Annotated in this window: 48 protein-coding genes, 1 tRNA gene and 1 riboswitch (2 of these 50 running past the window's edge); of the genes, 33 read left to right on the forward strand and 16 right to left on the reverse strand. The window is 72.2% G+C overall.

The window, feature by feature from the left end; genetic code table 11:
* Window positions 1-3,116, forward strand: the 3' portion of a protein-coding gene (gene mfd / locus ACIBAD_RS26855; protein ID WP_134073768.1) for a transcription-repair coupling factor. It extends 418 nt beyond the left edge of the window; the window shows 3,116 of its 3,534 coding nt (coding positions 419-3,534); its start codon lies beyond the left edge, outside the window; it ends in the stop codon at window positions 3,114-3,116.
* Window positions 3,117-3,169: 53 nt separating this feature from the next.
* Here mfd and ACIBAD_RS26860 read toward each other — a convergent pair whose 3' ends face one another.
* Window positions 3,170-4,024: a hypothetical protein gene (locus ACIBAD_RS26860; protein ID WP_398908961.1), complete on the reverse strand. Its 855-nt coding sequence runs from the start codon at window positions 4,022-4,024 to the stop codon at window positions 3,170-3,172.
* A gap of 270 nt (window positions 4,025-4,294) precedes the next feature.
* Between ACIBAD_RS26860 and ACIBAD_RS26865 the strand changes: the two genes are divergently transcribed.
* Window positions 4,295-4,900 carry a hypothetical protein gene (locus ACIBAD_RS26865; protein ID WP_398908963.1) on the forward strand — a complete coding sequence of 202 codons (606 nt, stop codon included), beginning with the start codon at window positions 4,295-4,297 and terminating at the stop codon, window positions 4,898-4,900.
* The gene (locus ACIBAD_RS26870) at window positions 4,897-6,414 is read left to right on the forward strand and encodes a protein kinase (protein WP_398908966.1); all 1,518 of its coding nucleotides are present in this window, start codon (window positions 4,897-4,899) and stop codon (window positions 6,412-6,414) included. Before ACIBAD_RS26865 ends, ACIBAD_RS26870 begins: the two co-directional genes overlap by 4 nt.
* On the opposite strand, the gene ACIBAD_RS26875 is transcribed toward ACIBAD_RS26870, so the two are convergent.
* Window positions 6,398-8,863 carry a YfhO family protein gene (locus tag ACIBAD_RS26875; protein ID WP_398908968.1) on the reverse strand — a complete coding sequence of 822 codons (2,466 nt, stop codon included), beginning with the start codon at window positions 8,861-8,863 and terminating at the stop codon, window positions 6,398-6,400. The two genes, ACIBAD_RS26870 and ACIBAD_RS26875, sit on opposite strands and share 17 nt — an antisense overlap.
* Before the next feature lie 192 nt (window positions 8,864-9,055).
* Between ACIBAD_RS26875 and ACIBAD_RS26880 the strand changes: the two genes are divergently transcribed.
* Both ACIBAD_RS26880 and ACIBAD_RS26885 read left to right on the forward strand, forming a co-directional pair.
* The gene (locus ACIBAD_RS26880; protein ID WP_134073774.1) at window positions 9,056-9,682 is read left to right on the forward strand and encodes a SurA N-terminal domain-containing protein; all 627 of its coding nucleotides are present in this window, start codon (window positions 9,056-9,058) and stop codon (window positions 9,680-9,682) included.
* A 76-nt stretch (window positions 9,683-9,758) separates the two neighbouring features.
* Window positions 9,759-10,757 carry a nucleoside triphosphate pyrophosphohydrolase gene (locus ACIBAD_RS26885; protein ID WP_398909024.1) on the forward strand — a complete coding sequence of 333 codons (999 nt, stop codon included), beginning with the start codon at window positions 9,759-9,761 and terminating at the stop codon, window positions 10,755-10,757.
* A gap of 13 nt (window positions 10,758-10,770) precedes the next feature.
* Here the strand turns inward: ACIBAD_RS26885 and ACIBAD_RS26890 are convergent, their stop codons facing one another.
* Window positions 10,771-11,976 (reverse strand): globin domain-containing protein, encoded by a 1,206-nt coding sequence (locus ACIBAD_RS26890; protein ID WP_398908970.1) that lies wholly within the window; start codon window positions 11,974-11,976, stop codon window positions 10,771-10,773.
* A 121-nt stretch (window positions 11,977-12,097) separates the two neighbouring features.
* Between ACIBAD_RS26890 and ACIBAD_RS26895 the strand changes: the two genes are divergently transcribed.
* From ACIBAD_RS26895 to ACIBAD_RS26925, 7 genes are all read left to right on the forward strand, one after another.
* Window positions 12,098-13,372 (forward strand): cytochrome P450, encoded by a 1,275-nt coding sequence (locus ACIBAD_RS26895; protein WP_134073780.1) that lies wholly within the window; start codon window positions 12,098-12,100, stop codon window positions 13,370-13,372.
* Between the two features lie 102 nt (window positions 13,373-13,474).
* Complete coding sequence (locus tag ACIBAD_RS26900) at window positions 13,475-14,515, forward strand: transglycosylase family protein (RefSeq protein WP_398908973.1); 1,041 nt, start codon at window positions 13,475-13,477, stop codon at window positions 14,513-14,515.
* 282 nt (window positions 14,516-14,797) lie between these two features.
* Window positions 14,798-14,968, forward strand: a riboswitch (cyclic di-AMP (ydaO/yuaA leader).
* A 2-nt stretch (window positions 14,969-14,970) separates the two neighbouring features.
* Entirely contained in the window at window positions 14,971-15,666 is a 696-nt protein-coding gene (locus tag ACIBAD_RS26905; protein WP_134073784.1) for a transglycosylase family protein, read from the forward strand.
* 309 nt (window positions 15,667-15,975) lie between these two features.
* Entirely contained in the window at window positions 15,976-17,262 is a 1,287-nt protein-coding gene (gene eno / locus ACIBAD_RS26910; RefSeq protein WP_053688163.1) for a phosphopyruvate hydratase, read from the forward strand.
* A 125-nt stretch (window positions 17,263-17,387) separates the two neighbouring features.
* Window positions 17,388-17,876, forward strand: a complete 489-nt coding sequence (locus ACIBAD_RS26915) for a septum formation initiator family protein (RefSeq protein ID WP_134073785.1) — start codon at window positions 17,388-17,390, stop codon at window positions 17,874-17,876.
* A gap of 72 nt (window positions 17,877-17,948) precedes the next feature.
* Window positions 17,949-18,488 (forward strand): DUF501 domain-containing protein, encoded by a 540-nt coding sequence (locus ACIBAD_RS26920; protein WP_134073786.1) that lies wholly within the window; start codon window positions 17,949-17,951, stop codon window positions 18,486-18,488.
* Window positions 18,485-19,450 carry a Ppx/GppA phosphatase family protein gene (locus ACIBAD_RS26925; protein WP_134073788.1) on the forward strand — a complete coding sequence of 322 codons (966 nt, stop codon included), beginning with the start codon at window positions 18,485-18,487 and terminating at the stop codon, window positions 19,448-19,450. Before ACIBAD_RS26920 ends, ACIBAD_RS26925 begins: the two co-directional genes overlap by 4 nt.
* Window positions 19,451-19,522: 72 nt before the next feature.
* Here ACIBAD_RS26925 and ACIBAD_RS26930 read toward each other — a convergent pair whose 3' ends face one another.
* The gene (locus tag ACIBAD_RS26930; RefSeq protein ID WP_398908977.1) at window positions 19,523-19,792 is read right to left on the reverse strand and encodes a type II toxin-antitoxin system RelE/ParE family toxin; all 270 of its coding nucleotides are present in this window, start codon (window positions 19,790-19,792) and stop codon (window positions 19,523-19,525) included.
* On the reverse strand, window positions 19,789-20,061 hold the full coding sequence (locus ACIBAD_RS26935) for a type II toxin-antitoxin system Phd/YefM family antitoxin (protein WP_134073792.1): 273 nt from the start codon (window positions 20,059-20,061) through the stop codon (window positions 19,789-19,791). The genes ACIBAD_RS26930 and ACIBAD_RS26935 overlap by 4 nt, the downstream gene beginning before the upstream one ends.
* A gap of 579 nt (window positions 20,062-20,640) precedes the next feature.
* Between ACIBAD_RS26935 and ACIBAD_RS26940 the strand changes: the two genes are divergently transcribed.
* On the forward strand, window positions 20,641-22,026 hold the full coding sequence (locus tag ACIBAD_RS26940) for an NAD(P)/FAD-dependent oxidoreductase (RefSeq protein ID WP_134073794.1): 1,386 nt from the start codon (window positions 20,641-20,643) through the stop codon (window positions 22,024-22,026).
* Between the two features lie 171 nt (window positions 22,027-22,197).
* Window positions 22,198-23,589: a class I SAM-dependent methyltransferase gene (locus ACIBAD_RS26945; RefSeq protein ID WP_398908980.1), complete on the forward strand. Its 1,392-nt coding sequence runs from the start codon at window positions 22,198-22,200 to the stop codon at window positions 23,587-23,589.
* Window positions 23,590-23,719: 130 nt separating this feature from the next.
* Here ACIBAD_RS26945 and ACIBAD_RS26950 read toward each other — a convergent pair whose 3' ends face one another.
* A complete protein-coding gene (locus ACIBAD_RS26950; RefSeq protein ID WP_134073798.1) occupies window positions 23,720-26,272 on the reverse strand; it encodes an ABC transporter permease in 2,553 nt (850 codons plus the stop codon).
* A gap of 54 nt (window positions 26,273-26,326) precedes the next feature.
* Window positions 26,327-27,091 (reverse strand): ABC transporter ATP-binding protein, encoded by a 765-nt coding sequence (locus ACIBAD_RS26955; RefSeq protein ID WP_134074548.1) that lies wholly within the window; start codon window positions 27,089-27,091, stop codon window positions 26,327-26,329.
* A gap of 454 nt (window positions 27,092-27,545) precedes the next feature.
* Between ACIBAD_RS26955 and ACIBAD_RS26960 the strand changes: the two genes are divergently transcribed.
* Window positions 27,546-27,625 (forward strand) — tRNA-Leu (locus ACIBAD_RS26960).
* 87 nt (window positions 27,626-27,712) lie between these two features.
* On the opposite strand, the gene ACIBAD_RS26965 is transcribed toward ACIBAD_RS26960, so the two are convergent.
* On the reverse strand, window positions 27,713-28,576 hold the full coding sequence (locus tag ACIBAD_RS26965; RefSeq protein WP_398908982.1) for a hypothetical protein: 864 nt from the start codon (window positions 28,574-28,576) through the stop codon (window positions 27,713-27,715).
* Window positions 28,577-29,259: 683 nt separating this feature from the next.
* Between ACIBAD_RS26965 and ACIBAD_RS26970 the strand changes: the two genes are divergently transcribed.
* Window positions 29,260-30,108, forward strand: coding sequence for a Bax inhibitor-1/YccA family protein (locus ACIBAD_RS26970; protein ID WP_134073802.1), 849 nt, complete (start codon window positions 29,260-29,262; stop codon window positions 30,106-30,108).
* Between the two features lie 130 nt (window positions 30,109-30,238).
* On the opposite strand, the gene ACIBAD_RS26975 is transcribed toward ACIBAD_RS26970, so the two are convergent.
* On the reverse strand, window positions 30,239-30,469 hold the full coding sequence (locus ACIBAD_RS26975) for a DUF4287 domain-containing protein (RefSeq protein ID WP_048479109.1): 231 nt from the start codon (window positions 30,467-30,469) through the stop codon (window positions 30,239-30,241).
* A 106-nt stretch (window positions 30,470-30,575) separates the two neighbouring features.
* Here ACIBAD_RS26975 and ACIBAD_RS26980 point away from each other — a divergent pair, with 106 nt between their 5' ends.
* Window positions 30,576-30,947, forward strand: a complete 372-nt coding sequence (locus ACIBAD_RS26980) for a hypothetical protein (protein ID WP_134073804.1) — start codon at window positions 30,576-30,578, stop codon at window positions 30,945-30,947.
* On the opposite strand, the gene ACIBAD_RS26985 is transcribed toward ACIBAD_RS26980, so the two are convergent.
* The 3 genes from ACIBAD_RS26985 to ACIBAD_RS26995 form a co-directional block, all read right to left on the reverse strand.
* Window positions 30,948-31,784 (reverse strand): hypothetical protein, encoded by an 837-nt coding sequence (locus tag ACIBAD_RS26985; RefSeq protein WP_208329113.1) that lies wholly within the window; start codon window positions 31,782-31,784, stop codon window positions 30,948-30,950.
* Between the two features lie 294 nt (window positions 31,785-32,078).
* Window positions 32,079-33,299 carry an acetyl-CoA C-acetyltransferase gene (locus tag ACIBAD_RS26990; protein ID WP_134073808.1) on the reverse strand — a complete coding sequence of 407 codons (1,221 nt, stop codon included), beginning with the start codon at window positions 33,297-33,299 and terminating at the stop codon, window positions 32,079-32,081.
* Between the two features lie 183 nt (window positions 33,300-33,482).
* On the reverse strand, window positions 33,483-34,571 hold the full coding sequence (locus tag ACIBAD_RS26995; protein ID WP_398908985.1) for an SGNH/GDSL hydrolase family protein: 1,089 nt from the start codon (window positions 34,569-34,571) through the stop codon (window positions 33,483-33,485).
* 134 nt (window positions 34,572-34,705) lie between these two features.
* Here ACIBAD_RS26995 and ACIBAD_RS27000 point away from each other — a divergent pair, with 134 nt between their 5' ends.
* Window positions 34,706-36,091, forward strand: a complete 1,386-nt coding sequence (locus tag ACIBAD_RS27000) for a cystathionine beta-synthase (protein ID WP_134074549.1) — start codon at window positions 34,706-34,708, stop codon at window positions 36,089-36,091.
* Window positions 36,092-36,391: 300 nt separating this feature from the next.
* Here the strand turns inward: ACIBAD_RS27000 and ACIBAD_RS27005 are convergent, their stop codons facing one another.
* The gene (locus ACIBAD_RS27005; protein WP_134073812.1) at window positions 36,392-36,760 is read right to left on the reverse strand and encodes a hypothetical protein; all 369 of its coding nucleotides are present in this window, start codon (window positions 36,758-36,760) and stop codon (window positions 36,392-36,394) included.
* Between the two features lie 169 nt (window positions 36,761-36,929).
* Here ACIBAD_RS27005 and ACIBAD_RS27010 point away from each other — a divergent pair, with 169 nt between their 5' ends.
* Window positions 36,930-37,775, forward strand: coding sequence for a MurR/RpiR family transcriptional regulator (locus tag ACIBAD_RS27010; protein ID WP_134073814.1), 846 nt, complete (start codon window positions 36,930-36,932; stop codon window positions 37,773-37,775).
* Window positions 37,776-37,832: 57 nt separating this feature from the next.
* Here ACIBAD_RS27010 and ACIBAD_RS27015 read toward each other — a convergent pair whose 3' ends face one another.
* Window positions 37,833-39,194 (reverse strand): diaminopimelate decarboxylase, encoded by a 1,362-nt coding sequence (locus tag ACIBAD_RS27015; protein WP_398908988.1) that lies wholly within the window; start codon window positions 39,192-39,194, stop codon window positions 37,833-37,835.
* Between the two features lie 104 nt (window positions 39,195-39,298).
* Here ACIBAD_RS27015 and hutU point away from each other — a divergent pair, with 104 nt between their 5' ends.
* The 8 genes from hutU (at window position 39,299) to ACIBAD_RS27055 (ending at window position 49,028) form a co-directional block, all read left to right on the forward strand.
* Window positions 39,299-40,963, forward strand: coding sequence for a urocanate hydratase (gene hutU / locus ACIBAD_RS27020; protein ID WP_398908990.1), 1,665 nt, complete (start codon window positions 39,299-39,301; stop codon window positions 40,961-40,963).
* Between the two features lie 35 nt (window positions 40,964-40,998).
* The gene (locus ACIBAD_RS27025) at window positions 40,999-42,189 is read left to right on the forward strand and encodes an allantoate amidohydrolase (RefSeq protein WP_134074550.1); all 1,191 of its coding nucleotides are present in this window, start codon (window positions 40,999-41,001) and stop codon (window positions 42,187-42,189) included.
* Window positions 42,180-43,520, forward strand: a complete 1,341-nt coding sequence (locus ACIBAD_RS27030; RefSeq protein WP_398909027.1) for a formimidoylglutamate deiminase — start codon at window positions 42,180-42,182, stop codon at window positions 43,518-43,520. The genes ACIBAD_RS27025 and ACIBAD_RS27030 overlap by 10 nt, the downstream gene beginning before the upstream one ends.
* Before the next feature lie 31 nt (window positions 43,521-43,551).
* The gene (hutI, locus tag ACIBAD_RS27035; protein ID WP_134073821.1) at window positions 43,552-44,730 is read left to right on the forward strand and encodes an imidazolonepropionase; all 1,179 of its coding nucleotides are present in this window, start codon (window positions 43,552-43,554) and stop codon (window positions 44,728-44,730) included.
* 113 nt (window positions 44,731-44,843) lie between these two features.
* On the forward strand, window positions 44,844-45,518 hold the full coding sequence (locus ACIBAD_RS27040; RefSeq protein WP_398908993.1) for an LPXTG cell wall anchor domain-containing protein: 675 nt from the start codon (window positions 44,844-44,846) through the stop codon (window positions 45,516-45,518).
* Window positions 45,519-45,535: 17 nt separating this feature from the next.
* Window positions 45,536-46,594: a hypothetical protein gene (locus ACIBAD_RS27045; RefSeq protein WP_398908995.1), complete on the forward strand. Its 1,059-nt coding sequence runs from the start codon at window positions 45,536-45,538 to the stop codon at window positions 46,592-46,594.
* Window positions 46,591-47,673 (forward strand): neocarzinostatin apoprotein domain-containing protein, encoded by a 1,083-nt coding sequence (locus ACIBAD_RS27050; RefSeq protein WP_398908997.1) that lies wholly within the window; start codon window positions 46,591-46,593, stop codon window positions 47,671-47,673. Before ACIBAD_RS27045 ends, ACIBAD_RS27050 begins: the two co-directional genes overlap by 4 nt.
* 14 nt (window positions 47,674-47,687) lie before the next feature.
* Window positions 47,688-49,028, forward strand: coding sequence for a hypothetical protein (locus tag ACIBAD_RS27055; protein ID WP_398908999.1), 1,341 nt, complete (start codon window positions 47,688-47,690; stop codon window positions 49,026-49,028).
* A gap of 87 nt (window positions 49,029-49,115) precedes the next feature.
* On the opposite strand, the gene ACIBAD_RS27060 is transcribed toward ACIBAD_RS27055, so the two are convergent.
* A complete protein-coding gene (locus ACIBAD_RS27060) occupies window positions 49,116-50,633 on the reverse strand; it encodes an oligopeptide:H+ symporter (RefSeq protein ID WP_134073828.1) in 1,518 nt (505 codons plus the stop codon).
* A 494-nt stretch (window positions 50,634-51,127) separates the two neighbouring features.
* On the opposite strand from ACIBAD_RS27060, the gene ACIBAD_RS27065 reads away from it, so the two are divergent.
* Both ACIBAD_RS27065 and ACIBAD_RS27070 read left to right on the forward strand, forming a co-directional pair.
* Window positions 51,128-51,805, forward strand: a complete 678-nt coding sequence (locus tag ACIBAD_RS27065; protein ID WP_030865957.1) for a response regulator transcription factor — start codon at window positions 51,128-51,130, stop codon at window positions 51,803-51,805.
* Window positions 51,806-51,820: 15 nt separating this feature from the next.
* Window positions 51,821-53,086, forward strand: a complete 1,266-nt coding sequence (locus ACIBAD_RS27070; RefSeq protein WP_398909001.1) for an ATP-binding protein — start codon at window positions 51,821-51,823, stop codon at window positions 53,084-53,086.
* A 48-nt stretch (window positions 53,087-53,134) separates the two neighbouring features.
* Here ACIBAD_RS27070 and ACIBAD_RS27075 read toward each other — a convergent pair whose 3' ends face one another.
* Entirely contained in the window at window positions 53,135-53,671 is a 537-nt protein-coding gene (locus tag ACIBAD_RS27075) for a GtrA family protein (RefSeq protein WP_398909003.1), read from the reverse strand.
* Between the two features lie 224 nt (window positions 53,672-53,895).
* Between ACIBAD_RS27075 and ACIBAD_RS27080 the strand changes: the two genes are divergently transcribed.
* The 4 genes from ACIBAD_RS27080 to ACIBAD_RS27095 all read left to right on the forward strand — a co-directional run.
* Window positions 53,896-55,035 (forward strand): 5-(carboxyamino)imidazole ribonucleotide synthase, encoded by a 1,140-nt coding sequence (locus ACIBAD_RS27080; RefSeq protein WP_134073834.1) that lies wholly within the window; start codon window positions 53,896-53,898, stop codon window positions 55,033-55,035.
* Window positions 55,032-55,568 carry a 5-(carboxyamino)imidazole ribonucleotide mutase gene (purE, locus tag ACIBAD_RS27085; RefSeq protein WP_134073836.1) on the forward strand — a complete coding sequence of 179 codons (537 nt, stop codon included), beginning with the start codon at window positions 55,032-55,034 and terminating at the stop codon, window positions 55,566-55,568. Before ACIBAD_RS27080 ends, purE begins: the two co-directional genes overlap by 4 nt.
* Entirely contained in the window at window positions 55,565-56,743 is a 1,179-nt protein-coding gene (locus tag ACIBAD_RS27090) for a dipeptidase (RefSeq protein ID WP_134073839.1), read from the forward strand. The genes purE and ACIBAD_RS27090 overlap by 4 nt, the downstream gene beginning before the upstream one ends.
* A 112-nt stretch (window positions 56,744-56,855) precedes the next feature.
* Window positions 56,856-56,965 carry the start of a dipeptidase gene (locus ACIBAD_RS27095; RefSeq protein ID WP_398909006.1) on the forward strand. 1,042 nt of this gene lie beyond the right edge of the window, so only the first 110 of its 1,152 coding nucleotides appear in the window; it begins with the start codon at window positions 56,856-56,858; the stop codon falls past the right edge of the window.

Raw genomic sequence — 56,965 nt, forward strand, 5'->3', positions numbered from 1 at the left:
TCAAGGGGCTCGGGGACCTGGTCCCGGTGAGCCTGCGGCACGGCGAGAGCGTCGATCTGGGCGAGGTCACCGAGGCTCTGGCCGCGGCCGCGTACGCCCGCGTCGAGCTCGTCGAGAAGCGCGGGGAGTTCGCCGTGCGCGGCGGGATCCTCGACGTGTTCCCGCCCACCGAGGAGCACCCGCTGCGCGTGGAGTTCTGGGGCGACGAGGTCGAGGAGATCCGCTACTTCAAGGTCGCCGACCAGCGCTCCCTGGAAGTCGCCGAGCACGGGCTGTGGGCCCCGCCCTGCCGGGAGCTGCTGCTGACCGACGAGGTGCGGGAACGGGCCGCGGCCCTCGCCGAGGCCCACCCCGAGCTCGGCGAACTGCTGAACAAGATCGCCGAGGGGATCGCGGTGGAGGGCATGGAGTCCCTCGCGCCGGTCCTCGTCGACGACATGGAACTGCTGATCGACGTCCTGCCGGCCGGGTCCATGGCCGTCGTGTGCGACCCGGAGCGGGTCCGCACCCGCGCCGCCGACCTCGTCGCCACCAGCCAGGAGTTCCTGATGGCCTCCTGGGCGGCCACCGCAGGCGGCGGACAGGCCCCCATCGACGTCGGCGCGGCCTCGCTGCGCGGGATCGCGGACGTACGGGAGCACGCGCGCGAGATCGGCATGATGTGGTGGTCGGTCTCCCCCTTCGCGGCGGACGACACCGACCTGGCCGCCGACACCCTCAAGATGGGCATGCACGCCCCCGAGGCCTACCGCGGCGACACCGCCCGGGCGCTCGCCGACACCAAGGGCTGGATCGCCGACGGCTGGCACACCGTCTACCTCACCGAGGGCCACGGCCCGGCCGCCCGCACCGTCGAGGTGCTCGGCGGCGAGGGCATCGCGGCCCGCCTGGAGGCCGACCTGCGCACCCTGGAGCCGTCGATCGTCCACGTGACGTGCGGCTCCCTCGACAACGGCTTCGTGGACCCCGCCCTCAAGCTCGCCGTCCTCACCGAGACCGACCTGACCGGCCAGCGCACCGCCACCAAGGACCTCGGCCGGATGCCGACCCGGCGCCGCAAGTCCATCGACCCCCTCACCCTGGAGGTCGGCGACTACATCGTCCACGAGCAGCACGGCGTCGGCCGCTACATCGAGATGGTGCAGCGCACCGTCCAGGGCGCCACCCGCGAGTACCTCCTCGTCGAGTACGCCCCCGCCAAGCGCGGCCAGCCCGGCGACCGGCTCTACATCCCCACCGACCAGCTGGAGCAGGTCACCAAGTACGTCGGCGGCGAGGCCCCGACCCTGCACCGGCTCGGCGGCGCCGACTGGACCAAGACCAAGGCGCGCGCGAAGAAGGCGGTCAAGGAGATCGCCGCCGACCTCATCAAGCTCTACAGCGCCCGCATGGCGGCCCCCGGGCACACCTTCGGCCCCGACACCCCCTGGCAGCGCGAGCTGGAGGACGCCTTCCCGTACGCGGAGACGCCCGACCAGCTCACCACCATCGCCGAGGTCAAGGAGGACATGGAGAAGTCCGTCCCCATGGACCGCCTGATCTGCGGCGACGTCGGCTACGGCAAGACCGAGATCGCGGTCCGGGCGGCCTTCAAGGCGGTCCAGGACGGCAAGCAGGTCGCCGTCCTCGTCCCCACCACCCTGCTCGTGCAGCAGCACTTCGGGACCTTCTCCGAGCGCTACAGCCAGTTCCCGGTCAACGTGAAGGCGCTGTCCCGCTTCCAGAGCGACACCGAGTCCAAGGCCACCCTGGAGGGGCTGAAGGAGGGCTCGGTCGACATCGTCATCGGTACGCACCGGCTGTTCTCGCAGGAGACCAAGTTCAAGGACCTCGGCCTGGTCATCGTCGACGAGGAGCAGCGCTTCGGCGTCGAGCACAAGGAGCAGCTGAAGAAGCTGCGCGCCAACGTCGACGTGCTGACGATGTCCGCGACGCCGATCCCGCGCACCCTGGAGATGGCGGTGACCGGCATCCGCGAGATGTCGACCATCACCACCCCGCCCGAGGAGCGCCACCCGGTGCTCACCTTCGTCGGCCCGTACGAGGAGAAGCAGATCGGCGCGGCCATCCGGCGCGAACTGCTGCGCGAGGGCCAGTGCTTCTACATCCACAACCGGGTCGAGTCCATCGACCGGGCGGCCGCCAAGCTGCGCGAGATCGTGCCCGAGGCGCGGATCGCGACGGCCCACGGCCAGATGTCCGAACAGGCCCTGGAACAGGTCGTCGTGGACTTCTGGGAGAAGAAGTTCGACGTGCTCGTCTCGACGACGATCGTCGAGTCCGGAATCGACATCTCCAACGCCAACACCCTCATCGTGGAGCGCGGCGACAACTTCGGCCTCTCCCAGCTCCACCAGCTGCGCGGCCGCGTGGGCCGGGGGCGCGAGCGCGGGTACGCGTACTTCCTCTACCCGCCGGAGAAGCCGCTGACCGAGACCGCGCACGAGCGGCTCGCGACGATCGCCCAGCACACCGAGATGGGCGCCGGCATGTACGTGGCGATGAAGGACCTGGAGATCCGCGGCGCGGGCAACCTGCTCGGCGGCGAGCAGTCCGGCCACATCGCGGGTGTCGGCTTCGACCTCTACATCCGCATGGTCGGCGAGGCCGTCGCGGACTACCGGGCGGCCGTCGAAGGCGGGGTGGAGGAGGAGCCGCCGCTGGAGGTCAAGATCGAGCTGCCGGTCGACGCGCACGTCCCGCACGACTACGCGCCGGGCGAGCGGCTGCGCCTGCAGGCGTACCGGTCCATCGCGTCGGCGAACTCCGAGGCGGACATCAAGGCCGTACGGGAGGAGCTCCACGACCGCTACGGCAAACTGCCCGAGCCGGTGGAGAACCTGCTGCTGGTGGCGGGGCTGCGGATGCTGGCGCGCGCCTGCGGGGTCGGTGACATCACCCTCCAGGGCGTCAACATCCGCTTCGGACCGGTGGAGTTGCGGGAATCGCAGGAGCTGCGGCTCAAGCGGCTCTACCCGGGCTCGGTGCTCAAGCCGGCCACCTCGCAGGTGCTGATCCCGCGGCCGAAGACGGCCCGGGTGGGCGGCAAGCCGCTGGTCGGGCGGGAACTGCTGGCCTGGACCGGGGAGTTCCTCACCACGATCCTCGGTTCCTGAAGGACGCGGCGGCCGGGGACCCCGGGTCCCCGGCCGCCGGGCAGAGCGACGGCTCAGACCGACTCGGCGGGGACCTCGCCGCCCAGCTTCGACAGGTCCAGGACGTCCGCACCCTCCGGCAGGTTGGTGTCGACCGGCGTGCCGAAGCCGGAGAACAGGACCTCCCCGGTCTCGTCCCCCGAGACGGTGGACTTGAGCACGTACGGAGTGCCCTGGGTGGCGATGTAGTCGGTTTCGGTGCCCTCCTTGGCCGCCGTGGTGACCGCCAGCGCCTGCTTGCCGTCGATGGTGACCGTCTCGCCCTTGCGGGCCAGCGGGTTGGGCCGGTCACCGCCGCCCGTCAGCTTGTCCAGGTCGCAGATGTGCCCCATCGCCGACGCCCTGGCGTCGGTGAGCGGCATCTTCAGCCAGCGGTCGGCGAGCATGGTGACCATCGCGTCCGTCTGCTTCTTGGGGGTGTGCTTCTTCGCGGCCGTACCCCGCCAGTAGTCGGCGTCGCCCTTGAAGTGGATGAGCTCGGTGGACTTGACGATGTCCACCTTGCCCATTCCCTCGTACCGGATCGCGCCGTTGCAGCTGCCCTTCTTGTCGAGGGAGAGCTCGAACTCGACGGGGTTGCCGCCGTCGTGCATCTTCGCGACGACACGGGCCGATTCGACCTTGCGCATGGCCTCGTGCGCCTGGCTCAGGATCTCGGCGCCCGACAGGTCGGCGAGCATGCCGCCCTTGCCCGCCCCCTTGCCCTTCGCGGCCGGCGGCGGCGTGGCCCCGGCCGAGGCCGGCGCGGCGGCCCGGGCCGCCCGGCCGATGTCGGCGGCCTTGCTCCCGCCGACCGGCGCGCACGCCGTCGTCAGTCCGAACAAGGCCGTCGTGGTCAGCACCGACACGCCGATGGTCCGGCTTCGCATGTGGATTCCCCCCTGGAACAACAACTCGACTGCCGAGGGTAGTCGCCGCCGGTCAGGGGGCGTCCGCGATTTCCGCGCGCCCCCTGCGGTCCGCGCCCGCCGGGAGCTGTGCGGCGACCCTGCAACGGTTGCGCGCATCCCCTCACTGGCGGCCGGAAACGCTGTATACGCTCAGACCCGAAACTTCGTCGACACGGTCCGTCAGGAGCAGCGATGCACGGCCCCGGCCTCCCGCCGCAGCAAGGCCCCCAGCCCAGTACCGGGGGAGTCGTGGCACTGCGCGTGCTGTTCGCCCTGCTGCCCGTCCTGAGCTGCGGCTTCCTGGGCTGGGGCACGATGCTGCGGCTCGCGGTCGTCACCCGCAGGCCCCGGGACTGGTGGCTGCTGGCCGTGAACTGCGTGCTGACCGTCGCCTGGGTCGCGCTGATCGGCGCCGACCCGACGCCCGAGACCAACGGCTGGCAGGGCAATACGGGCGCCTTCGGCGTCATCATCACCGGGTTCGTGACCTGCGTGTACTTCCTCGTCGCCGACATCCGCCACTACGAGGCCCGGGGGGCGGCGGCGCGCACCGGCGCCTGGTACCCGCCGCAGCCCGCGCCGTACGTACCGCAGCAGCAGCCGCAGCGCCCGGCGTACGGGTACCCGCCGGTTCAGCAGCAGACGCCCACGCCGACCCCGGCCCCGACCCCGGCCCCCGCTCCCGGCCCGGCCGCCCCGCCGCGCATCGGGCAGGTCCGCGCCGAGCTCGACGAGCTGAGCGAGCTGCTGCGCAAGCAGACGCCGCACCCGCAGAACCCCAACCCGCAGGCGAACCCGAACCCGAACCCGTACCCGCACGCGCCCGGCAACGACGGTGAGGGCCCGGCCCGGTGACCGAGGACGACCGGATCATCGGTGAGCGCTACCGGCTGGCCTCCATCCTGGGACAGGGCGGCATGGGCCAGGTCTGGACGGCGTACGACCAGCGGCTGGACCGCCGCGTCGCCGTCAAGCTGCTGCGCCCCGACAAGGTGGCCGGCCCCGGCTCCGTCGCCGACGAGCTGCGCCGCCGCTTCGTGCGCGAATGCCGCGTCACGGCGCAGGTCGACCACCCCGGCCTGGTCACGGTCCACGACGCGGGCAGCGACGGCGACGAACTGTTCCTCGTCATGGGCCACGTCGAGGGCACCGACCTCGCCGACCACCTCGCGCAGCACGACCCGTACCCCTGGCCGTGGGCGGTCGCCGTGATCGCGCAGCTGTGCGGGGTGCTGTCGGCCGTGCACGCGGTGCCGATCGTGCACCGCGACCTGAAGCCGCGCAACGTGATGGTCCGCCCGGACGGCACCGTGCTGGTCCTGGACCTGGGTGTCGCCTCGGTGATGGACACCGACACCACCCGCCTCACCAGCACCGGCACCCCGATCGGCAGCCCGGCGTACATGGCGCCCGAGCAGGCCATGGGCGGCGCCGTCGGCCCGTACACCGACCTCTACGCCCTCGGCGTCCTGCTGTACGAACTCCTCAGCGGCAACGTTCCGTTCGCCGGGTCCACCGCGCTCGGCGTCCTGCACCGCCACCTGTACGAACCGCCGGTCCCGGTGCGCCGACTGCGCCCGGAGGTCCCGCACCAGCTGGAGGCGGTCCTGCTGCACCTCCTGGCGAAGGACCCGCAGGACCGGCCGGCCTCCGCGCAGCACGTGTACGAGGCTCTCACGCCGCTGCTGCCCAAGCAGGGCACCCCGGCGGGCGCGCTCGACCCGACCCGCCCCTTCCTGCGCCCGCAGGCCCCCTGGCCGGACCGCGCCGCCACCATCCCGCCGCAGCCGACGGCGCCGCCCGCGCCGCAGGCGCCGCCCAAGCCGGACGTCCCGGCCGCGGTGGACGAGGCCCGCAGCCTCCTGGAGCAGGGCCGCCTCACCCAGGCCGTGGACATCCTCGGCGGGATCCTGCCGGCCGCGGCGGCCGAGCACGGCGAGCACTCCACGGTGGTCCGCTCGCTGCGCAAGCAGTACGCGGCCACGCTGATGGACGACGGCCAGTACCGCCGCGCCCTGCCCGAACTGCGCCGCCTCGCCGACGAGTTCCCGGCCGGCGACCCGCAGTCCCTGCGCTTCCGCTACGACGCGGCGCAGTGCCTGGAACAGCTCGACGCACCGGGAGCGGCCCTGGCCGAATACCGCTCGCTGCTCCCGCTGTTCGAGAACCACTACGCCAACCCGGACCCCGGCCTCCCGCTGGAGGTCCGCCGCCGGATCGCCCAGCTGCTGCTCTCCCTGGGCGACCGGCCCGCGGCCCACGACACCCTGGTCCGGCTGCTGTTCGACGCGGACCGCATCCACGGCCCGGCGCACCCCTTCTCCACCGAGGTCCGCCGCACCCTCCACTGGCTCAGCCAGGTCCGCTGAGGGCCCCGGCTCGGGCCCTGGCCGCGGCGGCCGCACCGAGCTCCGCGGGTGCGCCGGCCCCGGCGCCGGCCGGATCGGCGGTGCGGCCGGACCGGGGCCTGCGGCGGCGCTCCGCCACGAGCAGCCCGGCCAGGGCCAGCAGGGCCGCGGCGGCGACCGCCGTGCCCGGGACGAGGCCCGGGGGCCGGAAGGAGCAGGAGACGGTGGTCGTGCCGGGGGTCAGCGGGACGGAGACCAGGCCCAGGTAGGGCGTGGCGGGCCGGCCGTTGCAGGTCCAGCCCGCGATCGCCGGGGTGGAGAGGACCGCCCTCCCCGTGGTGCCCGCCGGGACGGTGGCGCTGACGGTCGAGGAGCCGACCCGCAGCGCCGTCGGCGCCGTCGCCCGCAGGGCGGCAACCGCCGGGGCCAGGCGGGCGCGGTCCAGGCAGGACAGGGCCCAGCGCGGCGGCGCGGGAGCGTCGAAGACCAGCGCCGAGGAGGCTCCCCGGGAGGCGCCGAGCGGCTGGAGGGCCGCCCGGTTGCGCGGGGCGTTGCCGTTCAGGCGCAGGGCGCGGCCGTCCGCGAGGCGCGCCGTCGCGTTGTACTCCGGGGCCCACAGGTAGACCTCCGTGCCCGCGCGGCACACCCCGGGCGCGACGGGGTCCTCGTACACCTCGGCGCCCAGCAGCAGCTCCTGGTTGGCGAACGGGGGCCCGTCGGCCGCGCCGTACGAGGGCGCCGGCCCCGGCGGGCGGAGCGTGACCAGCGGCGGGACGTCCTGCGCGCGGCTGACCGTGCCGTCGGGCCGCAGGCGGGCGCCGACCGCGAAGGCCGCGTCCGTCACCGGGTTGTCGATGCTCTGCACGTTGCGCCCGCGTGAGGTCCAGCCCGCACCGAGGGCCGCCATCGTCCGCGTGAAGACGTCCGGGGTGTGGCTGCTGTAGTACGCGCCGCCCTCCCCGCCCAGCAGCAGCGGATCGTTGCCCGTCAGCGCCGGCCGGCTCGGGTCCGTGCGGTACGCGGGCCAGCCCTCGGCGCCGGCCAGCGCCGCGGAGCGGGCCGTGTGCGCCGCGCCCCACGAGGGGTAGTCGTCCAGCCCGCCCAGCTTGCCCTTGTGCCCGAACGCCGTCGTCGCGGCCGCCTGCCCGATCAGTACGAGCGCCAGCACCCCGGCCGCCGGGAGGACCAGCCTGCGGCGGCGCAGGGACCACCAGGCCCCCGCCGCCAAGGCCAGACCGCCGAAGAACAGCCCGAAGCCCCACGTCGTCGCCAGCGTGCTGCCGACGGCCGCCGCGGCCGCCGCGGCCAGCAGCGCCGCCCCGGCGGCCAGCGCCCGCGGCTTCGGCAGCCCGGCCGCCAGCCCGGTCCACGCGGCGATCACGGCGACCCCGGCCAGCACGAACGTCTGCCGGTACGGGCTCCCGTTCGGGGTCGCGAAGACGTGCCAGGCCAGATGGGTGGGCGTCCACTGGAAGGAGAGCAGCACGGCCGCCGTCAGACCCGCCCACCACAGGCGGGTGCGCAGCGGTACCGCTCCGTGGAACGGCAGGGCGGCCACCAGCAGCAGCGTGCCCGTGCCCACGAACAGCGCGGGAGAGGAGAAGGAGTACGTCGCGGGCAGGATCCGCGCGAACAGGTCCGGCCAGGGCACCGGGTCGAACTGCCGCGTCCACCCCGGGTAGGCCTGCTTCGAGCTGAGGAAGAGAGGCACCAGCACCGGCGCGGACACCGCGATGCCCAGCAGGGTCGTTCCGGCGCCGCGCAACACCACCGGCAGCCGCTCCCGTACGCCCTGGCGCGTCAGCACCACCCGTACCAGGAGCACCAGCGCGGCGCCCAGCGTCGCCATGTAGGCGGTGTAGAAGTTCGCCGTCCAGCACAGCGCCACCACGAGGACGGCGGCGGCGGGCCGGCGCCCCCGCAGCGCCCATTCACCCGTCAGACACAGGAGCGGGAACGCGATCAGCCCGTCCAGCCACATCGGGTTGTACGAGGCCTCGATCACCGACCAGCCGCACAGCGCGTACGAGGCCCCCAGCAGGCCCGCCGCCCACCACGGCCCGCGGCGCTGCGCGCGCAGCAGCCAGGCCATCGCCGCGGCGGCCGCGGCCGTCTTCAGCACGGTGACCACGTACACCGCGAGGTCGATGTCCTCGCGTGGGAAGAGGGCGACGAGCACCGCGAAGGGGCTGGAGAGGTACGTGCCGAAGTCGGGCAGGAAACTCGTGCCGAAGCCGGACTGCCAGTTGAACAGCAGCCCGCCCTCCGCCCGCCCGTGCAGGAGGTCCCACAGGTGCGCATGGAAGGGGACGAACTGGTTGCCGAGGTCGTTGATGCTGCGGTGGCGGTGCCCGTACGGGAACACGCGGGCGGCCGCGTCCCCGGCACAGACGGCGACCGCCGTGATGAGGGCGGCGAGGGCCGAGCCGCGCAGACTCAGGCGGCGCGGCGAGCGGTGCGGTGTCGACATGGTGGGCCGACCTTGGCACCGCCGGTCGACCACAGGGTTGCCGCGGGGTGGCTGCGACATCAACAGACGCGTACCCCAACACCCCGGGAATCGTTGGTCGAAGCAGTGGCTCGGATCAGCTTGACTGCATACCATCGATCACCGCACGGCCCTTGTGCACCGACGCACAATCTCCCGGCCCTGGAGGCTCCTTTGCACCGTCGCACTGCGCTCTCCGTCTCCGCCGCCCTGCTCGTGGCGGCCCCCCTGCTGACCGCCTGCTCGGGCCAGGCCCGGCCCGGCACCGCGGCCGTCGTCGGCGGCGAACGCATCACCACCTCCGCGCTCCAGGCCCAGGTGAAGGACGTCCGCGCGGCACAGAACGAAGCAGGGTCCACCGCCGCCCAGCTGATCCAGTCCTCGCCCGGCCTGGAGCGCGTCAAGCTCAACAAGATGATCCAGACCGTCGTGCTGGAGCGCGCCGCCGAGGAGGCGGGCGTGAGCGTCGGCGAGAAGGAGGTCCAGGACTTCCGCAAGGCCCAGCTGGAGAAGGCGGGCGGAGCCGAGAAGCTGGCCGCGGCGGCCCTGGAACAGGCCCAGCTGGCGCCCGGGCAGCTGGACGCGGACGCCCGCTTCAAGCTGCTGCGCGACAAGCTCTTCGACCACTACGGCAGCCAGGACAAGGCTGTCGGGAAGCTCGCGTCCGCCGCGAAGGCCCTGCACATCGAGGTGAACCCGCGCTACGGGGTCTGGGACGCGCAGCAGATCGTGCTCGGCGACCAGGACACCCCCTGGATCGTCCAGCGGACCCGGCCCGAGCAGGCCCCCGCCGGAGCCTGACCCGCCCGTCCGGAGGTAGGTTCGGAGGGTGACCGACCACGCCGCCGAACCCGCCCCCGCCGAACCCGCCCCCGCCGTGCCCGCCCCGGCTCCGCCCCCCGCGGCGGGCCCCGACGCCACGGCCGCCGGCCGGATCGTCCTGCTGACCGCGAGCCACCGGGTCGCCCCCGGCCTGCTGTCCTGGCCGGCCTGGCAGACCCTGCACGCCGCGGACCGGGTGCTGTGCGCCGACCCGGGCCACCCGCAGCTGCCGTACCTGCGCGAGGCCGGCGTCGAGGTCGCGCACGAGGCCCCGGACGCGCACGCGCTGGTCGAGGCCTGCGCCGGCGGCCGGACGGTCGTGGTGATCCCGTCCGGCGAGGGCGACCGGCGGCTCACCGACGGACTGGCCCGGCTCGCCGGCTCCGGCCGCGTCGACATGCCCGACCTGGAACTGCTGCCCGGCTCGTACGACCTGCCCGGCGCCCGCCTGCTCGACCTCGTGCAGGTGATGGACCGGGTCCGGCGCGAATGCCCCTGGACCTCGCGCCAGACCCACGAGGCACTGGTGAAGTACGCCATGGAGGAGGCGTACGAACTCGTCGAGGCCATCGAGGACGGGGACCGGGACGCGCTGCGCGAGGAGCTCGGCGACGTACTGCTCCAGGTGGTCTTCCACGCGAGGATCGCCGAGGAGGACCCCGACGAGCCGTTCTCCATCGACGACGTGGCCGGCGGCCTCGTCGAGAAGCTGATCCACCGGCACCCGCACGTCTTCGGGGACGCGGACGCGCAGACCCCGGAGGAGGTCAGCGCGCACTGGCAGCGCACCAAGGCGGTCGAGAAGCAGCGGGAGTCGGTCACCGACGGGATCCCGCTGGGCCAGCCCGGACTCGCGCTCGCGGCCAAGCTCGCCGGCCGGGTCCGCGCGGGCGGCGTGGCCGTGGAACTGCCGCGCGGCGAGGGCATCGGGTACGAGCTGCTGGAACTGGCCGCGCGCGCCGAGGCGGCGGGTGTCGACCCCGAGACCGCGCTGCGCGCGGCGGCCCGCGTCTACCGGGACGCGATCCGGGCCGCCGAGGGCGTCGGGGCCTGAGCCCCGGCGGGGCTCACCGGGGGGCGCGGCCCGACGGGTTGTGCCAGTGCGGCTCGGGGCGGCCGAGGAACCACTCGCCGAAGCCCAGGGGACGGCCGGCCGGTCCGTGGCCGGTGCCGGCGGCGGGCACGCAGTCGTGGAAGATCCGGCCCGGCAGGGCGCCCAGCTCCTTCAGCACGTGCACGGTCTGCTCGACGAACGGCGTCGGCCCGCTGAGGTAGACGTCCTGCTCGGGCCACATGGCCCGGTGGCCGAGCGCGGTCGCGAGCCGCCCGGTGGCCTGGTTGCGGTGCTGCCCGGGGGCGGGCGTGATGTAGGTGACGCCGAGCCAGCCGAAGGCGGCGGCGTACTCGTCGATCAGCGGGCGGTCGTACAGGTGCGCGGCGTCCCGGGCGACGACGAAGAGCCGTACGTCCTGATCGGGGGGCTGCCCGGCGAGCTCCTCCACCATGGCCCGGATCGGCGCCCAGCCGGTGCCCGCCGCGATCAGGCTGACCGGGCGGTCGGCGCGGCGCAGCGTCAGCTGCCCGCCGGCCGCGCCGATCCGCAGCATCTCGCCGGGCCGGGCCTCGCCGACCAGGACGGTGCTGAGCCGGCCGCCCTCGATACGGCTGACGTGCAGGTCGAGGGTGCCGTCCGGGCGCGGGGCGTTTCCGAGGGAGTACGTGCGCCAGATCCTCGGGGCCCGCTCGCTGCTCACGCTCGCGTACTGGCCGGGGAGGTGGGGGAAGGGGGCGTGCGGGCGCAGGGTCAGCACCCCTATGTCCTGCCCGTACCGGAGGTGCCGCACGATCTCGGCCTCCCACCACGGCGGGTCCTCGCTCGCGGCGGCCCCGGCCATCATGGCGTCGGCGATCACCTGGTACGCCTCGGACCAGGCCTTCTCCACGGTCGGGGTCCAGGACTCGCCGCAGGTCCGGGCGAGCGCGGCGAGCAGGCTGGCGCCGAGGGCCGCGTAGTGCTCCGGTCCGGCGAGGAACTTGCGGTGGTCGCGGCCGAGGTCGTGGAGATAGGGGAGGAGGCTCTCGTCGTCGAGGTGGGCGACCACGTGGGTCAGCGCGGCGAAGAGCCGGTCGCGCTGGCGCTCCATGTCCTGCGCGGAGGCCGGGAAGAGCTCACGGATCCCGGGGTTGTGCCAGAAGAGGTGGGAGTAGAAGTACTTGACCGCGTGCTCGGCCCTTCTCTCCACCACCGCGAAGCTGCTCTTCAAGATCCTCACATCCACAAAACCGAAAGTAGGAACGCCGGGGAACGCGAGGTCAAGCGAGGGCGGATCTGCGGACAGCCGCGGCGAACCACCCATATGGGATGGCGGCGGGCGCGCGGGATACGGTCAGCGGGTGCATGAGCCGACCTCCGCAGCCCCCGAAGACAGCACTCCTCCCCAGGGCCCGACCCTGTTCGACTGGGAGTTCGCGACCGATCCGTACCCGGCGTACGCCTGGCTGCGCGAGCACTCCCCGGTGCACCGCACCAAGCTCCCGAGCGGGGTCGAGGCCTGGCTGGTCACCCGGTACGCCGACGCCCGCCAGGCCCTCGCCGACCAGCGGCTCAGCAAGAACCCGGCGCACCACGCGGAGCCGGCGCACGCCAAGGGCAAGACCGGGATCCCGGGGGAGCGCAAGGCGGAGCTGATGACGCACCTGCTCAACATCGACCCGCCGGACCACACGCGGCTGCGGCGGCTGGTGTCGAAGGCGTTCACCCCGCGCAGGGTGGCCGAGTTCACCCCGCGGGTCCAGGAGCTGACCGACCACCTCATCGACCAGTTCGCGAGCAGGGGGGAAGCGGACCTCATCCACGAGTTCGCCTTCCCGCTCCCCATCTACGCCATCTGCGAGATGCTCGGCGTACCGCGCGAGGACCAGGACGACTTCCGGGACTGGGCCGGGATGATGATCCGGCACGGCGGCGGCCCGCGCGGCGGGGTCGCCCGTTCCGTGAAGCAGATGCGGACCTATCTCGGTGAACTCATCCACCGCAAACGGGATGATCTGGGCAATGATCTGATTTCGGACCTGATCCGCGCGAGCGACCACGGCGACCACCTGACCGAGGCCGAGGCCACGGCGATGGCCTTCATCTTGCTGTTCGCCGGATTCGAGACGACCGTGAACCTCATCGGCAACGGCGTCCACTCCCTCTTCATGAACCCCGGTCAGCGCTCCCGCCTCCAGGACTCCCTCGCCGCCGGCGAGAGCGGCCTGCTGGAGACCGGCATCGAGGAACTGCTGCGCTACGACGGGCCCGTGGAGCTGGCCACCTGGCGGTTCGCCACCGAGCCGCTGACCCTCGGCGGCCGGGAGGTCGCGGCCGGCGATCCGGTGCTCGTCGTCCTCGCCGCGGCCGACCGGGACCCCGAGCGGTTCGCCGATCCGGACACCCTCGACCTCTCCCGCACCGACAACCAGCACCTCGGATACGGGCACGGCATCCACTACTGCCTGGGTGCTCCGCTCGCACGACTTGAAGGACAGACGGCGCTTGCGACTTTGCTGACGCGTCTGCCGGATCTGGAACTCGCTGTTCCGCCCAACGACCTTCGCTGGCGCGGCGGTCTGATCATGCGTGGCCTGCGCACTCTTCCCGTCAGGTTCACACCCCGAAACCCCTGAACGCTCCCTGACCGTAAGTCAGCCCCCGGCAAGAGTTGTTACTGACGTGCTAAGACGGCTAGGTTCTGCCGTTACCCAGCCGTTATGCGAAAGGTGCAGCTCATGCGTTCCGGGAACGGCCGCCACAGACGCCCCCGCCAGGTACCCGCGATAGTCGTCACCGCCGGAGTGACCGGTTCCGCGTTGGCCCTGCCGCTGCTCGCCGCCACCGGCGCGAGCGCAGCAGACACCTCCACGTGGGACAAGGTCGCCGAGTGCGAGAGCGGCGGCTCCTGGAGCGCCAACTCAGGCAGCGGGTCCTACGGCGGACTTTCGTTCACGCAGGAGCAGTGGAACGCCTCCGGCGGCCTCGAATTCGCCGAGCGCCCCGACCTCGCGAGCCGCTCGCAGCAGATCGCCGTCGCCGAGCGCGTGCTGGGCACCCAGGGCGCGCAGGCCTTCGGGCACTGCTCGGAGTCGGCCGGACTGACCCAGCAGGGCCCCGCGGCCGCCGTGGACCCGGGCCTGCCCGGCACGCTCGGCCCGATCGCCCCGAGTGCCTCGCGCCCCGACGACTCGGTCCCGGCCGGCGGCTCCGGCGCGAAGGCGCGGGACTTCGGCGCCCCGACCCCGGCTCCGGCCCCGGTCTTCACCCTTCCGCCGGCGCCGCTCGCGCCCAACAGCGGACTGCCCGTCATGCCCGATCCGGACGCGCCGTCCACCTCGCCGAGCGCCCCGGTGCTCCCGGGCGACCCGACGACGGCCCCGGGCACCCCGACGGCGCCCGCCGACCCGACGGCCCCGGGGAGCCCCACCGCGCCCGGGAGCCCGACGGACCCGACGGCTCCGGTCAACCCGGCCGACCCGAGCGCGCCCGGCGCCCCCTCGGCCCCTGGCCTCCCGGGGGCCACCACCGACCCGGCCGGCATCCCGGACCCCTCCGGCACCGGCAAGCACCGCGGTACGCCCGCTCTTGAGGTGCCCGTCGCCTCTGACGCGGCGTCGGACCCCTCGTACACGGTCCAGGCGGGCGACAGCCTCGCCGCGATCGCGTCTGCCAAGGGGGTCAAGGGCGGCTGGAACGCGCTCTACCAGGCCAACGAGCAGGTCATCGGCGATGACGCCAACCTGATCAAGCCCGGCCAGAATCTGGATCTAAGCTAGAAATAGCGGCACTTCGGGCACCCGTAAAAGGCTGAATGTCCGTTATCTGCAAGTGAGACATGTGTCTCTTCCGGTCAACTGGCGTGTCCCGCCTGGAGCCTTCCGCAAACCCCGCCCTCACCTGCGCAAACGCCGGTGAGGGGAGGGCAAGTAGGGGCCGTTTCTCCCCGGTGTTCCTCGTTGAACATCGGGGAGAGACCTGTCTACCTTCTGAGTCGCCCGCCACCGCGGGCTCCTTCGTCCGCATCGCCGAATCCTGCCGGCGGACGGAGGGAACAGTCGTCGCGTCAAGCGCCGAAGGCAGGAGCGGGGGAACCAAGGTAGGCGCCGGGAGCGGCCGTTGAGAGACGGCCGGGGAACCGGCTAGGGGTTAAGTCGTGCGCCAGTCGCGCGGCCGGGCACTCATCAGCCCGAACCCGACAGCTCACCTCGTAGGCGTCGGTGAGGAGAACTCCATGCTGATTTCCGGCAAGGGCAAGCACCGCCGCGCCTCCAAGGCCGCTCGCATCGTCACGCTCGCCGGTGTCGCCGGTGTCGCCGTCGCCGCCCCCCTGATGGCGGCCGGCTCGGCCTCCGCCGCCACCGCGTCCCAGTGGGACGCCGTCGCGAGCTGCGAGTCCGGCGGCAACTGGTCCATCAACACGGGCAACGGCTACTACGGCGGCCTGCAGTTCTCGTCTTCCACGTGGGCCGCGTACGGCGGCAAGTCGTACGCCGCGCAGGCCAACCAGGCCTCCAAGTCGCAGCAGATAGCCATCGCCGAGAAGGTCCTCAAGGGCCAGGGCAAGGGCGCCTGGCCGGTCTGCGGCAAGGGCCTCTCCAACTCTGCTTACGACGGTGGCGGCGCGACCGACACCCCGAAGAAGACGGAGACGAAGACCGAGACCAAGAAGACCCAGCCGAAGAAGACCGAGCCGAAGAAGGAGACCAAGCGCGAGAGCTCCGCGCCGGTCACCCGCTCGGAGCGCGCCGAGGCCCCCGTCGTGAAGACCGGCAACGGTTCGTACGAGGTCAAGTCGGGCGACACCCTCGGCACCATCGCCGAGGCCAACGGCGTCAAGGGCGGCTGGGAGAAGCTCTTCGAGCTCAACAAGGACATCGTCTCGGACGCCGACCTCATCTTCCCGGGTCAGATGCTGAAGCTCAGCTGAATCCTGCAGTGACAACCGCGGCCGCCCGAGCGGCGCCGCGGCAGCCCGACCGCCCGGCGCGTCTTCCCCTCACGCGCCGGGCGGCGGCGTTTTCCGGGACCCGGACCGGCCCCGGCCGGGTCCGGCCGGCTCCGATGTGCCGGCGTTCGAGGGCCCTATGTCCCGGAAGGCGGGTATTCGGGCCCTTTTTCGTCCCAGGAGGCGGGCGGTCGGCCGGTCGAGTGCCCGGAGCCGGTTAGGCTCTAGTCGGCGGGGCCATCCCACGGCCCGACATGCCACCGCACACCCAGCGTCACATCCCAGAAGGAGATGCTCGTGCCGTCCATCGACGTCGTCGTAGCCCGGGAAATCCTGGACTCCCGAGGCAACCCCACGGTCGAGGTCGAGGTGGGCCTCGACGATGGCAGCACCGGCCGTGCTGCAGTTCCGTCCGGCGCCTCCACCGGTGCCTTCGAGGCCATTGAGCTCCGCGACGGTGACCCCAACCGCTACATGGGCAAGGGTGTCGAGAAGGCCGTCCTCGCGGTCATCGAGCAGATCGGCCCGGAGCTCGTCGGCTACGACGCCACCGAGCAGCGCCTGATCGACCAGGCCATGTTCGACCTGGACGCCACCGACAACAAGGGCTCGCTCGGCGCGAACGCCATCCTCGGCGTGTCCCTCGCCGTCGCGCACGCCGCGTCCGAGGCCTCGGACCTCCCCCTCTTCCGCTACCTCGGCGGCCCGAACGCGCACCTGCTGCCCGTTCCGATGATGAACATCCTGAACGGCGGGTCGCACGCCGACTCCAACGTGGACATCCAGGAGTTCATGATCGCCCCGATCGGCGCGGAGTCCTTCTCCGAGGCGCTGCGCTGGGGTGCCGAGGTCTACCACACCCTCAAGAAGGTCCTGCACACCAAGGGCCTCTCCACCGGCCTGGGCGACGAGGGCGGCTTCGCCCCGAACCTGGAGTCCAACCGCGCCGCGCTCGACCTCATCGTCGAGGCCATCAAGCAGGCCGGCTACACCCCGGGCAAGGACATCGCGCTCGCGCTCGACGTCGCCGCGTCCGAGTTCTACAAGGACGGCAAGTACGAGTTCGAGGGCCAGTCCCGCTCGGCCGCCGAGATGACCGAGTACTACGAGGAGCTCGTCTCCGCGTACCCGCTCGTCTCCATCGAGGACCCGCTGTACGAGGACGACTGGGCCGGCTGGAAGGTCATCACCGACAAGCTGGGCTCCAAGGTCCAGATCGTCGGCGACGACCTCTTCGTCACCAACCCGGAGCGCCTGGCCCGCGGCATCGAGGAGGGCTCCGCGAACGCCCTGCTCGTGAAGGTGAACCAGATCGGTTCGCTGACCGAGACCCTGGACGCCGTCGAGATGGCCCAGCGCAACGGCTTCAAGTGCATGATGTCGCACCGCTCGGGTGAGACCGAGGACGTCACCATCGCCGACCTCGCCGTCGCGGTGAACTGCGGCCAGATCAAGACCGGCGCCCCGGCCCGCTCGGACCGCGTCGCCAAGTACAACCAGCTGCTGCGCATCGAGGAGATCCTCGACGACGCCGCCGTGTACGCCGGCCGCAGCGCCTTCCCGCGCTTCAAGGGCTAATCACGGCAGCCCTCCGGGGCTGGCCTCCGTACGTCCCCGCACCCGGTCCCGTACCGTGTGCGGGGACGTATTGCGTAGCGCGTACCACGCACCTGGAGACAGAGGGACATAGGGGAGGCGGATCAATGGCCGGGAACCGGGATCGGTTCTCCACCTTCTCCACCGCGACCAGGCTCAAGCAGCTCGGCGAGCGGACCGCCGCCCACGTCTACCGCTCGCAGACGCGCCGTCAGGTCCGCCGCAGCCGACTCACCGGCCGCGCCGCGCTCCTGGTGCTCGTCCTCTGTACGCTGGTCGTCGCCCTCGCGTATCCGATGCGCCAGTACGTCTCCCAGCGCTCGGAGATCGCGGAGCAGCGGCGGGCCGCCGAGGCCGCGGCACGGCGCCTCGAACGCCTCCGCGACGAGAAGGCCCGCTGGCAGGACAACGCGTACGCGGAGCAGCAGGCGCGCAAGCACCTGCACTTCGTCCGCCCGGGGGAGATCAGCTACATCATGACCGACCCCGGGGCCGGGGCCGCCGAGCGGCACCGCACCGGAACGGCCGGGTCCGACCGGCCCTGGTACTCGAACGTCTGGGACGGGGTCGACAAGGCCGACCGCCCCGGCGAGTGACCCGTACCGCCCGCACCGCCCGCCGTACCGCGGCACCACCCATCCACGAGAACGAAGAGACTTCCTCCAGGCATGCAGACGCCCCCGCCCCAGACCGACCGGACCGAGCCGACCGACGCGGACATCGAGGCGTTCGAGCAGCAGCTCGGCCGCCCGCCGCGCGGGCTGCGCGCCATCGCCCACCGCTGCCCCTGCGGCCAGCCGGACGTGGTGGAGACCGCCCCGCGCCTCCCCGACGGCACCCCCTTCCCGACGCTGTACTACCTCACCTGCCCGCGCGCGGCCTCCGCGATCGGCACGCTGGAGGCCAACGGCGTGATGAAGGAGATGCAGGCCCGGCTCGCCGAGGACCCCGAGCTCGCCGCCGCCTACCAGGCCGCGCACGAGGACTACATCCGGCGCCGCGACGCCATCGAGGTGCTCCAGGGCTTCCCGAGCGCCGGCGGGATGCCGGACCGGGTGAAGTGCCTGCACGTGCTGGTCGGCCACTCGCTGGCCGCCGGCCCCGGGGTGAACCCGTTCGGCGACGAGGCGCTGGCGATGCTGCCGCAGTGGTGGGCCAAGGGCGCGTGCGTCACGCCGTGCGCGGAGCAGAAGGAGTCGGACGGGTGACCCGGGTCGCCGCAATCGACTGCGGTACGAACTCCATCCGCCTGCTCGTCGCGGACTGCGATCCGCAGACCGGCGAGCTGGTCGAGCTGGACCGGCGGATGACGATCGTCCGCCTGGGCCAGGGCGTGGACAAGACGGGCCGGCTGGCCCCGGAGGCGCTGGAGCGCACCTTCGCGGCCTGCCGCGAGTACGCGGCGGTGGTCAAGGAGCTGGGCGCGGAGCGCCTGCGCTTCGTGGCGACCTCGGCCTCCCGCGACGCCGAGAACCGCGAGGAGTTCGTCCAGGGCGTCCTCGGCATCCTGGGCGTCGAGCCCGAGGTGATCTCCGGCGACCAGGAGGCGGAGTTCTCCTTCACCGGTGCCACCAAGGAGCTGGTCGGCCACGAGCACCTGGAACGGCCGTTCCTGGTGGTGGACATCGGCGGCGGCTCGACCGAGTTCGTGGTCGGCGAGGAGCACGTACGGGCGGCCCGCTCGGTCGACGTCGGCTGCGTCCGGATGACCGAGCGCCACCTGGTGGTGGACGGGGCGGTCTCCGACCCGCCGACGGCGGAACAGATCGCGGCCATACGGGCCGACATCGAGGCGGCGTTGGACCTCGTCGAGGAGACGGTCCCGCTGGCCGAGGCGCGCACGCTGGTGGGCCTGGCCGGCTCGGTGACCACGGTCGCCGGGATCGCCCTCGGGCTGCCGGAGTACATCTCCTCCGAGATCCACCACGCCCGGATCCCGTACGAGCAGGTCCGCGAGATCACCGATCGCATGCTGACCTCCGTGCACGCCGAGCGCGCGGCGATCCCGGTCCTCCACCCGGGCCGCGTGGACGTGATCGGCGCGGGCACCCTGGTCCTGCTCGCCGTCATGGAGCGCATCGGAGCCACCGAGGTCGTGGTCTCGGAGCACGACATCCTCGACGGCATCGCCTGGAAGACAGCAGAAGAGGTCGAGGCTGACGGGCAGTAGCCCTGACCTGCTGCCCGGCTGAACGGCGGTGCTCCGGTGGGTCCACCGGAGCACCGCCGCCCTGTTCTGCGCTCAGATGTTGCGGTAGACGTCGCGACGGTCGCCGACCTTGACGACGAGGATGACGAGCTCGCCGTCCAGCACCTGATAGGCGATCCGGTAGCTGCCGACCCGGAGCCTGTAGAGGCCGGATGGTCCGGTGAGCTTCTTGATGTCGGCGTCCTCGCGGAAGGGGTCGTCTCCCAGCGTGGTCAGGGCGGCGAGGATCCGCATGGCGGCCGGCTTGTCGATCGCCCGGAGCTGCCGTTGCGCGGCGGTCGTGAACCGGAACGCGTACTTCACGCCGCGCCGTCACCCCGTTCGCTGAACAGGTCGGCGAGGAGCTCAGCCATGGTCACGGTCGGTCCGCCCTCGGCGAGGACGGCCTCTGCCTCGCGCGCCAGCAATTCGTCAGCTGCTTCTTCCAGCGCGTTGAAATCGGCGATCGGTACGAGGGCGGCCACCGGGGCACCGTTGCGGGTGATTATCGTCGGGGCGCCCTGCTCGGCCCGGTTGATGTGGTCCGCGAGGTGGGCGCGGGCTTCGCGCACGGTCACAGCGTTCTCACTCATGACTCCAGTGTACGCGGCACCGTGTACACGTGTACACGTGCATGGCTGCAGCGCCAATCTGGTGTGCGTTCACGGGAGATCCTCGACGGGACCGCCTGGTCCGTCGCCTGACGAGGTGCCCCCGAGGGCTGCCCCCGGCGGCCCTCGGGGTCTCTCGGCAGCTCTCAGCGGGCTCGCAGGTGGCCCTCGGGGGGCCTTCGGGAGGCCTCGCGGGGGGCTCGGGTCCCCTCGTCCGCAGAAAGTTCGTGAAGTTCTTCACAAGGAAAAGAGGCCTGATGGGCCGCGGGAACGACCCTTCGGGGTGCTCCGCGGGCCATCGGGCCTCTTCCGTCCGAGCGTTCGTGCGAAATGAGGGTGCGGTCCGGCCTCGTCGGTAGGTATCCACCAACCCGGTGGTCTACTCCGCTTACGGGCCTGGAGGCCAGCTCAGGACGGGTGAACAACGAATCCCGTTACACCCTGGTTCCCGTTTCGCGCCATGACCTCCGTCACGTGGGCCGCGCAGTGTAGCAGAGGCCCTCCGTCACCTTGTGAAGGGGCTCACGAGCGTCACCCCTTGGGGTGCTGGATACTCGTTCCATGAGCACCACGGAGCGTCCCAGGATCCTCGTAGTAGGAGGTGGGTACGTAGGCCTGTACGCGGCCAAGCGGATCATGAAGAAGATGCGCTATGGCGAGGCGACCGTCACGGTCGTCGACCCGCGGTCGTACATGACCTACCAGCCCTTCCTCCCTGAAGTGGCCGCAGGCAGCATCTCGCCTCGGCACGTCGTCGTCCCGCTGCGACGCGTGCTGCCCAAGGCGGAGGTTCTCACCGGCCGGGTCACCAGCATCGACCAGGACCGCAAGGTCGCCGTCGTCACGCCGCTGGTCGGCGAGGCGTACGAGCTGCCCTTCGACTACCTGGTGATCGCGCTCGGCGCCGTCTCCCGCACCTTCCCGATCCCCGGCCTCGCCGAACAGGGCATCGGTATGAAGGGCGTCGAAGAGGGCATCGGCCTGCGCAACCACGTCCTCGAGCAGCTCGACAAGGCCGAGTCCACGACGGACGAGAACGTCCGCCGCAAGGCCCTCACCTTCGTCTTCGTCGGCGGCGGCTTCGCCGGTGCCGAGACGATCGGCGAGGTCGAGGACATGGCCCGCGACGCCGCGAAGTACTACACCACGATCAAGCGCGAGGACATGCGCTTCATCCTGGTGGACGCGGCCGACAAGATCCTCCCCGAGGTCGGGCCCAAGCTCGGTACCTGGGGCAAGGAGCACCTCGAGTCCCGCGGCATCGAGATCTACCTCAACACCTCCATGGACTCCTGCGTGGACGGCCACGTGGTGCTGAAGAACGGCCTTGAGGTCGACTCCGACACCCTCGTGTGGACCGCCGGCGTCAAGCCCAACCCGGTGCTGGCCCGCTACGGCCTGCCGCTGGGCCCGCGCGGCCACGTCGACACCGCCCCGACCCTCCAGGTCCAGGGCACCGACTACATCTGGGCCGCCGGCGACAACGCCCAGGTCCCGGACATGGCCTCCCGCAAGGCCGGCGTCGAGAACGCCTGGTGCCCGCCGAACGCCCAGCACGCGCTGCGCCAGGCCAAGGTCCTCGGCGACAACGTCATCTCGGGCATGCGGGGCTTCCCGCAGGCCGAGTACTCGCACTCCAACAAGGGTGCGGTGGCAGGCCTCGGCCTCCACAAGGGCGTCGCGATGATCGTCATGGGCAAGACGAAGATCAAGCTCAAGGGCCGGCTCGCCTGGTACATGCACCGTGGCTACCACGGCATGGCCATGCCGACCTGGAACCGCAAGATCCGCGTCTTCGCCGACTGGACCCTCGCCATGTTCCTCAAGCGCGAGGTCGTCTCCCTCGGTGCGCTGGAGACCCCCCGCGAGGAGTTCTACGAGGCCGCCAAGCCGGCGCCGGCTCCGGCCGCCGCCGCTTCCCCGGCCGCGAAGGCCAAGGCCTCCTGACCCGGGCCTGACCGGCAACTCCCTTAGTACGTCCCGAAGGGGCCGTCCGCCATCCGTGGTGCGGACGGCCCCTTCGGCGTGCCCCCGTAGGCCTGTTCGGAGTGCCACCCGATTGACGGCCGTGCGAAGTGGGTAGGCCGTTCGGTCGGATCATTACTGGAGGTGCCTACGATGACCGAAGCCGCGCCGCGGCTGGCCGCTCTCGCCGAGACCCTGCTGGGCGCCCCCCTGCCCGTCCGGATTCGTGCCTGGGACGGCAGCGAGGCCGGGCCGCCCGCCGGACCCACCCTGGTGCTGGCCAACCGGCGCGCCCTGCGCCGCGTGCTGTGGCGGCCGGGTGAACTGGGCCTGGCCCGGGCCTGGGTCGCCGGGGACCTGACCGTGGAGGGCGACCTCTTCGAACTGCTGGACCGGGTGGCCGGGCTGCTCTGGGAGCGCGGGCCCGCCCCCGACCCCGAGACCCCGCCGGCGGTCCGCCGCGCCGGCATCGGCAAGCTCGCAGCCCTGCGCCCCCAGCTGCCGCAGCTGGCGGAGCGTGCCGCGGGCGCCGCCGGGACCGCCGCGCTGCTGCGCGATCCGGACGCCCGGGCCGCCCTGCGCGACCTCGTCACCCTGGCCCGGCCGTGGCCGGCGCCCGCGCCGCCGCCGGAGGAGGCACCCCGCCGCGGCGGCCCGACGCACACCAGGAACCGGGACCGGCAGGCGATCAGCCACCACTACGACGTCGGCAACGAGTTCTACGAGCACGTCCTGGGTCCTTCGATGGTGTACTCCTGCGCCTACTGGAGCCCCGGCTCCACCCTGGAGGAGGCCCAGCGGGACAAACTCGACCTGGTCTGCCGGAAGCTGGGCCTCCGGCCCGGTATGCGGCTCCTCGACGTGGGCTGCGGCTGGGGCTCCATGGCCCTGCACGCCGCCCGGGAGTACGGCGTCCGCGTCACCGGCATCACCCTCTCGCGGGAGCAGGCCGTGTACGCCCGCAAGCGGGCCGCGGAGGAGGGCCTGGCCGACCGCCTCGACATCCGGATCCAGGACTACCGGGACGTCAAGGACGGCCCGTACGACGCCATTTCGTCCATCGGCATGGCCGAGCACGTCGGCGCGGAGCGCTACCGCGAGTACGCCCGCACCCTGCACGCCCTGCTGGCGCCCGGCGGCCGGCTGCTGAACCACCAGATCGCGCGCCCGCCGGAGCCGGACGAAGAGGCGTACCGCGTCGACGAGTTCATCGACGCCTACGTCTTCCCCGACGGCGAACTCTCCCCGATGGGCACGACGGTGGGCGAGTTGGAGCGGGCCGGGTTCGAGGTCCGCGACGTGGAGGCGCTGCGCGAGCACTACGCGCTGACGTTGCGGGCCTGGGTGGCGCGGCTGGAGGAGCGCTGGGAGGAGGCCGTACGGCTGACCTCGCCGGGGCGGGCCCGGGTCTGGCGGCTGTACATGGCGGCCTCGGCCCTGGGCTTCGAGCACGGCCGGCTCGGCGTCAACCAGGTCCTCGCCGTGAAGCCCGCGGCGGCAGGGCGCTCGGAGCTGCCGCTGCGGCTGCGCACCTGGGGCGCGTGAGCCCGTACGGCAGGCCCCGCAGGGCCGGCGCAGGGACGGGCAGGGCCGCGTAGTGCCTCGTACGACAGCGGGAAGGGCCCCGGGGCGTGTGCCCCGGGGCCCTTCCGTGTCCCTGCGTTCCGCTGGTGCGCTACTCGGTCTTGATGGCGGTCAGCATGTTCAGCCGGGCGGCGCTGCGGGCGGGCCACATGGCCGCCAGGACGCCGACCACGGCGGCCAGCAGGAGGAAGACGCCGATCCGGTCCCAGGGCAGGACCAGGGCGTAGTTCGGGACCCCCTTGGCGATGGTGGTGCCCACCGCCCAGGCGAGGAAGACGCCGATGGCGACACCGAGGACCGCGCCGAAGAGCGAGATGACCACGGCCTCCAGGCGGATCATGTTCTTGACCCGGCTGCGGTCGAGGCCGATCGCCCGCAGCATGCCGATCTCCTGGGTCCGCTCGAAGACGGACATCGCGAGGGTGTTGACCACGCCGAGCACCGAGATGATCAGCGCCATGCCGAGCAGTCCGTACATGATGTTCAGCATCGTGTTGATCATGCCGCCCATCTCGTTGCGCACGTCCTGCTGGGTGGCGACCTTGATCGCCGGGTTCTTGCCGAGGGCGTCGACGACGGTCTGCTGCGCGGCCTTCGAGCCGCCGTCGGCGGTGTTGACGTACACCTCGCGGATGTACTGCTCCTCGCTGTGCGAGCTGAGGATCTTGTTGTCGAGCACGTACGGGGAGAGCAGGCCCTCCAGGTCCTTGTAGACGGCGCCGACCTTGAGCGTGCCCTTCTGGCCGTCGTCGTACTGGACCTGGAGCGCGGAGCCGACGGAGAGGTCCTGCTTCTTCGCGGTGCTCTCGGCGACGGCCACCTCGCCCCGGGAGAGGCTGTCCAGCGAGCCGCTGAGGGTCTCGATGTTCAGCATCTGGCCGATGGCGGAGGGGGTGACGCCCGAGGCGGAGCGGAACTCGCCGCCGATCCTCAGGTAGCCGTCCGCCTGGGGGGAGACCGCCTTGATGCCGGGGGCCTTGGCCAGGGTCTCGGCGACCGACTTGTCCAGGCTCATGCCCTCGGCGGCCATGGAGACCTTGTAGTCGGCCTTCAGCTTGTCGGTGCTCATCCGGTCGATGGCCTTGCCCATCGTGATGCCGAGCACCGACAGGGTGGTCACCAGGGTCAGGCCGATCGCCAGGGAGGCGGCGGTGACCGCGGTGCGGCGCGGGTTGCGCACGGCGTTCTGCGCGGCCAGCTTGCCGGGGATGCCGAAGACCTTCTGCAGCGCGGGGCGCAGCGCCCCGATGACCGGCTTGGAGAGCAGCGGGAGCACCACGATCAGGCCGATGAGCATGAAGAACGCGCCGGCGCCGAGGATCAGGCGGCCGTTCGAGCCGCCCTGGGACACGCCGAGCAGGACCAGGCCGATGCCGGCGAGGCTGATGACCGAGCCGAGGACGTTCCGTACGGCCAGGGACTTCGCGGTGGCCGGAAGGTGGGCGCTGCCCATGGCGGCGACCGGGGCGATCCGGCCGGTGCGCCAGGCGGGCAGCAGGGCCGCGAGGGTGGTGACGAGGACGCCGATGACCACGGCCGCGATGACCGTGCCCGGGGCGATCACGAGGTCGCCGGCCGGGAGCTTGGCGCCGAAGGCCTCTATGGCGGAGCGCATGGCGACCGCCAGTCCGGTGCCGGCGACCAGGCCGACGACGGCGGAGACGACGCCGACGACCAGCGCCTCGGTGAGGACCGAGCGCATGACCTGACCGCGGTTGGCGCCGACGGCGCGCAGCAGGGCCAGCTCCTTGGTGCGCTGGGTGACCAGCATGGTGAAGGTGTTGTAGATCAGGAAGATGCCGACGAAGAGAGCGATGCCGGCGAACGCGAGCAGCATCTGGTTCATGTTGGCCATGCCCCGCTCGACGTCCTTCGCCTGCTCGGCGGCGAGGGCGGCGCCGGTCTGGGCCTTGGTGTGCTTGGAGTCGAGCAGCGGCTTGATGTCGGTGAGCAGCGCGTCGGCGGAGGTCCCGGCCTTGGCGGCGACCGACAGCTCCTGGTAGAAGCCGGGCTTGAGGTACAGCTCCTGGGCGACCGCGGTGTCGAACAGGACCAGGCTGCCGCCCGCGCTGACCGCGCCGTCCTCGGTGGTGAAGACGCCGGAGAGGGTGTACTCCTTCACCGGCCCGTTGGTGGCGACGCGGACCTTGTCGCCGACCTTGTACTTGCCGGTGTCGGCGGTCGCCCTGTCGAGGGCGATCTGGTCGGCCTTGGCCGGGCCGGTGCCCTCGGTGAAGGTGTAGCGCGGGTCCTTGCCGTCCTTGACGGGGGCGAAGTTGGAGCCCTTGTTGGACCAGCTGGAGCCGATCAGCCGGCCCTTCTCGTCACCGACGCCGGCGAAGCCGGAGACGCGGCCGGAGACGGAGTCGACGCCCTTGACGGCCTTGACCTTGTCCAGGGTCTGCTGGCTGAGGCCGACCTCGCCCTCGCGCTGGCCGTCCTCGCCCCGGCCCTGGCCGTAGGAGGTCACGGAGACGGCGACGCCGTCGTAGCTCTTGGCGGACTGGCTGGAGAGGGCTTTGCTGAGGGTGTCGGTGAAGACGAGGGTGCCGGAGACGAAGGCGACGCCGAGGACGACGGCGAGCACCGTCATCATCAGCCTTGCCTTGTGCGCGAGCACGTTGCGCAGGGCGGTACGGAACATGGTGGAGGAGTCCAGGGGGGTAAGGGGTCAGCGGGGACGGGGAGGGAACGTCCCTCAGCTGGTGCGGCCCTTGGCGTCGAAGGCCTTCATGCGGTCGAGCACCCCGTCCGCGGTGGGGCCCTGCACCTCGTCGACTATGCGGCCGTCGGCGAGGAAGATGACGCGGTCCGCGTAGGAGGCGGCGACCGGGTCGTGGGTGACCATGACGACGGTCTGGCCGAGCTCGCGGACGGAGTTGCGCAGGAAGCCGAGGACCTCGGCGCCGGAGCGGGAGTCAAGGTTTCCGGTGGGCTCGTCACCGAAGATGATCTCGGGACGGGAGGCCAGGGCGCGGGCCACGGCCACGCGCTGCTGCTGGCCGCCGGAGAGCTGGGTGGGGCGGTGGCCGAGGCGGCCGGAGAGGCCGACCATCTCGATGACGGTGTCCAGCCACTGCTTGTCGGGCTTGCGGCCCGCGATGTCCATCGGCAGGGTGATGTTCTCCAGCGCCGTCAGCGTCGGCAGCAGGTTGAACGCCTGGAAGATGAAGCCGATCTTGTCCCGGCGCAGCTGGGTCAGCTGCTTGTCCTTGAGGGTGCCGAGCTCGGTCTCGCCGATGCGGACGGAGCCGGCGGAGAAGGTGTCCAGACCGGCGACGCAGTGCATCAGGGTGGACTTGCCGGAACCCGAGGGGCCCATGATCGCGGTGAACTGGCCCTGGCCGAAGTCCACGGAGACGTTGTCCAGGGCGACCACCTGGGTCTCGCCCTGGCCGTACACCTTGGAGAGGCCGGTGGCCCGGGCGGCCACGGCCTGGGTGGTGTGCGGGGCGTAGTTCATGGTGGTCACGGAAGCGACTCCTCGGGCTGCGGACCGGGGTGCGGTCTGCGGATCGGCGGGACCCTTCCATCGTCGCGGTCCGCACCCCCGCGGGGGATCAGCCGAGGTGCCCGTTCACTGGCCCACTGGAGTCTGATCAGGGGGCGGGCCGCCTCCTCCTCTGGTATGACAGCCGCCCCTGGGCGGAGTCCGGGTGAGGCCTCCGGAGGGTGGGGTGGCCCGGGGTGGCGGGGAGGGTGGCGCGCGGGGTGGCGGAGGCCATCGAAATCCCGTCAATCCCGTATCGCGGTGATCGCCGCCCGTAACGGGCCCACCGTGTGTTCTCGGCTCTGACGCCCCCTCAAGCGCCAATAAAATCAGACAACATCGGATAGACGGCCCACTGCTGACCAGGATGATCCGGATAGGCTCGGCACAGCGTTCAGTGCTTTTTGTACGGGAGCCGCCACGCCCTGCCCGGATGGTGGAATGCAGACACGGCGAGCTTAAACCTCGCTGGCTTAGGCCGTGCCGGTTCAAGTCCGGCTCCGGGCACGAGTACGTTCCGCACGTACCGGAACACACGAACGGCGGGGGCGCCCAGAGGGCGTCCCCGCCGTCTTGTCTCCCGCGGCTACCGGATCAGGATCCGCCGTCCAGGGTGACCCGCAGGCGGTCCGGCGCCGACTGGCCGTCGGCCTGCCGCAGGGTCACGTCGACCCAGCCCTTGTGGCCTTCGGGGAGCGCGGCGTAGTAGACGTCCCGCCCCGTCGCCCGGGGGGAGAGGGTCCTGACGGGCTGCCAGGGCCTTTCCTTCCCCTCGTAGGTCACGGACGTCACCTTGGTGCCGACTCCGGCGGCGAACACGATGTACGACTCCGAGAAGCCCGTGCCCGGGCCGAAAAGCGCCTCCAGCCGGGAACCCGGCTCCGGAGCCGGCTCCGTGACCGCCGCGCACGCGATCTCGTGCATCGCGCCGGGGGCCTTGATCTGCGCGAAGCAGACCTTGCCCCCGTCCGTCTCCCAGAGGTAGGAGGCGGACGTCCCGGCCTGCCGGGCCAGACTCAGCCCGGCGCCGGTGGGCGCCGAGCCGGACGCCCGGGCCTGCTGCGCGAGGACCGAGGACAGCCGGGGCAGGTCGAGCGAGGGCGAGGGCGAGACGACGGGCGCCGAGGCGACCGGTGCCTGCGGAGCGGCGGCGCCGCCCTGCGGGCCCCCGCAGCCCGCCGCGAGCAGCACGGCCGCCGCCGTCAGGAACAAGCCCGCCGGCGCGCGCAGGGCCGGGCTCAGCACGAGCCGGCCTGATTGCACGCCTTCACGTCCAGCGAGACCACCGTGGCCGGTTCGGAGGGGAAACGTGTAGGGCTGCCAAGGGGTGACCTCGAACGTTCCCCATGTCTTGGAGGTCACCCTGCCGTCCTTGTGCATGTAGGTCGTGTTGTACTTCGTGAGCTTGCCCGATGGTACGTACCCGAACAGCCCGCCCTTGGTGAGGTTGAGCTTCATGGCCTCGGCCGCTGGCGCCGTGCCCGCCTTGGTCTTGGCATCGGTCCACGTGTACTCCGGCCCTGATCGCCTCCGCTCCGGCCGTGAAGCCGCTGACCGGCGGTGCCTGCAGGACGTCGGCTGCCTTCTATGCTGCACAAGCTCCCCGGGGTGTGACGGTTCCCGACGGTGGTCATTCGCCCGCGGAGATGACCGGGGGGTGGAGAGGGGCGCGGAGACGCCGTCACCGCGCCCGGACCAGTCGCCGCCGTAGGGGCCGCGGAAGCCCGAGTAGTCGATCTTGACCTGGGCGGGGCCGGCCTTCGCTTCACGGACAGCGGGACGCCGTCGACGCCGGCCCCGGCCGCGGCCTGGCGGAGCGACCGAGACGGGCAGATCGCCGGCCTTCTTCAGGCCGCGGAGCTCGACCTCGGCGGTTCCGGCTTTCGGCCGTACGTGTACGCCTTTCGCGCCTGCGGAGGCTATGGCCGCCGCGAGTGCGGGCAGAGATCTTTCGGAAAGGCCGCGTGCAGGCCGATGTGTCCGGTGGCCGACCCGGCCGCCGGCGGGTCATCGGCCGGCTCGGAGGAGCTCCCGGCACCCGCAGGTGCTGGGCAAAGATCCTCCCTGAGCAGTAGAGTCAGATTTTTGCTAACGCATTACTCTTGTTGCAAGGCCGCGCACGGTGGCCATGGAGGAGTGAGATGAGGAGCAGCAACCCGGTCTTCTCGCGACGGGGGTTCAGCCGCGACAACGGTGGCTACGCGGGCTTTGACGCGCAGCACCAGCAGGCCGGGACCAACCCGTACGCGACGAATCCTTACGCCACGGACACGACCACCGGCATGCCGCAGGCGCCCGCCCGCGCCGACGTGATGACCATGGACGACGTCGTGAGCCGTACGGCCATGACGCTCGGCACGGTCATCCTCACGGCGACGATCGCGTGGATCGCCATGCCGGTCGACCCGGCGAACGTCAACAAGTCGTACGGCATCGCCGTCGGCGCCGCGCTCGTCGCGATGGTCCTCGGGCTCGTCCAGTCGTTCAAGCGCAAGGCCTCCCCGCCGATCATCCTCGCCTACGCGGCCTTCGAGGGCTTCTTCCTCGGCGTCCTCAGCGCGGCCACCAGCACCTACTTCGGTGCCGGCGTGGTCATCCAGGCCGTGCTCGGCACGATGTGCGTCTTCGCCTCCGTGCTGTTCGCGTACAAGATGCGCTGGATCCGCGTCACCCGCCGCTTCTACGGCTTCGTGATGGCCGCCGCCATGGGCTTCATGCTGCTCATGGTCGCGAACCTGCTGTTCTCGGTCTTCGCGGGCGGTGACGGCCTCGGCTTCCGCAGCGGCGGCCTCGGCATCCTCTTCGGCATCGTCGGCGTCGTCCTCGGCGCCTGCTTCCTCGCCCTGGACTTCAAGCAGGTCGAGGACGGCATCACCTACGGCGCCCCGCGCGACGAGGCCTGGCTGGCGGCCTTCGGCCTCACGCTGACCCTGGTGTGGATCTACCTGGAGCTGCTGCGCCTGTTCCAGATCCTCTCCGGCGACGACTAGTCGTACCGGCCGGCCGCCCGGCGCTGACGGCAAGGGGAAGGCCCCGCGAGCTCACCGCTCGCGGGGCCTTCCCGCGTCTCGGAGGAGTGCGGGGTCGGGGACGGAGGGATCGGGGGAGGGGTCAGCCGGGTCAGCCGAACTTGCGGGCCGCCCTGCGCAGGTCGTACTCGTGGATGATCGCCTTCGCCTGGCCGTACGAGAGTTCGTGCGCGCCGCGCAGCCAGCTGACCTTTTCCTCGAACCGGACGAGGGAGGGGCCGTCGTCCACGGTGCGGAGCCAGTCGGACACTTCACGACCGGTGGTCAGGGGGATTCTGTCGATCATGTTGCGGTGGGTCTGCTCGGAGAACTCTACGGACATGGGCGCCTCCGGAGGTATCGCCGTGCTGTGCTGTTCTCTTCACGCCACCGTGCCGGAGAGTTCGCCCGTTGGCAATGGCGCCGGGGCGGCGCGTAAGGTCGGCCGGGTGCTTGATACTTCGCCTCTGACCGCCGCCGTGGAACGTTTCGCCGACCGGCTGAGGGCCATGCCGCAGAGCCGCCTCCAGCAGGGGGCCGCCGCCGAGGCGCTGGAGCTGGCCCGGGAGCTCTCCGTACGCGCCCAGGCGCTGGAGGCGCCGCGGAACGGCGCGGGGGCGGCTCCGGCGCGGAAGATGCCCGACGCGGGGGTGTTCGTGGTCGGGGACCAGGTGGCGGTCGCCGGACTGGACCTCGCGCAGGCGCTGCGCGCCGCCGCCGAGGAGCCGTCGGGGCTCCCGGAAACCGCGAAGGCCCCGTCCGGGATGCTGGACGAGGCCGTACGGCTGGTGGAGCAGGCGGAAGCCAGGGCGACGCGGTGATCAGAGAGACGCGATGACGCGGTCCGCGAGGATGTAGACGTTGTTGTCCGGGTCCTGGGCGTCGCCGCAGGAGAAGGTCAGCGCGTAGGCGCCCGAGATGCCGGAGCCGCCGAGCAGGACCGGCGCGGTGCCCGAGCGCAGCGCCTCGGCGAGGCGCTCCGCCGTCTCCCGGTGGCCCGGGGTCATGCACAGCGTGGTGCCGTCGGTGAAGACGTACACGTCGAGCGTGCCCAGCGGGCCCGGGCGGACGTCCGCGAGGGCCGTACGGGCCTCCGCGAGCTCCTCCAGGCGCGAGACGGTGCGCTCGTGGTCGGCGCCGGGGGCCGGGGCCTGGACCGGGACGAAGTCGGGGTGCGAGGGGTGGCGCCGGCGCGCGGCGGCCAGCTCGGCCGAATCCTCGGGGTAGTCGTCGGCGGCTTCGTCGCCGAGCACCGGCTCCAGACCCACCAGATCGGCCTGGCGGGGCAGGAAGACGGCCGGGCCGTCCTCGCCGAGCCCGGGCAGGCCGCCGAGGAGCGAGGTAGGGGTCTCCCCAGCGAAGCGTGGGGAAGCGTCCGCGGCGTCGCGGGCTTCCTGCGCGGCCCAGAAGGCCCGGGCCTCGGCGAGCTCGCGCTCGCGCTCCTCGGCCAGGGCCTCGGCCACGGCGGCTCGTATCTCGGCGGCGGGGGAATGCACGGCACTGCGGGCGTGCGGGACGGTCGTGCCGCGGGTGTGGGCGGGCGTCGCCAGCTCACCGCGGAGGGCCGTCACCTGCTTGCGCAGGCCGTGTACGGCGTGCAGCGCAGCAGCGCCCACGGTCGCGGCGGCGGCCGTGGTCAGCAGCAGGGCAAGAGACATGGCGCTCACTGACTAACTCCTGATTGATTCGATCCCCCGACTTCCTACATCAGAGTGTCCTGACCTGGGAATGGCGTGCAGTGCATTACGTCACGAATTGGACAGGGCTTTGGTCACACCCGGGTTCTGTAAATGTGCTCTGACCTGCGGAAATGGCAAACCCCCAGGACGAAGGTCACATCCTGGGGGAGATTCGGTCACAGGTCGGCCGCGACGGGATTGGATTCGGCGTCAATACGCCGCAAGGGATCAAGCGGATCCCTTGCGGCGTCTGGACGGAGCCCAGGTGAAGGCTTAGCTCAGCCGCTCGATGACCATGGCCATGCCCTGGCCGCCGCCGACGCACATCGTCTCCAGGCCGAACTGCTTGTCGTGGAACTGGAGGCTGTTGATCAGCGTGCCGGTGATACGGGCGCCGGTCATCCCGAACGGGTGACCGACGGCGATGGCGCCACCGTTGACGTTCAGCTTCTCCAGCGGGATCTCCAGGTCCCGGTACGACGGGATGACCTGGGCCGCGAAGGCCTCGTTGATCTCGAACAGGTCGATGTCGCCGACGGTCAGGCCGGCGCGCTTCAGGGCCTGCTTCGAGGCCTCGACCGGGCCGAGGCCCATGATCTCGGGGGAGAGGCCGGTGACACCGGTGGAGACGATCCGGGCCAGCGGGGTCAGGCCCAGCTCCCGCGCCTTCGTGTCGCTCATGATGACCAGCGCGGCGGCGCCGTCGTTGAGCGGGCAGCAGTTGGCGGCCGTGACCAGGCCGTCGGGGCGGAAGACGGGCTTGAGGCCCTGGACGCCCTCCAGGGTGACGCCGGCGCGCGGGCCGTCGTCCGCGGAGACGACGGTGCCGTCCGGGGTGGTGACCGGGGTGATCTCCCGCTCCCAGAAGCCGTTCTTGATGGCGGCCTCGGCGAGGTTCTGCGAACGGACGCCGAACTCGTCCATGTCCTGGCGGGTCACGCCCTTGATCCGGGCCAGGTTCTCGGCGGTCTGCCCCATCGCGATGTAGGCGTCGGGGACGAGGCCGTCCTCGCGGGGGTCGTGCCAGGAGGAGCCCTCGCTCTGCGCGACGGCGGCCGTACGGGCCTCCGCGTCGGCGAAGAGCGGGTTGTGGGTGTCGGGCCAGGAGTCGGAGTTGCCCTTGGCGAACCGCGAGACCGTCTCGACGCCGGCCGAGATGAAGACGTCGCCCTCGCCCGCCTTGATGGCGTGCAGCGCCATCCGGGAGGTCTGGAGGGAGGAGGAGCAGTAGCGGGTGATCGTGGTGCCGGGCAGGAAGTCCATGCCCATCTGCACGGCGACGATGCGGCCCAGGTTGTTGCCCTGCTCGCCGCCCGGGAGGCCGCAGCCCAGCATCAGGTCGTCGATCTGGCGCGGGTCCAGCTCGGGGACCTTGGCGAGGGCGGCCTGGATGATCGTGGCGGTCAGGTCGTCCGGGCGCACGTCCTTGAGGGACCCCTTGAAGGCGCGCCCGATGGGGGAGCGGGCGGTGGAAACGATGACTGCTTCGGGCATCGGGGCTCCAAGGGGGGTGAGTTGCGGCTCGTTGCTGGACCGCAAGCGAAGTTACCGGCCCGTACGGTCGAGGTCACCGGCTTGGGCATGTGATGCCGGTCGCTCCGCGGGTGGAACGCGCCGCCCGGTGGTTCTGTTCCGGGCACCGGTACCCGGGGCTGCGGGCGCCCGCAGCCCCGGGCGTCAGCTCGCCGACGGGGAGTCGGCCCGCGGCGGCAGGGCCGGGCCCGCCGACCGGGGGGCCGTGGGGGGCGCCAGGTCCTCGGCCGGGACCCGCCTGCGGCGGCGGTGCTTCAGCAGCGCCCAAGGGCCGCGGGCCGGGGTGACCTCGGTGCCCGCCTGTCCGGCGGCGGCCGACGCCGCCTTCGCCACCGGCAGCATGTCCTCGTTCCGCGCCACCTCCAGGCGGTCCGACTCCGGCCACAGGGACAGGGCCGCGCACAGCGTGGGCAGCACGGCCATGGCCGCCGTCGCGTAGCCCTCCGCCGAGGGGTGGTACGAGTCGGGGCCGAACATCTCGCGCGGGTTCGCCGCGAACTCGGGGCCCAGCAGGTCCCCCATGGAGACCGTGCGGGCCCCCAGGGCGACGACCCCTATCGTCTGGGCGGCGGCCAGCTGGCGCGAGACCCGCCGGGCCAGCCAGCGCAGCGGCTGGTACACCGGCTCGATGGTGCCCAGGTCGGGGCAGGTGCCGACCACCACTTCGGATCCCGCGAGCCGCAGTCGGCGTACGGCCGAGGTCAGGTGGCGCACCGACTGCGTGGGCGGCATGCGCCGCGTGACGTCGTTCGCACCGATCATGATCACGCACACGTCCGGCGGCGGCAGCTCCCCGTCCAGGAGCAGCCCCGCCTGGCGGTCGAGGTCGTCGGACATGGCCCCGGAGACGGCCACGTTGCGCAGCTCCACCGGCCGCTCGGCCACCGCCGCCAGCCCCGAGGCCAGCAGCGCGGCCGGGGTCTGTCTCGCCCGGCGCACGCCGAGCCCGGCGGCCGTGGAGTCACCCATCATGCCGAGCCGCAGCGGCGCCTGGCCGGGCTCGCGCACGGCCCCCGGGCCCGCATCACGGCCGGGGGGAGCCGGCCCCGCGAACTCGCTCCCGTACAGCCCGTCCGCCCGCGGCGGATCGCCGAGCCCGGTGCCGACCGTCCGCTTCGCGAACTGGACCTCCGCCAGCACCAGCCCCACGGCGGCGGCTCCGACCAGCCCGAGCCCGCCTCCGCCGTACGCCGCGCCCGCCGCGATCCGGCGGGCCGTCCTCGCCCTGGACACCCCTCGCGCCACCTCCCTTTCCCGTCCGGTCCCGATGACCTTCCTGCCCCGTAGTGCCGGTCGGCCAATCCCTTTCCGCTTAGTCTGGCGGGACCTCCCGGAGAACCCGTGGAGTCCCCTCCCTGGAGAACATGGTGCAATTCCACGACTCGATGATCAGCCTCGTCGGCAACACCCCGCTGGTGAAGCTCAACCGTGTGACCGAAGGCCTGCAGGCCACCGTCCTTGCCAAGGTCGAGTACTTCAATCCCGGTGGATCCGTGAAGGACCGGATCGCCGTCCGGATGATCGAGGCCGCCGAGCAGAGCGGTGCCCTCAAGCCCGGCGGCACCATCGTGGAGCCCACCAGCGGCAATACCGGTGTAGGACTCGCCATCGTGGCCCAGCAGAAGGGCTACAAGTGCATCTTCGTCTGCCCTGACAAGGTGTCCATGGACAAGATCAACGTGCTGCGCGCGTACGGCGCCGACGTGGTGGTCTGCCCGACGGCAGTCGACCCCGAGCACCCGGACTCGTACTACAACGTCTCCGACCGCCTCGTCCGCGAGACCCCGGGCGCCTGGAAGCCGGACCAGTACAGCAACCCGAACAACCCCCGTTCGCACTACGAGACCACCGGTCCCGAGCTGTGGGAGCAGACGGACGGGAAGATCACCCACTTCGTCGCGGGCGTCGGCACGGGCGGCACGATCTCGGGTACGGGCAACTACCTCAAGGAGGTGTCCGGCGGCAAGGTCAAGGTCATCGGCGCCGACCCCGAGGGCTCGGTCTACTCCGGCGGATCGGGCCGCCCGTACTTGGTCGAGGGCGTCGGCGAGGACTTCTGGCCGACCGCGTACGACCCGAACGTGACGGACGAGATCATCGCGGTGTCCGACAAGGACTCCTTCCAGATGACCCGCCGCCTCGCCAAGGAGGAGGGCCTGCTCGTCGGCGGCTCCTGCGGCATGGCGGTCGTCGCGGCGCTGAAGGCCGCCGAGGGCCTCGGCCCGGACGACGTGGTCGTCGTCCTGCTGCCGGACAGCGGCCGCGGCTACATGAGCAAGATCTTCAGCGACGAGTGGATGGCCGGTCACGGCTTCCTTGAGGAGGCGGGCCCGGCGGCGCGCATCGGCGACGTGCTCGCGGACAAGGAGGGCGCCATGCCGTCCCTGGTCCACATGCACCCCGAGGAGACCGTGGGCGAGGCCATCGAGGTGCTGCGCGAGTACGGCGTGTCCCAGATGCCGATCGTCAAGCCCGGCGCCGGCCACCCGGACGTGATGGCCGCCGAGGTCATCGGCTCGGTCGTGGAGAAGGAGTTGCTGGCGGCCCTGTTCGCCAAGCAGGCCTCGCTGTCGGACGCGCTGGAGAAGCACATGAGCCGTCCGCTGCCGCAGGTCGGTTCGGGCGAGCCGGTCTCCGAGCTGATGGCCGTGCTGGGCGAGGCGGACGCGGCGATCGTGCTGGTCGAGGGCAAGCCGACCGGTGTGGTGAGCCGTCAGGACCTGCTGGCGTTCCTCGCGAAGGGCGCGAAGTAGCCGAAGTGCCGGAGGGAACGGCCGAAGTGCCCGTCGCGCAAAAGGTACGGGCCCGTCATGTGACGGCAGCACCGGCTTAACACGCCTCCGGCACAGTGGTGGTTGTCGGCAGGGAACGGAAAACGTCCCGGCCGGCACCACCGAACGGCGTTGGCGTACTTCCGGAGCGGCTCCCGGACCGCGTGAACGCCACGGACGCGGACGGCCCTGACCCGGCCCGTGTCCTTCGCGGGGACCGCCGTCGTCCCGCCCCTCGCACTCGCGAGGGTGCGGCGGTCCCCGCGCACTCTCCTTGTGGCGCTAATCCGCCCGGTTGCCGGCGCGCAGGTGCTTCGTCGCGTGGATGAAGTTCACGCCGAGCACGCCCGCCCAGGCGACCAGCAGGCCGCTGAACCCCGCCTGCGCGGCGGCGATGGCCGACAGCGGGATCGCCAGGACCAGCGTGATGACCGCGAAGCCGAAGCGTTCGCCGAAGCCGCCCTCCAGGGGGGAGGCGCCGGTGGCGTGGCCGCGGGCGGCGGCGAGGCGTTCCTCGGCCAGCCGGCGCCGGACCTGTGTGTCGACCTTCTCCACGAAGGAGTCCACGAGCGCGGCCTCGTAGTCCGGCCCCAGCTCACGCCGGGCGTCCAACGTCGCGTCGAGTTCCTTCTTCAGCTCCTGGGACTCCATGCGCCCAGCGTAGGAACGGCCGACGGCCGGCGGCACTGGGGCTAGCCCCCGTATCCGCGCCGGCGCCGGGCCGCGGGGCGTCTCGCGGAGCGGTCCGCGGCTTGCCGTGCTGCATAACCGCATGCAGAGTGCTCGGTGACTGAATAATCACGGGGACGGAGGGGTCGGGATGAGTGACAGCCCGGCGGCGCGGCTGCAGCAGCTGTTCGAGGGGCACCGGCTGACGCCCACCCAGCGCCGGATCGCCCACTGCATGGTGCGCGGGGCGGCGGACGTGCCGTTCCTGTCGAGCGTCGAGCTCGCCGAGCTGGCCGGGGTGAGCCAGCCCTCGGTGACCCGGTTCGCGGTGGCCCTCGGCTTCGACGGCTATCCGGCGCTGCGCCGGCACCTGCGCGAGGTGGCGCCCGCCGAGCGCGCCGCCGCGGCCGCGCAGGAGGACGCGTACAACGAGTACCAGCAGGCCGTCCAGGGCGAGATCGAGAACCTGCGGCAGCTGTCGGCCATGCTCGCCGACCCGTCGCCGGTCGAGGAGGCGGGGCGGGTGCTGGCCGCCTCCAGCCCGCTGCCCGTACTGGGACTGCGGGCGGCGTCCTCGCAGGCGCGCGGCTTCGCGTACTTCGCGGCCAAGGTGCATCCGGACGTACGGCTCCTCGACGAGGGCGGCTCGATGCTCGCCGACCGGATCGACGCGGCGGCGGGGGCGGGGGCTTCGGCGCTGCTGTGCTTCGCGCTGCCGCGGCATCCGCGGGAGGTGGCGGAGGCGCTGGACCACGCGCGGGAGGCGGGGCTGAAGGTGGTGACGGTCGCCGACTCGGCGTTCGCGCCCGTGGCCCGCTCCTCGGACCTGCTGATCCCGGCTCCGGTCGGCACGGGCCTGGCCTTCGACACGGCGTGCGCGCCGATGCTGCTGGGCCGGGTCCTCCTGGAGGCGATGGCCGACGCCCTCCCCGACGCCCAGGCCCGCCTGGAAGCCTTCGACGCCCGGGCGGCGGCCCGGGGACTCTTCGTGGAGTAGCGGGGGGCCTCGGGTCCCGCTCCGGCGGAGCGCCGACTCGCCTTGCGGCGGGCTCCGTTACAGGAGGGCGTCGCGGAAGGCGCCGCCCGCCTCCTCGACCAGGGAGGTCGGGGACTGGGGCGGGCGGGCCGGGAAGAAGACGGTTCCGCCTGCCGGGGTGGTCCGGAAGCCGTGGATCGGGGGGCGGGGAAGGCTGTTGTAGCCGTAGTGGGCCGTGAAGAAGTACGCCCCCGTGTCCGGGACCGCGATCAGGTCGCCCGGGGCCAGTTCCGGGAGGTCCCTGGCCGTGGCCAGGAGGTCGCCCGCGAAACAGGCCGGGCCCGCGATGTCCTGGGCGACCGGCGGGCCCGTCTTCGGGGTGCCCTTCGCGTCGTACGGCAGGATCCGCAGCGGCCAGGCCGCCGGCGCGTACACCGTACGGGTGGCCAGCTGGACCCCCGCGTGGGTCAGGGCGATCCGGCGGCCCCCGGTGGTCTTCGTGTACTCGACCCGGGAGAGCGCCAGGCCGTGCTTGGCCAGCAGCGACCTGCCGAACTCCGTCACCAGGCCGTAGCGGCCGCGGAACAGGGCCGGGACGGCCTCGCGGAGGGCCGTCACGTACTCCGCGTACGTCGGCGCCTCGGCGTCCGAGGTGAAGTTCACCGGCAGTCCGCCGCCGATGTCGAGGGTGTCGACCTGGCGGCGGCCGACCGCCGCGTTGATCTCCTCGGCCAGCGCGTGGAGGTCGCGGACCCCTTCCGCGATCAGGGAGAGCGGGACGCCCTGGGAGCCCGAGTGGATGTGCAGACGGGTCAGCCACGGGCGGTCGGCGTACGCGCGGACCAACCACTCGCGGGCGCCCGGGTCGCGTAGCGCGACGCCGAATTTCGAGGTCTCCGTGGCCGTGGAGAGGGCGTCGATGGTCCCGGCGCCCGTCTGCGGGTTGATCCGGATCCCGATCGGGGACCTCGTGGGGGCCCCGGCGATCAGTGCGTCCAGGCGGTCGAGCTCCTGGCGGTTGTCCGCGTTCACCGCGATCCCGAGGGCCAGCGCCTCGCGCAGCTCGGCCACCGTCTTGGCGGGGGAGTCCAGAACCGTGCGCGCCGGCTCCACCCCCGCCGCCCGGGCCAGCGCCAGCTCGCCCGGGCCGGCCGCCTCGCAGCCGAGGCCGCAGTCCGCCAGCAGCCGCAGCACCGGCACGAGCGGGCAGGCCTTCACCGCGAAGGCGTGCAGCACCGGCGTACCCGGCGCCACCGCCGCCGCGAAAGCGCTGGTCAGGGCGGCGGCGGAGGAGCGGATCCCGGCCACGTCCAGCAGGCAGACCAAGGGCTGGGTGCCCTCCGTCCCGCCCACCAGGCCCTGCTCGACCGCGGCCCGTACGGCCAGATCCCGGCGCGTCGTCGCGTCCAGCGCGTCCCTCGCGTGCATCTCGGCAGCCATGTCCGCCAGCCAATCATCCGGCGGGTCGGCCCGCAGCGGTTGACTGAATCTATTCAGGAAGTCAGGATGTGAATAGATTGCCCAACATCGGAGGAGGCACCGCCATGTCAGGACCCCGCCCCGTACGTGCTGCGCGAGGCACCGAGCTCAGCACCCTGGGATGGCAGCAGGAAGCCGCCCTCCGGATGCTGCAGAACAACCTCGACCCCGAGGTCGCCGAGCACCCCGACAAGCTCGTCGTCTACGGCGGCACCGGCAAGGCGGCCCGCGACTGGCGCTCCTACGACGCGATGGTCCGCACCCTGCGCACCCTCAAGCAGGACGAGACGATGCTCGTCCAGTCCGGCCGCCCGGTCGGCGTCATGCAGACCCACGAGTGGGCGCCGCGCGTCCTGCTCGCCAACTCCAACCTCGTCGGCGACTGGGCCAACTGGGAGGAGTTCCGCCGCCTGGAGTCCCTCGGCCTGACCATGTACGGCCAGATGACCGCCGGTTCCTGGATCTACATCGGCACCCAGGGCATCCTCCAGGGCACGTACGAGACCTTCGCGGCGGTCGCGGCGAAGAAGTTCGACGGGACCCTCGCCGGCACCATCACCCTCACCGCCGGCCTCGGCGGCATGGGCGGCGCCCAGCCGCTGGCCGTGACGATGAACGACGGCGTCGCGATCTGCATCGACGTCGACCCGCGCGCCATCGAGCGCCGCATCGAGCACCGCTACCTCGACGTCAAGGCCGACAACCTCCGCCACGCCCTCCAGCTGGCCGTCGAGGCCCGCGACGCCCGCAAGCCGCTCTCCATCGGCCTCCTGGGCAACGCCGCGGAGCTGCTCCCGCAGATGCTCGCCGAGGGCGCCCCGATCGACATCGTGACGGACCAGACCTCCGCCCACGACCCGCTCGCGTACCTGCCCGTCGGCGTCGACTTCGACGACATGGCGGCGTACGCGGCCAAGGACCCGGCCGGGTTCACCGCCCGCGCCCGCGAGGCCATGGCCAAGCACGTCGAGGCCATGGTCGGCTTCATGGACGCCGGCGCCGAGGTCTTCGACTACGGCAACTCCATCCGCGGCGAGGCCCAGCTGGCCGGCTACGACCGCGCGTTCGCCTTCCCCGGCTTCGTCCCCGCCTACATCCGCCCCCTCTTCTGCGAGGGCAAGGGCCCCTTCCGCTGGGCGGCGCTGTCCGGCGAGGCCTCGGACATCCACAAGACCGACAAGGCGATGCTGGAGCTCTTCCCCGAGAACGAGTCCCTGCACCGCTGGATCAAGATGGCCGGCGAGCGCGTCCACTTCCAGGGCCTGCCGGCGCGCATCTGCTGGCTCGGCTACGGCGAGCGCGACAAGGCCGGCGAGCGCTTCAACGAGATGGTGGCCGACGGCACGCTGGCCGCCCCGCTGGCCATCGGCCGCGACCACCTCGACTGCGGCTCCGTCGCCTCCCCGTACCGCGAGACCGAGGCGATGCTCGACGGCTCCGACGCGATCGCCGACTGGCCGCTGCTCAACGCCATGGTCAACGTCGCCTCCGGCGCCTCCTGGGTCTCGATCCACCACGGCGGCGGCGTCGGCATGGGCCGCTCGATCCACGCGGGCCAGGTCACCGTCGCCGACGGCACCAAGCTCGCGGGCGAGAAGATCCGCCGCGTGCTCACCAACGACCCCGGCATGGGCGTCATCCGCCACGTCGACGCGGGCTACGACATCGCCGAGTCGGTGGCGGACGAGCGCGGCGTCCGCGTCCCCATGCGCGAGGGCGACGACGCGTGAGCGACAACCCCGCCGGGGCGGCCTCGTTCCACAGCATGTGGAACGAGCTCGCCCCCATCGGTCGCAACGCCGAATCCGGCGGCTACCGCCGCTACGCGTGGACCGGGGCCGACGCCGACTGCCGGACCTGGTTCCAGGCCCAGGCGGAGGCCCGCGGCCTCGCGTACGAGACGGACCGCAACGGCAACCAGTGGGCCTGGCTCGGCGACCCCTCCGCCGGTGACGCCGTCGTCACCGGCTCCCACCTGGACTCCGTGCCCGACGGCGGCGCCTTCGACGGCCCCCTCGGCGTGGTGTCCTCCTTCGCGGCCCTGGACGAACTCCGCAGGAGGGGCGCGGAGTTCGCCAGGCCACTGGCCATCACCAACTTCGGCGACGAGGAAGGGGCCCGCTTCGGCCTCGCCTGCGTCGGCTCCCGGCTCGCCGCCGGGCAGCTGACCAAGGAGAAGGCGTACGAGCTCCGCGACGCCGACGGGATCAGCCTGCCCCAGGCCATGGAGGCCGCCGGGTACGACCCCGAGACCATCGGGGCCGACCCCGAGCGCCTCGCCCGCATCGGCGCCTTCGTCGAGCTCCACGTCGAGCAGGGCCGCGCCCTGGACCTCTCCGGCGACGCCGTCGGCATCGCGTCCGCGATCTGGCCGCACGGCCGCTGGCGGTTCGACTTCCGCGGCGAGGCCAACCACGCCGGCACCACCCGTCTCGTGGACCGCCGCGACCCGATGCTCACGTACGCGTCGACCGTCCTGGCCGCCCGTACCGAGGCGGCCCTGGCCGGTGCGGTCGCGACCTTCGGCAAGATCTCGGTCGAGCCGAACGGCGTCAACGCCATCCCGTCGCTGGTGCGCGGCTGGCTCGACTCCCGCGCCGCCGACCAGGCGACGCTGGACACCGTGGTCACCGCCATCGAGAAGGCCGCCCGCGAGCGCGCCGACCAGGACGGCATCGACCTGGCCGTCGTACGGGAGTCCTTCACCCCGGTCGTCGAGTTCGAGCACGCCCTGCGCGACGAGATGAACCGCATCCTCGGCGGCTCCGTCCCCGTCCTCGGCACCGGGGCGGGACACGACGCCGGAATCCTCTCCGCCGCCGTCCCGACCGCGATGCTGTTCGTACGGAACCCCACCGGGGTCTCCCACTCCCCGCGGGAGTTCGCCCCCGAGGACGACTGCGTGGCCGGTGTCCTCGCGCTGGCCGACGTACTGGAAGGACTGGCCTGCCGGTGAAGACGTACTGGTTGGAACACGCCTGGCTCGGCACGCACGTCGAGCCGGGCGTGGCCCTCGAGGCGGGCGCCGACGGCCGGATCGCCGCCCTGCGGACCGGGATCGAGACCCCGCCGCCGGGGGCCGAGGTACTGCGCGGCCTGACCATCCCGGGGCTGGCCAACGCGCACTCCCACGCCTTCCACCGGGCGCTGCGCTCGCTGGTGCAGGTGGGTTCCGGGACCTTCTGGACCTGGCGCGAGTTCATGTACCAGGTCGCCCAGAACCTCACCCCCGACACGTACTTCGCACTCGCGCGGGCGGTGTACGCGGAGATGGCGCTGGCCGGCATCACCAACGTCGGCGAGTTCCACTACGTGCACCACGCGCCCGGCGGCGCTCCGTACGCCGACCCCAACGCCATGGGCGAGGCGCTGATCGAGGCGGCCGCGGCGGCGGGCATCCGGATCACGCTGCTGGACACGGCGTACCTGTCGTCGGGCTTCGGCGAGGCGCCGAACCCGCACCAGCTGCGGTTCTCGGACGGGACGGCCGACGCCTGGGCCGAGCGGGTCTCGGCCCTCAAGCCGCGCGGGCACGCGCTGATCGGGGCGGCGATCCACTCCGTACGCGCCGTGCCGGCGGACCAGCTGGCCACCGTCGCCCGCTGGGCGCAGGAGCGGCAGGCCCCGCTGCACGTCCACCTCTCCGAGCAGACCGCCGAGAACGAGGCCTGCCAGGCCGCGCACGGGCGCACCCCGACGCAGCTGCTGGCCGACCACGGGGTGCTCGGGCCGCGGACCACCGGGGTCCACAACACGCACCTGACGGACGGGGACATCGCGCTGCTGGGCGGAACGACGACCGGTACCTGCATGTGCCCCACGACGGAGCGGGACCTCGCCGACGGCATCGGTCCGGCCGCCCGGCTCCAGCGCGCGGGCAGCCCGCTGTCGCTCGGCAGCGACAGCCACGCGGTGATCGACCTCCTGGAGGAGGCCCGGGCGATGGAGCTCAACGAGCGGCTGCGGAGCCGGACCCGCGGGCACTGGACGGCTAACGCGCTGCTGACGGCGGCGACGGCCGACGGCCATGCGGCGCTGGGGCTCGCGGATGCGGGGCGCCTGGAGGCGGGTGCACTGGCGGACTTCACGACCATCGCTCTGGACTCCGTCCGTACGGCGGGTCCGCTGCCGCGGCTCGGCGCCGAGACGGCCGTGTTCGCGGCGACGGCCTCGGACGTCCGCCACACGGTGGTGGGCGGTCGCCACATCGTCCGCGACGGGGTCCACACCCTGGTCCCGGACGTACCGTCCGCCCTGTCCGAGTCCATCGCAGCCGTCCGCGGCTGACGCTGTCCTCGGAACGATCCCGAAGGGAACCATGACCACCACCCTCGTCACCAACATCGGCAGTCTCGTCACCAACGACCCCGCCCTCGGCGACGGCAGCCCCCTCGGGCTCGTCCGGGACGCGGCCGTCGTCATCGACGGTGAGAGCATCGCCTGGGTCGGCCCGGCCGACGGCGCCCCCGCGGCCGACTCGGCGTTCGACGCGCAGGGCCGGGCGCTGATCCCCGGTTTCGTCGACTCCCACTCGCACCTCGTCTTCGCCGGCGACCGCACCGCCGAGTTCAACGCCCGCATGTCCGGGCGGAGCTACTCCGCCGGCGGCATCCGGACCACCGTCGCCGCCACGCGCGCCGCCACCGACGCGGAGCTGGAGGCCAACCTCGTCCGCCACCTCGACGAGGCGCGCCGCCAGGGCACCACCACCTTCGAGACCAAGTCGGGCTACGGCCTCACCGTCGAGGACGAGGCCCGTGCCCTGCGCATCGCCGCCGCGCACACCGAGGAGGTCACCTACCTCGGCGCCCACATCGTCTCCCCCGACTACGCCGAGGACCCGGCCGGCTACGTCGACCTCGTCACCGGCGAGATGCTGGCGGCCTGCGCCCCGTACGCCCGGTGGGTGGACGTGTTCTGCGAGAAGGGCGCCTTCGACGGTGACCAGGCCCGCGCGATCCTCACCGCCGGCGCCGCAGCCGGGCTGATCCCGCGCGTCCACGCCAACCAGCTGTCCTACGGCCCCGGTGTGCAGCTCGCCGTGGAGCTGGAGGCCGCCTCCGCCGACCACTGCACCCACCTCACCGAAGCCGACGTCGACGCCCTCGTCCAGGCGGCGGACACCACCGTCGCCACCCTGCTGCCCGGCGCCGAGTTCTCCACCCGCGCCCAGTGGCCGGACGCCCGCCGCCTGATCGACGCGGGCGCCACCGTCGCGCTGTCCACGGACTGCAACCCGGGTTCCTCGTACACCAGCTCCATGCCCTTCTGCATCGCCCTCGCCGTACGCGACATGCGGATGACCCCGGACGAGGCGCTCTGGTCCGCCACCGCCGGCGGGGCCCGGGCCCTGCGCCGCACCGACATCGGCCGGATCTCCCCCGGGGCCCGCGCGGACCTGGCCCTCCTGGAGGCCCCGAGCCACGTCCACCTGGCCTACCGGCCGGGCGTTCCGCTGGTTTCGGCGGTCTGGCGGAAGGGCCTGCGCACGCACTGACGAACGGTCAATCCGGGCCTGTCCTTTGTCTTCCCTCCGCAAGGCCCCGGGCGTACCTTGAGCCACCAATCTGATGTGCCGTCAGGAATTCGTGGCCCGAGGGGAAGACGAAGGTGTCCGACCGGAAACGCTCCACCGCGCTCGCGCTGGCCTCCGCGCTGGCCGGAACGGCGGTCCTGCTGGCCGCCCCCGCAGCCCACGCCGACGTCGTCGACGTCGCGTACGACTGCAAAACCCCCATCGGGGACAAGTCGGCGGTCTCGCCCATCGACATCAAGGCCGTCAAGGAGGGCGACGGGTACAAGCTGACGATGTCCTTCCAGAAGGGCGTCTCGTCCAGCCCCGTCGAACTCGGCAAGGGCGCCATGAGCCCCAGCGCCGTCATCCTCGTCGGCGGCGCCGAGAAGGCGTCCGTGCCGGTCTCGGGGCCGCCCAATCCCGAGGCCGTGCCCGCCAACACCCCCATCAAGATCACGGACCTCTCGGGCACCTACACCCCCGAGAAGAGCGGCAAGGCCACCTTCACCGCGGGCGTGCTCACCATCAAGGCGCTGGGGACGACCACCACCTGCACCCCCGGAAACAGCCCCAAGCCCTCCCTGGAGCTGGAGGTCACCGGCGCCGCGCCGCCCGGTTCCGGGGGCTCCGCCGGTACGGAGGACACCCTCCCGCAGACCGGACCCACCGACTCCGCCCTCGCACTCGGCACCCTCGGCGGCACGGTGCTGCTCACCGGCGCCGCCGGCGTGCTCTGGCTGACCCGGCGCGGCCAGCGGGCCCGGTCCTGAACGGAGCACCCCCGGCCATGCCCGTGCTCCACACCCCCACCTCGGTCAAGCGCCTGTGCACCGCGTTGCTCGCCGCGGCCCTGCTGTCCGGGGCCGCGGGCGCCCCCGCCGCCACTGCCGCCACTGCCGCCCCCGCCGCGCCCGCCGCGCCCGCCGACGAGCCCGGCTGGACCGCCGAGCCCGCCGCGGGCGGCGCCGCGCCGACGCGCCCGTACTTCTACCTCGCGGGCCCCGCCGGCACCGTCCTGGAGGACCGGCTGGCCCTGACCAACACCTCCGACCGGGAGACCACCGTCACCCTGCGCGGGGCCGACGCCTACAACACCGCCGACGGGGCCCTCGCCGTCCGACCGGCCGCCCCCGCGGCCGGAGGCGGCCGAAACAGCGCAGCTCCCGGCGCCGGCTCCTGGATCAGCTTCGGGGCCGCCGCCACCGTGAAGATCCCGCCCCGCACCCGCGCGGTGGTCCCCTTCACGGTCACCGTGCCGCCCGCCTCACTCCCCGGCGACCACCCGGCCGCCGTGATCGCCGCCGCGGACGGCCGAGAGGCGGGCGTACGGGTCCACCTGCGCGTCGGCGGCCCGACCCTGGCCGCCCTCACGGTCGAGGACGTCTCCGTACGGGGCAGGGGCGCCCGCACGGTCGTCGCGTACACCCTGGTCAACCGGGGCAACGTGGCCCTCGCCCCCGAACTGGCCCTGCGCGCCGAGGGGCTCTTCGGCGAGGTCCCGGGCCGCACCGCCCGCGCCCTGCCCGTGGAACTGCTCCCCGGCCAGCGGGTGTCGCTGACCGAGCCCTGGCCCGGGGCCCCGGTCCTCGACGACGTCGCCCTCACCCTCACGGCCACCGCCCCCGGCGCGGCCCCGGCCGGCGCCACCGCATCCGCCTGGTTCGTGCCCTGGGGCATCGCGGCCGGGCTCGGCACCGGGCTGCTCGGCCTCGGCGGGGTCGTCCTGGCCGCGCTGCTCCTCGTACGCGGCAGGCGGGCCCGCGGCGGAGCAGCGCCGGCGGGCGAGGAGCCCGTACCCGCGGAGGACCGGGCACCGGAACACGAGCTGACGGGAGCATCCAGGTGAGCGCAGCGGTCGGCGGCAAGGCCATGGCCCTCATCGCGACGGGGCTGGCGTTGTGCGCCCTGCTCCTGCTGCCGGCCCCGTCGGCCGCGGCCGACGAGGGCAAGCCCGCCGTGGCGCTCTCGCTCCAGGAGGCCGCGAAGGGAACCGAGATCACCGTCTCCGGCACCGGCTGGCGCGCCAAAACCCTGGTGATGCTGCTGGTCTGCGGGCAGAACATGATCGGCGGCACCAACAGCTGCGCCAACGCCGACGGGGCCGCGGTCTCGGTCGGCGACGACGGGCGCTTCACGGCCCGACTGGCCGTGGTGGCACCCCCCAAGCCCTGCCCCTGCGTCGTCAACGTGACCTCCGTCAACGGGGACCAGTCCACGGTCGCCGCCCCGCTGAAGATCGCCGACCACCCGGTGGCCGAGCTGCCGTCCGAGTCCGGCACGGCGCGCCTCGCGATGCTCACCGGGGTCCGGCTGGAGGGTGAGGACGGGGTGCTGACCTGGTTCGGCGCCCCGCCAGGCCGCACGTTCACGGTCACCGTCGGCAACCTCGGCTCGGCCCCGGTCAAGGACCCGGTCTTCCAGCTCGGCACCGCCCACGGGGTGTTCGCGCCGCAGTGGGACGAGGTCCGGTGGAAGGGCACGATCCCGCCGGGCGGCAAGGCGGAGGTCCGGCTGAACGTCAGCCTCGCGGCGGGGGCGCACGGGGACTACACCGTCTCCCTCAAGTACGGCGACACGGTCGTGGCCACCCAGCCCTGGGGCGTGGACCGCCCGTACGGGGTGCTGCTGTTCTGGGGCCTGCTCCTGCTGGTGATCCCGGCCGCGGTCTTCCGTATCGGCATGGCCGTCGTCGACAGGGTCCGGCCGCGCACGGCGGCGCCGGGCGGCGGCCGCCACCGGGGCGCGAGCGCCCCGGAACAGGGCGCTTTCGAGCCCGGGCCGGCGGCCGCGCCGGACTCCCCGCAGGCCACCACGGCGGTCTTGCCGTGGTTCACCCCGGACAGCGCGCCGGGGCCGAGATCCCCACACGCACCACAGGCGTCCGCACCGTCTGAGATCAGTCCGACGACGAAAGGGCATTTGTGAAGACCCAACGGAGGGTGAGCGCGGCCGTGATCGCGCTGCTGCTCGGCGGCGCCGGCATTGCCATCGGGGCCACTCCCGCCCAGGCGGCGGAGACCAAGTTCAACGTCAAGTGCGTGCCGCCGGCCGGCGGCGGCGACCCGGTGGAGGGCGAGACCACCGCCAAGGTCAGCGCCCCGGCCTCGGCGAAGGTCGGTGACGAGGTCGACGTGTCCTGGGAGACCGTGAAGCCGGCCTCGAACAACACGGACCTGATGGACATCCCGCAGGACTCGGTCCAGCCCACCGGCTGGATCACGGTGGGCGGCGGGGGCGGCGAGCTGAAGGTCGTCGGGGAGAAGAAGAACCCGCCGATCCCCAAGAAGGCCCCCATGCAGATGTCCACGATGAAGGGGAAGCTGAAGCTCACCAAAGCCGGCAAGATCACGCTGACCCCCGGCAAGTACGACGTCGCGGTCACCTTCTCCTTCGGCACGTTCGTCACCAAGTGCGCACCCACGGGTGACGTGGGTGTCGGGGCCACCATCGACGTGGCGGCCGGCACCAGCGGCGGCACGACCAGCGGCGGGGCGACCAGCGGCGGCGCCACCAGCGGCGGCGCCACCAGCGGCGGCACGACCAGCGGCGGGGCGACCAGCGGCGGGGCGACCAGCGGTGGGGCGACCAGCGGTGGGGCGACGAACGGCGGTGCCACCAGCGGCGGCACCACCGCCGGTGGCGGCGGCCAGACCGACTTCCCCGGCAAGCCCGTCGAGGTCGCCTTCGACTGCGGCCCGGTCGTGCCCGGCGGCATCAAGACCCCGGTCACGATCAACGCAAAGAAGAACGGCGGCAGCTACGACCTGACCGTCAAGACCGCCAAGGGGGCGATGGCCAGCCCGATGGCCCTGCCGGCAGGGGCCCTCAAGCCCTCGATGAACATCAAACTCGGCGGCGCCGACAGCGGCACGGTCAAGGTCTCCGGCCCGGCCAACGCCGAGCCGATCCCGGACAAGGCCCCGGTCAGCCTCAGCGACATGACCGGCACCTACAAGCCCGGCAAGACCGGCAAGGTCACGCTGAGCCCGGACCAGCTGACGATCGACGTCACGATGGCCCCGGGGGCCACGCCGATCAACGTGCCCTGCAAGGCGGCCAGCAGCGGTGTCTCGCTGGAGCTCGACACCACCGCCCAGGAGGGCGGCTCCGGCTCGCCGGCCACCACCGGCTCCACCGGCGCCTCGGGCGGCCTCGCCGAGACGGGCGCCGAGGACGAGGGCGGGATCAAGGCCCTGGCCCTGGTGGCCGGCACGGTGATCCTGCTCGGCGGCGCGGTCTTCACGTTCACCCCCTGGCGGCGCCTGCGCGGCACGCGGTAACCCGTACGGGCGAACGGGGCGGGGAACGACGAAGCGGCCCGGCACACCAGGAGGTGTGCCGGGCCGCTGCGCGCGTCAGGGGGTGCGTCAGTGCACGTCGCCCATCAGAACCTGGACCTTCTTGCGGTACGCGTACACCGCGAAGCCGGCGAGGGCCGCGGCGAGCGCCTGGAAGGCGATCACCCAGGTGCCGTTGAGGTCGACGCCGCCGATCGACAGGAGGCTGGTGATGCAGTCACCGGCGGTGACCGCGAGGAACCAGACACCCATCATCTGGGAGGCGTACTTCTGCGGGGCCATCTTCGTGGTGACGGAGAGGCCGACCGGGGAGACGCACAGCTCACCGATGGTCTGGATCATGTAGATCGAGACCAGCCACATCGGGGAGACCTTGGTGCCGTCGCTCGCCATGCCCATCGGGACGATGAAGACGAAGAACGAGGCACCGATCAGGACCAGGCCCATCGCGAACTTCACGATGGTGTTCGGCTCCTGGTTCTTGCGCGCCAGCCACACCCACAGCCAGGCGAAGACCGGGGCCAGGGCCATCACGAACAGCGGGTTCAGCGACTGGTACCAGGTGGCCGAGAAGTCGAAGCCGAAGACGGTGCCGGCGGTCTTGTCGTCCGCGAACAGGGACAGCGTGGAGCCACCCTGGTCGTAGATCATCCAGAAGACGGCCGCGGCGATGAAGAACCAGATGTACGCGGTCATCTTCGACTGCTCGGCGCCCGACAGGTCCTTGTCGCGCTTGATGCGCGTCAGGACGGCGATCGGGATGAACAGGCCGGCCAGCGTCAGCGGGACCAGCGCCCAGTTCAGGGTGTAGGCGCCGAGGGCGACCACGGCACCGTAGAAGGCGGCGATGCCCAGGACCGCGAACGCGACCTTGGTCAGGACGGCCTTGCGCTCCTGCGGGGACAGCGGGTTCGGGACCAGGCTGCTCTTCGGGCTCAGGTGCTTGGTGCCGAGCAGGAACTGGGTCAGACCCAGGCCCATGCCGAGGGCGGCGAGGGCGAAGCCCAGGTGCCAGTTGTGCTCCTTGCCGACGGTGCCGACGACGAGCGGGGCCACGAAGGCACCGAGGTTGATGCCGACGTAGAAGAGCGTGAAGCCGCCGTCACGGCGCGGGTCCTCCGGGCCGTCGTACAGGTGGCCGACCATCGTGGAGATGTTGGCCTTCAGCAGACCGGAGCCCGCCGCGACGAGGATCAGACCGACGAAGAACATCGCCTGGCCGGGGAGGGCCAGCGAGAGGTGGCCTGCCATGATCACGAAGCCGGCGATGGCGACCGTCTTGCGGGCGCCCCAGACACGGTCACCGAACCAGCCGCCCGGCATGGCCATCAGGTAGACCATGGAGACGTACACGGAGTAGATGGCCGTGGTGGTGGCCGCGGTCATCGCCAGACCGCCACCCTGGCTGCCCGTGGCGGCGTCGGCGCCGCCCGAGACCAGGTAGTACACCAGGAGTGCACGCATGCCGTAGTAGGAGAAGCGCTCCCACATCTCGGTCATGAACAGAGTGGCCAGGCCACGGGGGTGGCCGAAGAAGGTCTTCTCGGTGGACGGGTCCGCCGAGCCCCTCGTCAGGCTGGAAGCCATGGTCGATCCTTGCTTGCTCGGGACGCTTCGCTTCGTGAGCGGAACAGCGCCCGGGTGGGGGGTGGCCGGCACCGGCGACGGGTTGTCCCACCCCACGCCCAGGGGTCTGCCCCCGTCCTGGGGAAGGGGGCAGGAGACATCCGTAACCGGGATCCACGCCCCGTCGCGCAGCTTCGCGCGCGGGGCCCGGCCCACAGGTCATTCACTGTCACCGAACGCGATGAGGCAGGTCGTCAAGACCCCCTGATCGATCCGGACAGAATCGAGACCTTCGGCTCGCTTTTCGGCACAAAGGTCTCAGAGGTAGTGCATAAGGCGTCTCGCCACCATACGACACGACACTGCGGCGTATGAATGGACTTGAGAGATGGATCACAAGGTGAGCCGGGAACCGTTTCGCCACATTCGAAGGCCCTCCTCGTTCATAAGACCAGATCGGCAGGGGTGTGCAGGGGCGCCCCTGCGGGCACCCGCCGCGCACTACCATCACCCACATGACGCGTGTACTGCTCGCCGAGGACGACGCATCCATCTCGGAGCCCCTGGCCCGCGCCCTGCGGCGGGAGGGGTACGAGGTCGAGGTCCGGGAGGACGGCCCCACCGCTCTGGACGCGGGACTTCAGGGCGGCGTCGACCTCGTCGTCCTGGATCTGGGCCTGCCGGGCATGGACGGCCTCGAGGTCGCCCGCCGGCTGCGCGCCGAGGGCCACGGCTTCCCCATTCTTGTGCTCACCGCCCGCGCGGACGAGGTCGACACGGTCGTCGGCCTGGACGCCGGCGCCGACGACTACGTGACCAAGCCCTTCCGCCTCGCCGAGCTGCTGGCCCGGGTCCGGGCCCTGCTGCGGCGCGGCGCCAACGACGCCACCCAGGCCCCCGCCACCCACGGCGTGCGGATCGACGTCGAATCGCACCGCGCGTGGATGGGCGAGGAGGAGCTCCAGCTCACCGCCAAGGAGTTCGACCTCCTGCGCGTCCTGGTCCGCGACGCCGGCCGCGTCGTCACCCGCGACCAGCTGATGCGCGAGGTCTGGGACACCACCTGGTGGTCCTCCACCAAGACCCTCGACATGCACATCTCCTGGCTGCGCAAGAAGCTCGGCGACGACGCCGCGAACCCCCGCTACATCGCCACCGTCCGCGGGGTCGGCTTCCGCTTCGAGAAGAGCTGAGCGGCCTCCAGCACCATGCGCCGCCGCCTGATCAACTCCACGCTCGCCGTGGTGCTCGTCGTCATCGCCGTCTTCGGGGTCTCCCTGGTGATCGTGGAGACCCGGACGATCACCAGCAGCGCCCAAGACCGCATCGAGTCCGAGGCGCTGCGCCTGGTGGGCATCGTCGAGGCGAGCGTCCTGGAGCGCAAGCCCATCGACGCCCAGGCCCTCTCCGAGCAGCTGGACGTCGGCAGCCACGCCCGGATCACCGTCCCAGGGCAGCCGCCGGTGGAGGTCGGCGACCGGATCCCCGACAGCGTCATCCGCGGCACCGCCAAGGGCGAGCAGGGCGAGACCGTGGTCGTGGAGGAGTCCCGCTCCACGGTGACCCGGGAGGTCGGGCGGACCCTGGCCGTGGTCGGCGCGGTGGCGCTGCTCGCCGTCGTGGCGGCCGTACTGCTCGCCGTACGGCAGGCCAACCGGCTGGCCTCCCCGCTCACCGACCTGGCCGAGACCGCCGAGCGGCTGGGATCGGGCGACCCGCGGCCCCGGCACAAGCGGTACGGGGTCCCCGAACTGGACCGGGTCGCGGACGTACTGGACTCCAGCGCGGAGCGGATCGCCCGGATGCTGACCGCCGAGCGGCGGCTGGCCGCGGACGCCTCGCACCAGTTGCGCACCCCGCTCACGGCGCTGTCGATGCGGCTGGAGGAGATCACGGTCACCGACGACCTGGAGACCGTACGGGAAGAGGCGACGATCGCCCTGACCCAGGTGGAGCGGCTCACGGACGTGGTCGAGCGGCTGCTGACGAACTCGCGGGACCCGCGGACGGGCTCGGCGGTCCCCTTCGACCTCGACGAGGTCGTCAAGCAGCAGGTGGAGGAGTGGCGGCCGGCGTACCGCAGCGCGGGGCGGGCCATCGTGCGCTCCGGCAAGACGGGCATGCGCGCCGTCGGCACCCCGGGCGCGGTCTCGCAGGTGCTGGCGACCCTCGTGGAGAACGCGCTGATGCACGGTGGCGGCACGGTCGCCCTGCGTACCCGGGTGATCGGGAACCAGGCGGTGCTGGAGGTCACGGACGAGGGGCCGGGGGTTCCGCCGGACCTCGGCAACCGGATCTTCGAGCGGGCGATCAGCGGGCGCAACTCCACCGGGATCGGTCTGGCGGTGGCCCGGGACCTCGCGGAGGCCGACGGGGGGCGCTTGGAGCTGCTGCAGGCGCAGCCGCCGGTGTTCGCGCTGTTCCTGAGCCGGACGGCGCCGGAGCGGCCGGCACCGGAGCAGACGGTCCGCTGAGCGGCCGTTCCGCCGGGCAGGCGGGTACGGCCGGCCGGCGGTGCCGCGCTACTTGCGGACGGGCTCGGGGGTGCGGGTCCCGGCCGCCCCGCCGCGCGCAGAGGCGATCACGGAGGCGGGGGCGGGGGCCTGGCGGGGCTCCGCTTCCGGCAGGGCCTTGAAGACCCAGGTCCGGTAGGACCAGAAGCGGAACACGGTGGCCGTGCCGATGCCGATGAACTTGAACACGTTCGTGGCGAGCGGGCCGTCCCAGCCGAACCCGTAGGTGGCGGTGTACAGGACACCGTTCTCGATCACCAGGCCGATCACGCTGAAGGCCACGAACAGCGGCAGCTCGCGGGAGCCTCCGGTGCGGGCGCGGTCGCGGTAGGTGAAGTACCGGAAGCCCAGGTAGTTGGTGACGATGGCCACGACTGTGGCTATGACGCTCGCCCGGACGACCTGCAGGTCGGTCGTGTGGCGGATCAGGTTGAAGACGCCCAGGTTGACGAGCACACCGACGCCGCCGACGGCCCCGAACTTCGCGACCTCGCGGGCGAGGCCGCGGACGCGTTCGAGCGCGGAACCCTGCTGCGGCGTGCTCATGTGATCGATCAGTCCTGTCGTCGCCGCCCCGGTCGGGGGCGTCCGTGGAGGCGTCTGCCGCCTTCGGTCAACCCGCCCCATGCTAAGTGTCGCCCCGACGGCCCGTCTGTGCCTTCGCACGCCGTGCGACGCACGGCACACGGGGGCGCGAATGCTACGCGCGTCGACCAGAACGGGCCAGGGTCACGTCCGGATGGCGGAATACCGGCGGATACCCTGGAGAGGTGACGTTCCCGGTAGTCGGCATGGTCGGCGGCGGTCAGCTCGCCCGCATGACCCACGAGGCGGGTATCCCCCTCGGCATCAGATTCAAGCTCCTCAGTGACACCCCACAGGACTCGGCGGCCCAGGTCGTGAGCGACGTCGTCATCGGCGACTATCGCGATCTGGAGACCCTGCGCGCCTTCGCGCGCGGCTGCGATGTGATCACTTTCGACCACGAGCACGTGCCCATCGAGCACCTCCGGGCCCTGGAAGCGGACGGCGTCCCCGTCCGCCCGGGACCCGACGCGCTGATGCACGCCGCCGACAAGGGGGTGATGCGCGCGAAGCTCGACGAGATCGGCGCCCCGAGCCCCCGCCACCGGATCGTGAGCGATCCGGCGGACGCGGAGGCCTTCGCGGCCGAGGGGGGCGGCTTCCCCATCATCCTCAAGACCGTGCGCGGCGGCTACGACGGCAAGGGCGTGTGGTTCGTCCGCAGCCGGGAGGACGCGGAGGCGCCCTTCAAGGCGGGCGTCCCGGTCCTGGCGGAGGAGAAGGTCGACTACGTCCGCGAGCTCGCGGCCAACATCGTCCGCTCCCCGCACGGCCAGGCCGTGGCCTACCCCGTGGTCGAGTCCGTCCAGGTCGACGGCGTGTGCGACACGGTGATCGCCCCCGCCCCCAACCTCTCCGAGGCCCTCGCGGGCGAGGCCCAGGCCCTCGCCCTGCGCATCGCCAAGGAGCTCGGCGTGACCGGCCACCTGGCCGTGGAGCTGTTCGAGACCACCGACGGCCGGATCCTCGTCAACGAGCTGGCGATGCGCCCGCACAACAGCGGCCACTGGACCCAGGACGGCGCGATCACCTCCCAGTTCGCCAACCACGTACGCGCGGTCCTGGACCTCCCCCTGGGCGACCCGCGCCCCCGGGCCCGCTGGACGGTCATGGCGAACGTGCTCGGCGGGGACTACCCCGACATGTACGCGGCGTACCTGCACTGCATGGCCCACGACCCGCAGCTCAAGATCCACATGTACGGCAAGGACGTCAAGCACGGCCGCAAGGTCGGCCACGTCAACACCTACGGCGACGACCTGGACGATGTGCTGGAACGCGCACGCCACGCAGCCGGCTACCTCAGGGGAACGATCACCTCATGAGCAACTCCACCGCAGGTCCCGTCATCGGCATCGTCATGGGCTCGGACTCCGACTGGCCCGTCATGGAGGCCGCCGCACAGGCCCTGGACGAGTTCGAGATCCCCTACGAGGTGGACGTGGTCTCGGCGCACCGGATGCCGCGCGAGATGATCGCGTACGGGGAGCAGGCCGCCGGGCGCGGCCTCAAGGCGATCATCGCCGGGGCCGGCGGCGCCGCCCACCTGCCCGGCATGCTCGCCTCCGTCACCCCGCTGCCGGTCATCGGCGTCCCCGTGCCGCTGAAGTACCTCGACGGCATGGACTCCCTGATGTCGATCGTCCAGATGCCCGCCGGGGTTCCCGTCGCCACCGTCTCGGTCGCCGGGGCGCGCAACGCCGGGCTGCTGGCCGTACGGATGCTGGCCGCCCACGAACCCGAGCTGCTCGCCCGCATGAAGGACTTCCAGCAGGAGCTGAACGACCAGGCCACCGAGAAGGGCAAGCGGCTGCGGACGAAGGTCGCGGGCGCGGAGTCCTTCGGATTCGGCAAGTGAGCGCCGCGCAGCGCCTGGGCGAGGCGCGGGAGCTGCTCGCCGAGCACCCGGTGGTCGACGGGCACAACGACCTGCCGTGGGCGCTGCGCGAGCAGGTCCGCTACGACCTGGCACGGCGCGACATCGCCGAGGACCAGCGCGGCCGGCTGCACACCGACCTCCCCCGGCTGCGCGCCGGCGGGGTCGGCGCCCAGTTCTGGTCGGTGTACGTGCGCTCGGACTACGCGGGCGACACGGCGGTCAGCGCCACCCTGGAGCAGATCGACGCCGTCGCCCAGCTGATCGAGCGTTACCCGGCGGACCTCGTACGGGCGCTGACGGCCGACGACATGGAGGCGGCCCGTGCCGAGGGCCGGATCGCCTCCCTGATGGGCGCCGAGGGCGGGCACTCCATCAACAACTCGCTCGCCACGCTGCGCGCCCTGCACCAGCTGGGCGTGCGGTACATGACGCTCACGCACAACGACACGATCGACTGGGCGGACTCGGCGACCGACGAGCCGCGCCACGGCGGGCTCAGCGACTTCGGCCGCGAGGTCGTCCGCGAGATGAACCGCATCGGCATGCTCGTCGACCTCTCGCACGTCGCCGCGACGACGATGCGCGACGCGCTCGCCGTCTCGGCCGCGCCGGTGATCTTCTCGCACTCGTCCTCGCTGGCGGTCTGCGACCACCCGCGCAACATCCCGGACGACGTGCTGGAGCGGCTGCCGGCCAACGGCGGCGTCGCGATGGCCACGTTCGTACCGAAGTTCATCCTCCCGGCGGCCGTCGAGTGGACCCTGGCGGCGGACGAGAACCTGCGCGCGCACGGCTTCCACCACCTCGACACCACGCCCGAGGCGATGGCCCTGCACCGGGCCTTCGAGGCCGAGCGCCCGCGCCCGGTGGCCACGGCCGCCACGGTCGCCGACCACCTGGACCACATGCGCGAGGTGGCCGGCGTCGACCACGTCGGAATCGGCGGGGACTACGACGGCACGGCCTTCACCCCGGCCGGGCTGGACGACGTGGCGGGCTACCCGAACCTGATCGCGGAGCTGCTCACGCGCGGCTGGTCCCGGGCCGACCTGGCCAAGCTGACCTGGTCCAACGCCGTACGGGCGGTGCGCGACGCGGAGGCGGTGGCGCGCGAGCTCTCGGCGTCCCGCGGCCCCTCCAACGCGGTGCTGTAGCCGCCGGCGAAACGGCGGCTGACCCGCCCGGCGGCTGCGGCGAGGGGTGTCACCTGCGGGTGACACCCGAACGCCACATCCGCCGGGCGACCCGGCCGCCTGGCGTGTCACGGTGGCAGCATCTTCCTCCCTGCTGCCGCCGAGACCGGAGCCGAACGCCATGGCCGACCTGCAGGATGAACCGCAAGCCGCCTGTGCGGCGCACACCGCGTACACCGCCGA

The sequence above is a fragment of the Streptomyces sp. NPDC051109 genome (genome assembly GCF_044455885.1).
Lineage (GTDB): Bacteria > Actinomycetota > Actinomycetes > Streptomycetales > Streptomycetaceae > Streptomyces.

What these genes read in the sequence shown, in the direction of transcription:
- ACIBAD_RS27075 (WP_398909003.1), bottom strand. Translation starts at nt 53,671, where the DNA reads ATGAGCACGCCGCAGCAGGGTTCCGCGCTCGAACGCGTCCGCGGCCTC.
- ACIBAD_RS26860 (WP_398908961.1), bottom strand. Translation starts at nt 4,024, where the DNA reads ATGCGAAGCCGGACCATCGGCGTGTCGGTGCTGACCACGACGGCCTTG.
- ACIBAD_RS26975 (WP_048479109.1), bottom strand. Translation starts at nt 30,469, where the DNA reads ATGTCCGTAGAGTTCTCCGAGCAGACCCACCGCAACATGATCGACAGA.
- hutI (WP_134073821.1), top strand. Translation starts at nt 43,552, where the DNA reads ATGACCACCACCCTCGTCACCAACATCGGCAGTCTCGTCACCAACGAC.
- ACIBAD_RS26970 (WP_134073802.1), top strand. Translation starts at nt 29,260, where the DNA reads ATGAGGAGCAGCAACCCGGTCTTCTCGCGACGGGGGTTCAGCCGCGAC.
- ACIBAD_RS26955 (WP_134074548.1), bottom strand. Translation starts at nt 27,091, where the DNA reads ATGAACTACGCCCCGCACACCACCCAGGCCGTGGCCGCCCGGGCCACC.
- ACIBAD_RS27065 (WP_030865957.1), top strand. Translation starts at nt 51,128, where the DNA reads ATGACGCGTGTACTGCTCGCCGAGGACGACGCATCCATCTCGGAGCCC.
- ACIBAD_RS27005 (WP_134073812.1), bottom strand. Translation starts at nt 36,760, where the DNA reads ATGGAGTCCCAGGAGCTGAAGAAGGAACTCGACGCGACGTTGGACGCC.
- ACIBAD_RS27060 (WP_134073828.1), bottom strand. Translation starts at nt 50,633, where the DNA reads ATGGCTTCCAGCCTGACGAGGGGCTCGGCGGACCCGTCCACCGAGAAG.
- purE (WP_134073836.1), top strand. Translation starts at nt 55,032, where the DNA reads ATGAGCAACTCCACCGCAGGTCCCGTCATCGGCATCGTCATGGGCTCG.
- ACIBAD_RS26875 (WP_398908968.1), bottom strand. Translation starts at nt 8,863, where the DNA reads ATGTCGACACCGCACCGCTCGCCGCGCCGCCTGAGTCTGCGCGGCTCG.
- ACIBAD_RS26920 (WP_134073786.1), top strand. Translation starts at nt 17,949, where the DNA reads ATGCAGACGCCCCCGCCCCAGACCGACCGGACCGAGCCGACCGACGCG.
- ACIBAD_RS27070 (WP_398909001.1), top strand. Translation starts at nt 51,821, where the DNA reads ATGCGCCGCCGCCTGATCAACTCCACGCTCGCCGTGGTGCTCGTCGTC.
- ACIBAD_RS26945 (WP_398908980.1), top strand. Translation starts at nt 22,198, where the DNA reads ATGACCGAAGCCGCGCCGCGGCTGGCCGCTCTCGCCGAGACCCTGCTG.
- ACIBAD_RS26900 (WP_398908973.1), top strand. Translation starts at nt 13,475, where the DNA reads ATGCGTTCCGGGAACGGCCGCCACAGACGCCCCCGCCAGGTACCCGCG.
- eno (WP_053688163.1), top strand. Translation starts at nt 15,976, where the DNA reads ATGCTCGTGCCGTCCATCGACGTCGTCGTAGCCCGGGAAATCCTGGAC.
- ACIBAD_RS26990 (WP_134073808.1), bottom strand. Translation starts at nt 33,299, where the DNA reads ATGCCCGAAGCAGTCATCGTTTCCACCGCCCGCTCCCCCATCGGGCGC.
- ACIBAD_RS26915 (WP_134073785.1), top strand. Translation starts at nt 17,388, where the DNA reads ATGGCCGGGAACCGGGATCGGTTCTCCACCTTCTCCACCGCGACCAGG.
- ACIBAD_RS26940 (WP_134073794.1), top strand. Translation starts at nt 20,641, where the DNA reads ATGAGCACCACGGAGCGTCCCAGGATCCTCGTAGTAGGAGGTGGGTAC.
- ACIBAD_RS26905 (WP_134073784.1), top strand. Translation starts at nt 14,971, where the DNA reads ATGCTGATTTCCGGCAAGGGCAAGCACCGCCGCGCCTCCAAGGCCGCT.
- ACIBAD_RS26950 (WP_134073798.1), bottom strand. Translation starts at nt 26,272, where the DNA reads ATGTTCCGTACCGCCCTGCGCAACGTGCTCGCGCACAAGGCAAGGCTG.
- ACIBAD_RS26985 (WP_208329113.1), bottom strand. Translation starts at nt 31,784, where the DNA reads ATGTCTCTTGCCCTGCTGCTGACCACGGCCGCCGCCGCGACCGTGGGC.
- ACIBAD_RS27025 (WP_134074550.1), top strand. Translation starts at nt 40,999, where the DNA reads ATGTGGAACGAGCTCGCCCCCATCGGTCGCAACGCCGAATCCGGCGGC.
- ACIBAD_RS27015 (WP_398908988.1), bottom strand. Translation starts at nt 39,194, where the DNA reads ATGGCTGCCGAGATGCACGCGAGGGACGCGCTGGACGCGACGACGCGC.
- ACIBAD_RS27010 (WP_134073814.1), top strand. Translation starts at nt 36,930, where the DNA reads ATGAGTGACAGCCCGGCGGCGCGGCTGCAGCAGCTGTTCGAGGGGCAC.
- ACIBAD_RS26935 (WP_134073792.1), bottom strand. Translation starts at nt 20,061, where the DNA reads ATGAGTGAGAACGCTGTGACCGTGCGCGAAGCCCGCGCCCACCTCGCG.
- ACIBAD_RS27045 (WP_398908995.1), top strand. Translation starts at nt 45,536, where the DNA reads ATGCCCGTGCTCCACACCCCCACCTCGGTCAAGCGCCTGTGCACCGCG.
- hutU (WP_398908990.1), top strand. Translation starts at nt 39,299, where the DNA reads ATGTCAGGACCCCGCCCCGTACGTGCTGCGCGAGGCACCGAGCTCAGC.
- ACIBAD_RS26965 (WP_398908982.1), bottom strand. Translation starts at nt 28,576, where the DNA reads ATGAAGCTCAACCTCACCAAGGGCGGGCTGTTCGGGTACGTACCATCG.